Source organism: Streptacidiphilus rugosus AM-16, assembly GCF_000744655.1.
Classification (GTDB): Bacteria; Actinomycetota; Actinomycetes; order Streptomycetales; family Streptomycetaceae; genus Streptacidiphilus; species Streptacidiphilus rugosus.
Window position 1 is genome coordinate 5,267,486 of sequence record NZ_JQMJ01000004.1, and the last position, 56,144, is coordinate 5,323,629.

Below are 56,144 nucleotides of genomic sequence, written 5' to 3' on the forward strand. Positions count from 1 at the left end.
CGGCACCCTGGCGCGGTTCACCGACTGCGTCCCCGACGGGCTCACCGTCGACGCCGAGGGCGGCGTCTGGGTCGCCCTCTACGACGGCCACGCCGTCCACCGCTACCTGCCCGACGGCACCTTGGACGCGGTCGTGCCCGTGCCGGCCGCGATGGTCACCAGCTGCGGCTTCGGCGGCCCGGACCTGCGCACCCTCTACATCACCACGGCGAGCCGCGGCCTGAGCGACGCCGAGCTGGCCGAACAGCCGCTGGCCGGAGCCCTGTTCGCCTGCGAGCCCGGCGTCGCGGGCCGTCCCGCGCACGCCTTCGCGGGGTAGGCCGCGCCTGACGGGGCGGGAACCGGCCAGGGGTCCCCCGTTCGTGCACGCCGTCTTGTCATGGCATCTGCGGGTGTGTCGGAATAGGTGGCTGCGGCGTCGGCACCGCCGACGCGTACCGCCTGAGCCCACGGAGGCCTGGATGAGCGCTCGCAGACCGGGACCCCTCGCCCGCCTCGTCCCCCCGCTGCTGCTCCTCCCGTTCCTGACCGGTTTCTCCCCGCCGACCGCGGTGCCCGCCCCGGCCCCGGCGCCCACCGCCGTCCCCGCGCCCAAGGCCGCCGAGGCCACCGGGACCGGCGGCGCGGTCGCCAGCGTCTCCGCCGAGGCGACCGACATCGGCATCTCCGTGCTGCGCCGCGGCGGCAACGCCGTCGACGCCGCCGTGGCCACCGCCGCGGCCCTGGGCGTGACCGAGCCCTACTCCTCCGGCATCGGCGGCGGCGGCTACTTCGTCTACTACGACGCCCGCCGCCACCAGGTCTTCACCCTCGACGGACGCGAGACCGCCTCCGCCTCCGCCGACCAGAACCTCTTCCTGGAGAACGGCCAGCCGCTCCCCTTCTGGACCGCGGTCAGCAGCGGCCTCTCGGTCGGGGTACCCGGCAGCGCGCAGACCTGGCAGGAGGCCCTGGACCGCTGGGGCAGCCGGTCGTTCGCCGACCTGCTGCGGCCCGCGGAGAAGCTGGCCGACCAGGGCTTCGTGGTCGACCAGACCTTCCACGACCAGACCGCCGCCAACCAGACCCGCTTCGACTACTTCCCCGCCACCCGCGCGCTGTTCCTGCCGGGCGGTCAACCCCCGGCCGTCGGCAGCGTGTTCCGCAACCCGGACCTGGCCGCGACCTACCGCGAACTCGCCCGCAAGGGCACGTCCGCGCTCTACCGGGGCGACATCGGCAGGGACATCACGGCACTGGTCCAGCACCCGCAGGTGGACCCGGCCTCGGGCTGGGACGCCCGCCCGGGCAAGCTCAGCACGGCCGACCTGGCCGCCTACCGGGTCCGCGCGCAGGCCCCCACCCACGTGGACTACCGCGGCCTGGACGTCTACGGCATCGCGCCGTCCTCCAGCGGCGGCACCACCATGGGCGAGGCCCTGAACATCCTCGACGACTTCGACCTGGCGCACGCCTCGAACAGCCAGTACCTGCACGACTACCTGGAGGCGAGCCGGATCGCCTTCGCGGACCGCAACCGCTGGGTCGGCGACCCGCGCTTCGTGGACGTGCCGACGCAGGGCCTGCTCTCGCAGCGCTTCGCCGACTCGCGCGCCTGCCTGATCAAGCCCGACTCCAGCCTGACCAGCCCGCTGGCCCCCGGCGACCCGAACCACCCCGGCCCGGGCTGCGTCACGTCCGGCACGCCCGCGCCCACCACCCCCGAGGGCACCCACACCACGCATCTCACCGTCGCCGACCGGTGGGGCGACGTGGTCTCCTACACCCTGACGATCGAGCAGACCGGCGGCAGCGCCATGGTCGTGCCGGGGCGCGGCTTCCTGCTCAACAACGAGCTCACCGACTTCGACTTCACCCCGGCCGTCGCCGGGGTCCCCGACCCGAACCTGCCCGGTCCGGCCAAGCGTCCGCGTTCCTCGATGTCGCCGACCATCGTGCTCAGGAACGGGCGCTTCGACTTCGCCGTCGGCTCCCCCGGCGGCTCCACCATCATCACCACCGTGCTCCAGGTGCTGACCGAGCACGTCGACCGCGGGCTCAGTCTGGAGCAGGCGATCGCCGTGCCCCGGATCAGCCAGCGCAACAGCGCCCTGACCGACGCCGAACCCGCCTTCCTCGGCACACCGGACGCGCAGGCGCTCACGGCGATCGGCGAGAACTTCGTGCTCAACCCCGAGATCGGTGCGGCGACCGGCATCCAGGCGCTGCCGAACGGTGAGCTGCAGGCCGCCGCCGAACCGGTCCGCCGGGGCGGGGGCGCGGCCGCCGTGGTCTGCCCGGACCCGACCGCCGCCTCGGCGGCGGCTCAGTAGCCGGCCGGGCGGACCAGTCCGGTCTCGTACGCGAAGACGGCGGCCTGCGTGCGGTCGCGCAGGCCCAGCTTCACCAGGATCCGGCTGACGTGGGTCTTGACCGTCTGCTCGGCGACGATCAGCGAGGCGGCGATCTCCGCGTTGGACAGGCCCTGCGCGATCAGCGAGAGCACCTCGGTCTCCCGCTCGGTCAGATCGCCGACCCGTTCCCGCAGCGGCTGCCGTGGCGCGCCCGGCATCCTGGCGAACTCGGAGATCAGCCGCTTGGTGATGTTCGGCGCGAGCAGGGCGTCGCCGCCCGCCACCACCCGGACGGCCTGGGCCAGTTCGTCCGCCGAGGCGTCCTTGAGCAGGAAGCCGGAGGCGCCCGCACGCAGCGCCTCGTAGACGTACTCGTCGAGGTCGAAGGTGGTCAGCACGAGCACCTTGACCTGGCTCTCCGGCGGCCCGGTGATCCGCCGGGTCGCCTCGATGCCGCCCAGCTCCGGCATCCGGATGTCCATCAGCACCACGTCGGGCCGCAGCTCCGCCACCTTCGCCACCGCGTCGAGGCCGTCCACGGCCTGACCGACCACCTCGATGTCGGACTCCAGGTTGAGCAGCACCGAGAATCCCTGACGGACCATCATCTGGTCGTCGGCGATCATCACGCGGATCGTCATGCGGGGTCCTCCAGGGACACGGGGAGCACGGCCACGACCTCGTAGCCGCCGTCGGGGGTCGGGCCGGTGGCGAGTTCGCCGCCCAGCATGGCCGTGCGTTCGCGCATGCCCAGCAGCCCGTGGCCGATGCCGGGCGCGGGCGTGGGCGGGTGATCCGGTGCGGCGTTGGCGACCCTGACGGTCAGGCCGGCCGACCGGTAGTCGAGCAGCACCGTGACCGGGGCTCCCGGCGCGTGGCGCATGGCGTTGCTCAGCGCCTCCTGGACGATGCGGAACGCCGAGAGCTCCGCGCCGGGCGAGAGCGGCCGCCGCTCGCCGAAGGTCTCGACGGTGACCCCGAGCCCGGCGCCGCGCACGTTCTCCATCAGTTCCGGCAGCCGGTCCAGGGTGGGCTGCGGCGCGTCGCGGACGCCCTCGGCGTAGGGGTCCTCCCCGCGCAGCACGCCCAGCACGCGGCGGAGTTCGGCCAGCGCCTCCACCGCGTTCTGCCGGATGCCGGCCAGGTTCTCGCGCAGCTCCTCCGGCGGGTTCTCCACCAGATGCGGGGCGACCTGCGCCTGGATGGAGATCACCGACATGTGATGGGCCACCACGTCGTGCAGCTCGCGGGCGATCCGGGTGCGCTCCTCCAGCAGGGTGCGCCGGGCGCGCTCCTCCGCCGTCAGCTCCTCCTGGGCGACCAACTGCGTCCTGGCCACCCGCCAGCCCCGCAGCGAGGCGCCGATCAGCACCGCGAGCGAGAAGACGATGACGGCGAAGCCGATCGCCGAACCCTGCTCGTCCGGCTTGTAGAGCTGGGCCAGCAGGGCGGCGAACAGGGTGATGCCGAGCGCCTCGACCGCGATCCTGGACCGGACCCGCAGCGCGAGCATCAGCAGCACCAGCGCCTGGAGGACGATCGTGGCCGGGGTCCAGCCCGCCTGCACCGCCGCGTCGCCCGCCATGGTGAAGGTGATGCCGCCGCCGCGATGGACCGCCGTCGCGTACCAGGCTCCCAGCAGCATCGTCAGGGTCGACACCCACCAGGCGGAGATCGGCTCCCACAGGGCGCCGACCAGGGCCGCCGACTGCACGCCGCCCAGCAGCAGGCCCAGCGGCACGCCCATCCGGTAGGAGAAGGCGTACTGGTTGGTGTTGATCGCCAGCAGCACCAGGCCGAGCAGGGTCATCAGCACGACCGCACGCCTCGGCACCTTCCGCCGGGGAGGCGTCTCCGCCCCCCTGGCCGCCCGGCCCTCGGCGGAGAAGCGGTCGAAGACCGGGGTGACCAGGTCCGCACGGACCGTCCCCCCGAGTTCGCGTATCGCTCCCCGTATGCGCTTCCCACCTTGATCCCCGTTCACGGCACTCACCTTAGAGCCGCTCGGCGAGTTCGACGGCGGGAGCGGCGACGCCCACGGTCAGCGACGCGGGCGTGCTGCCCGCCACGCGGCGGCTGCGGCGCTCGCCCCGCCCGTGCTCGTGGTGCCGGAACGCCGCCCAGCAGACCGCGAGCATCAGCGCGAAGACCGGCAGCCAGGCCAGCCGCGCCAGGATCCAGCCCGCGCCGTCGGGCACGGTGTGCAGGCCGAGCAGCGGGTGTCCGGCCAGCAGACCGAGGGCGGCCACGGTCATCGCCGCGGTCTGGTGCCACAGGAAGATCGTCATCGCGGAGAGGTTCACCAGCGCCACCGCCGCCCAGGCCGCCGGTCGGCGGAGCACCCGGCGCAGCGGGCCGAGCAGCAACAGCGCCGCGCCGCACTGGGCCAGGCCGAAGGTGACGGCGGCCAGGGTGGGCGGGTTGAGGTTCGAGATGTGATCGCCGGGCACGCCGACCATGGAGGCCGGATAGCCCGCGAACAGGACCAGCAGCGCGGTGGTGACGGCCCCGCCGACCAGCAGCACCCAGCCCGTCGTCCGGCTCCGCAGGCCCTCCCTGGCCCAGGCCGCGCCCAGGCAGTAGGGCACCAGCCAGCCGGCGGGCAGGTTGATCCAGCCCACCCAGGCGGGCCCGTGGAAGCCGAAGCGCCACAGGTCCACGTAGAGCACCACGGCGAGCGGCCACAGCGGGTGCAGCCGGTGGACCAGCGGCGTCGCCGCCGTCAGCGCGGCGAAGACCAGCAGGAACCAGAGCGGTGAAAGGACCAGCTTCACCAGCGTGTGGACGGTGGCGTAGTCCACCCCGGAGGCCAGCAGCACGACGGTGACCACGGACCAGACCACCAGCACGGCGGCCACCGGCCGGAACAGCCGGCCCAGCCTGGCCGCCAGCCACTGCGGGTAACTCCGGCCCCGGGCACGGGCGGTGGCGTAGCTGCGGGCGGCGACCTGGCCGCCTACCAGGAAGAACACCGCCAGGGTCTGGAACGCCCAGGAGATCGGGGCCAGTTGCGGCATGTGCTGGAGCGGACTGGCGTCGGCGACCTTGCCGCTGTCGAAGACGAGCGCGGTCACCAGCCAGTGGCCGAGCACCACGCCGAGGATGGCGAAGGCGCGCAGGGCGTCGATCGCGCGGTCCCGGTCGGGCGGGGTGGCGGCGTCGATCCTCGCCGCCAGGTGACGCAGGGACGTGCCGGACATGCCAGGTCTCCGTTCGCGAAGGGAGCGGTGCGGTGGGTGGGCCGGGGCGCTGCTCTGTCCGAGCGCGCTCAGGTGGCGGCGTCGGCGGCGTCGGCCGCGCCGGTCACGATCGCGGCGATGCTGCGCAGCGAGAGCGAGCCCGGCTGCAGGTAGGTGCTGTGGTCGGCGTCGCCGGCCGGGAAGAGGTGCGCACCGAAGCCGGGCGCGGTCGGGTCCGCGCCGAGGCCGACGGTGGTGAACAGCAGCGGCACGCGCACGTGCGGCACGTCGGCGATCCAGTCCTTGGCGCCGCGCCCGGCCCAGACCGCCGCCCTGGTGTGCAGCCCGGCCACGGTGCCCGCGTCACCGCCGACGCCGGGGCTCCCGTAGAGCACGATGTCGGCCGCGGCCAGACCGCCCGCGGCGCGGGCGCAGACCACGGAGCCGTAGGAGTGGCAGACCAGCGAGGTGCGCGCCTGCGGCAGCAGCTGGTGCAACTGGCCGACGAATGCGTCGAGTTGCGGAGCGGCCCGGTCGGCGAGGCCGTCGGTCAGCACCTCGGGGCTGACCGTGGCCGGAGTCGGGTAGCCGAGCCACGCCACGACCGCGGTGTGCGCCGCGTCGCCGCCCGCCTGCTGCTCCAGGGCGACCGCCCCGGCCCGCAGGCGCTCGTAGCTGTCGAGGTTGGTGTCCGAGCCGGGCACCAGCACGGCGACCCGGCGGGCGTGGGCGAGGTCGCCGAAGACCTCGACCGTGCGGCCGCCGTCGCGGCCGTCGAAGGAGAGGAAGTGGCGTGCCGGGTCGGCCATCGTCCGCAGGGCCGCGGCCCGCTGCCGGTCGCCGTAGGCGTCGGCGGTCCGCTCGGCGGCGAGGACGCCCGCGCGGGAGGCGGCGTAACGCGCGTCCAGCGCGCCGACCCCGCCGACGGCGAGCGGCGCCTGGGCGACCGGGTCCGGCGCGGGCACCGCGTCGGGGCCCGCCATGCCCGCCAACGGCGCCGCCACCGCGACGGCCACCAGACCGGCCGCCAGGGTGCGCCTCAGGCGCGGGGAGATCGGACGGGACACCATGGTCGGCTGCTCCTCTTCGCTACCGCTGCACGTCTGTGCTTGCGGTACCGAAGCTAGGAATCGGGCCTTGTGGTCGGCGTCCCACCGGGGAGCGCTCTTGCGCCGTAGCTCCGGAGTACTACGGGTACGCAGGGGCGGTCCCCGGGGAGCCCCTCGTACTCAACGCGACGTGGCCGTCACGGTCCGTGGCCTTCCACGGCTTTCTGTGCCCCGCGTCACCCGAAAACAGCCCCCGACTGTGCCGTGAGCCACTCATCGGGGTGTTTTCCTTGCCCGTCGCGACGGCTGCGTGTGACGGTGTTGGTGCGTCGCCGAACGATCGGACACCGAACCGGCGGACGACGCCGCAGCCGCTCGAACCGGCTGCTCAGGGGCCCGACGCCCCGGGGCGACTCCCGCCCTCACAGATCGACCAAGGGTCCGCGGTGTGCGGCCGACGATGTGGTCGACACCTGCACAGAACCCCGAGTGGCACCCCGCTGCCTTCGTGTCCCCCACGAACGCCTGTGCCGCTCCTCGTCTCTGGAGTGACATGCGCAACAAGGTCCGTCTCGCCACCCGTCTGACCGTCGCCGCCGCCATCGCGGGCGGTGCGGTGCTCACCACCGTCGGCGCCGCGAGCGCCGCGACCCCGGCGAGCTACAGCGCCTCGGGCTACGGCGACAACCTGGACGGCTGGATCGCGCAGGCCCAGGCCGTACTGTCCGCCGACGGCGACCAGGTCCCCTCCGCCGACGCCATCAAGGCGCGCGCCATGACCGAGTCCTCGGGCAACCCGAGCGCCGTCAACAACTGGGACTCCAACGCCGCCGCGGGCACCCCGTCCGAGGGTCTGATGCAGGTCATCCAGCCGACCTTCGACACCTACGCGGCGCCGGGCCACAACGACATCATGAACCCGGTCGACAACATCGTCGCGGCCGTCCGCTACGCGAACGCCACCTACGGCTCCTTCGACACCATCGCCTACGGCACCAACGGCTACTGACCGCCGGCCACCGGCTCGCACCACCTGCTTCACGCCTCCGGCCGCGCCGGCGCAGCTCCTGCGCCGGCGCGGCCGCTCGCGTTCAGCCGATGAGCGTCAACGCCCCAGGCAGCAGCGTGATCCTGGCCGGCAGGGTGGCGATCTCGTCCCCGTCCGCGCAGACCGGAACCGGCCGGTCGGTGTCCACGGTCACCGTGCGGGCGGTGGTCAGCGAGACCTCGGGGCGGTCGACATGGGTGCCGCGCTTGGCCTCCTGCATGAAGGAGACCACCGCGCTGCGCGGTCCGTCGCCGACCACCATGACGTCCAGCAGCCCGTCGTCCAGCACCGCGGGCGGCACGATCCGCAGACCGTGGCCGTACGCACCGGAGTTGGCGACCACCACCGTGTGCGCCCGCACCTCCCTGACGGCCCCGTCCACCTCCAGGCGGTAGCCCGCGGGACGCCAGCCGAGGATCGCGCGGATCGGCGCGAGCCGGTAGACCAGCAGCGCCGGCAGCCGGCGGCCCGCGTTGATGATCTGCGTGGCCACCGAGTCGATCCCGATGTAGACGTTGCCCGGCGCGATCGCGCCGTTGACCTCCAGCACGTCGATCGCCCTCGTGGGGTGGTCGAGCAGATGCCGGGCCAGCGCGGCGGGGTCGTGCGGCAGGTCGAGCAGTCGGGCGAGGTCGTTGCCCCGGCCGGCGGGGACGATGCCCATCACGCCCCCGCCGCGCACCACGCCGTCCGCGACGTCGCGCACCATCCCGTCCCCGCCCACGGCGACGACCACGTCCCCGGACTCCGCCGCGCGGCGGGCCGAGGCGATCGCGTCCTCCCGGCTGCGGGTCGGCAGCGCCCGGACGGTCGCACCCGCCGCCCGCAGGTGCTCGGAGACCGCGCCCCAGCGGGCGAAGCCGTCGCCGCCACCCGAGATGGGGTTGATCACCGCAGTGAAGTCGCGCATGGGTCAGTCACCGTCCGCGAGTGGTTTGACGAGCACGCCGGGGTTGAGAACGCCGACCGGGTCGAGGGCGTCCTTGACCGCGCGCAGCACGTCGACGCCGAGCGGGCCGATCTCCTCCGCGTAGGTGTCGCGGTGGTCGGTGCCGACGCCGTGGTGGTGCGTGATCGCCGCGCCGCAGCTGCGGATCGCCGCGTTGGCAGCCGACTTGGCGGCCTGCCACTGCTCCAGCGGGGCCTCGGTCTGGGCGCAGGCGACGGTGAAGTAGAGCGAGGCGCCGGTCTCGTAGACGTGCGAGATGTGGCAGAGCACCAGGGGCGGGGTTCCCTGGGCGTTCAGACTGTCCGTCAGGGCGGCGGTGACGGCGGCGCGCAGCTCGTGCAGCGTGGACCAGAAGGTCACCGTCTCCAGCGTCTCGATCAGCACGCCCGCGTCGAGCAGCGGGTCGCGCAGGTACGGCGCGCGGTAGCGGCCGGTGCGCCAGGCCTCGCCGCCCTCGGTGCCCAGCGATTCGCCGCCCGCCGCCCGCAGCACGGCCGACGCGCCCGCCCGGCGCGCGGCGACGTCCTCGGCGGTGCCCTCGTAACCGGTCACCGCGAGGCAACCGCCGGGGCCGCCGCCGAACATCGCGGTCGGATCGGCCAGGTTGACGCTCGTCTCGGCCTCGTCGGACAGCCGCAGCACCGTCGGCTCGGGGCCGTCCTGCACCAGCTTCCGCAGCGCGTCCGCGCCCGCCTCGAAGGAGGGGAACCGCCAGGCCTCGAAGACCCGCTCGGCCGGGGCGGGACGCAGCCGCACGGTGACCGAGGTGATCACGCCGAGAGTGCCCTCCGAGCCGAGGACCAACTGCCGCAGGTCAGGACCGGCCGCCGACTTGGGCGCGCTGCCCAGGGTGACCGTGCCGCGCGGGGTGGCCAGCGTCAGCCCGACGACCATGTCGTCGAAACGGCCGTAGCCGGCCGAGGACTGCCCGGCCGAGCGGGCCGCCGCGTAGCCGCCGATGCTCGCGCCCTCGTACGACTGCGGGAAGTGGCCCAGGGTGAATCCCTCCGCGCGCAGCGCGGCCTCGGCGGCCGGTCCGCGCAGGCCCGCCTGCAGGGTGGCGGTGCGGGAGACCGCGTCGACGGCGAGGACCGCGTCCAGCCGCCGGAGGTCGATCGCGACCACGCCCGCGAAGCCCTCGCGCAGCGGCGCCAGTCCGCCGACGACCGAGGTGCCGCCGGAGTATGGCACGACCGCGATGCGGCGTTCCGCGCAGAGCCCGAGCAGCGCGACGACCTCCTCGTGCGAGCCGGGGTAGGCCACCGCGTCCGGCGCGTCGGAGCCGTCGCCGGCCCGGAGCCTGAGCAGGTCGGGGGTGGACCAGCCGCGGGTGTGCGCCACCCGCGCCTCGTGGTCGGAGCGCAGGTGCTCGGCGCCGACGACCGCCGACAGGGCCGCCAGCGCGTCCGGGTCGAGGGTGAGCGCGGGCAGCCGCACCTGCTCCGGCTCGACCGGCGGCTGGGCGGGCGTCTTCACGCCGAAGGCGGCCAGCGTGTCCCTGGCGGCGTCCGGCAGATGCGTGGCGTGCGCGGGATCACCCCAGCGGTAGGGATGGAAGTCCACGACGGGCAGGTCTGACTCGTTCATCGGGCTCGATCCTCGGTGGTCCTGAACACTGCGGTCTTGATGCGGCAGCCGACGACGAGCAGGCCGCTGATACACTTCTACATGTGATGTCGCAGCGAATCAACAGCCCCGCCGAAGACTCGCCCAAGGCAGAGTTGCGGGCGGCCAACGCCATCCCCGAGGAGCAGATCCTCGACGCGGCCTACCGCCTGCTGCTGACGATCGGTCCGCAGCGGATGACCATGGCCGACCTCGCCCGGCAGGCCGGCGTATCCCGCGCCACGCTCTACCGCCGCTGGGGCTCGGTGCGCGAGGTGCTGGCCGCGCTCACCACCCGGGCCTGGGTCACCCTCGCCGAGCAGGCGTTCCCCGCGGACGCCCACACCGAGGTCTCCCGCGCGCGTCTGGTCGACGGCGTCGTGCTGCTCGCCCGCGCCATCCGCACACACCCGCTGCTGCGCACGATCGTCGAGCTTGACCCCGAGTTCCTTACCCCGTACCTGCTCAAGCGGCGCGGCACGAACACCAACCACCAGCTCGCGATGCTGGAGGCCGGCCTCCGCACCGCCATCGCCGGCGGCTCGGTCCGTGACGCCGATCCGGCCCTGCTCGCGCACTCGGTGCTGCTGACGGCCTGGTCCTTCACCCTCACCGGTCCCGTCCTCGCGGGCGCCCCCGAGGGCGAGGGCCCGGAACTGGACCGGCTCGACGCCGAGCTCCGCCTGCTGCTCGACCGCTACCTCGCCCCGTGATCCACGCCGCCCGCTGAACCACGCCGCTCCCTGAACCGCGCCGCCCCCTGAACCGCGCCGGTCCCCGGCCCAGGCAGACAGGACCCTCGCCGTGAACTCCTCCCTCAACGCCGCCCGCCGCACCGCCGAACTGGCCGCCCTGCGCGACCCCGCCGCGGAACCGGTGGACGTCCTGGTCATCGGGGGCGGCGTGACCGGCGCGGGCGTCGCCCTGGACGCCGCCGCGCGCGGACTCTCCGTCGTGCTGGCCGAGAAGCACGACCTCGGTTTCGGCACCAGCCGGTGGAGCTCGAAGCTGGTGCACGGCGGACTGCGTTACCTCGCCTCCGGCAGCGTGGGCATCGCCCACGAGAGCGCCGTCGAGCGCGGCATCCTGATCGAACACACCGCCCCGCACCTGGTCCGCGCGCTGCCGCAGGTCGTCCCGCTGCTCCCCGGCACCGGCCGGGCGGAGTCCGCCCTGGTCCGGGTCGGCTTCCTGGCCGGCGACGCGCTGCGCGTCGCCGCCCGCACCTCCTCCGCCACCCTGCCGCGCTCGCGCCGCCTCTCCCGTGCGGAGGTCCTGCGATACGCGCCGACCGTCGCCGCGGCCGGACTACGCGGCGGACTGGTCTTCTGGGACGGCCAACTCACCGACGACGCCCGGCTGGTGACCGCTCTCGCGCGCACCGCCGCCGGGCTGGGCGCGAAGGTGCTGACCCGCTGCTCGGCCACGGACGCGACCGGGCGCGGCGCCACCCTGCGCGACGAGCTCAGCGGCGAGTCCTTCACCGTCGCGGCGCGGATGGTGATCAACGCCGCCGGCGTCTGGGCCGGCTCGCTCGCGCCGGGCATCACGCTGCGGCCCAGCCGGGGCACGCACCTGGTCCTGCGCCAGGAGTCGTTCGGCGGACTCAGCGCCGGGCTCACCGTGCCGATCCCCGGCGAGACCAACCGCTTCGTCTTCGCGCTGCCGGCGCCCGACGGGCGCGTGTACGTCGGCCTGACCGACGAGGACGCGCCGGGGCCGATCCCCGACGTCCCGCAGGCCACCGACGACGAGATCGACTTCCTGCTGCGCACCATCAACACCGCGCTGCGCGCCCCGCTCACCCGTGACGACCTGCTCGGCACCTTCGCCGGTCTGCGCCCGCTGCTGGACACCGGCGCCGGCCGCACCGCCGACGTCTCCCGCAAGCACGCGGTGCTGACCGCCCCGGACGGCCTGGTCACCGTCGTCGGCGGCAAGCTCACCACCTACCGCCGGATGGCCGAGGACGCCCTCGACGCCGCGCTGGCCGCCTCCGGCCGCACCGCCGCCCCCTGCCGCACCCGCTCGCTGCCGCTGGTCGGGGCCGCCGACAGGGAGACCCTGGCCCGGGTGGACGCGCCGCTGCGCCTGGTGCAGCGCTACGGCGTCGAGGCCCCGGCGGTCCTGGCCGAGGCCGACGGCGACCCGGAGCTGCTGCGCCCGGTCGCGCCCGGCACGGACACCACGGCCGCCGAACTCCTCTTCGCGGTCCGCCACGAGGGCGCGCTCGACACGGGCGACCTGCTGGACCGGCGCAGCCGGCTCGGCCTCTCCCCGGCCACCCGCGCCGCCGCCCTGCCGGCGGCTGAGCAGGCGCTGACCCGGTAGCGGGTACCCGCTCAGCCCTCGGCCCACTCCGGCGTGCGGAACGTGCCCCCGTACATGGGCAGCTCGATCGAGGACCCGTAGCGGGCGAGTTGGCTCCAGGGCCGGTTGATCCCGGCCGAGCCGAAGCGGCGGACCCGGGTGACGGCGTCCAGGTCGAGCACGTCGACCAGCACCTCCTCGCCGCTCCCGGCCTGCTGGCGGACCATGCCCTCGGGGTCGACGATCGCGCTGGCGCCGACCCCGGCCGGGTCGGCGGCATTGACGTTGACCACGTAGAGCTGGTTGGTCCAGGCGTTGGCCCGGGCGCAGACCAGTTCCATCTCGCGGTCACGCGTGGTGGTCAGCGTCGGCTGGATCACCACCTCCGCGCCGAGCCATGCGAGCTGACGCATCGTCTCGGGAAAGGAGCCGTCGTAGCAGATGGCCAGCCCGACCGTGCCGACGCCGGGCATCTCGAAGACGGTGAACGCGTCGCCGGGCTCCGCCGCCTCGTAGGGCTGCCAGGGGAAGACCTTGCGGTAGCGGGCGACGATCGCGCCCTCGGGCGAGATCACCAGGGCGGTGTTGTGGATCACCCCCTCCGGGGTGCGCTCGAAGACGGTGCCGGGCACCAGCCAGAGGCCGGTCTCCACGGCGAGCGCGGCCAGCCGGTCGGTCAGCGGCCCGGGCACGCCGACGGCGGCCCGCTCCATCCAGTCGTCGGGAGCCGGGCGCAGCAGCGGCCCCTCGGCGGCGAGGAAGAGTTCGGGCACCACCACGAGCTGCACGTGCGGGAAGAGCGCCCGGGTGGTCCGCACCTGCTCGGCGAAGCGGAGCCAGCTCGCCTCCAGGTCGTGCGCCACGGGCGCGGTCTGCAGGGCGGCGATGGCGAGGGTACGCATGCTGTTCAGTCCTCGGTCGGGTCGGTGTCGGTCGGGTCGGTGCCGGTCGGATCGGTGACGGTCGGATCGGTGACGGTGAGGGCGACGACCGCCGTGCGGCCGTCGCGGAAGAAGGGGCGGAACCGGGCGCGCACGGCCAGCATCACCACGGCGCCCAGGACGATGGAACCGACGCCCAGCAGGAAGACGCCGCCGACACCGTCGAACGAGGTGCTGCCGTAGCCGGGCTCGATCATGTCGTAGGCGCTGCGCGCGAAGGCTGCCAGCATCATCAGCCCACCGAGCAGCGGCAGCACGCCCTTCAGCAGCAGGTCGCGCGGCGACCTGCGCAGGCTGCCGCGGAAGTACCGGACGCAGGCGAGCGCGGTGACCCCGTAGTAGCAGGCGATCAGCAGGCCGACGGAGAGGATCGCGTCGCCCAGGAAGGCCGCGGAGACGAGGTCGAGCAGCACCAGCAGCGCCCCCGCCGCGACCCCGAAGAAGACCGTGCCGAAGGCGGGCGTGCGGTATCGGGGGTGGATCCGGGCGAAGGCGGCGGGCAGGGCTCCGTGGGCGGCCATCGACAGCGAGCCGCGCGGGCTGCTGACCAGGCAGGTGAGCAGTGCCGACACCGCGGAGACGCAGACGGCGAGCTTCACCACGACGGCGAGCGCGGCGCCGACGACCGGCGGCCCGAGGGTGGCCAGCACGTCCGTCGCGTTGGCGGCGTTGCCCAGGCCGAGGCCGGTGGCGCCGGTGCCCGCGAAGGCGATCGCGGCGAAGGCGGTGAACAGGTAGGTGCCGAGCAGCACGAAGGTGGAGACCAGCACGGCCCGTCCGGGGACCTTGTCCGCGTCGCTGGTCTCTTCGTTGACGGTGATCAGCGCGTCCCAGCCCCAGTAGATGAAGAGGCAGAGCAGCACCGACTCGGCGAACGACCCGGCCCCGCCGAAGGCGAAGGGGTTCAGCCAGGCGAGTGAGGGCGTCGCCGCGCCGTGCCGGACGAAGGCGGCGGCGCCGAAGCCGAACAGGGCGATCAGCTGCAGCGCCAGCAGCACGTACTGCACCGAGGCGGCGATCTGCACGCCGCGGCGGGCGACGAAGGTCCCGGCGGCGAGCAGGGCCAGCGCGGTGGCGGTGACCGCGACGCTGCTCCCCGCGAGTCCGTCCAGGCCGAGGACCTGCAGCAGGTAGACCGCGCCGACCTGGGACAGCGCCGTCATCGCGATCAGCGTGGCCGTCTGCGGCACCCAGCCGCCGGCCAGCCAACCGGTCGGGGCGCCGAAGGCCCTGGTGGTCCAGACGAAGGTGGTGCCGCAGTCGGGCATCTCCCGGTTGAGCTCGCGGAAGGCGAAGGCGGTGAGCAGGATCGGCACGAAGCCGACCAGCAGCGCGGCCGGGGCCAGCTGCCCGACGACCAGCGTCACCAGGCCGAGGGTCACCGCGATGCTGTAGGCGGGAGCCACGGAGGAGAGGCCGAGGGCCACGGCGCCGAGCAGGCCCACGGAACCGCTGCGCAGGCCTTTGCCCCGGCTGTCGGGGGGCCGGCTGTCGGGGGCGGCGTCGGGTCTCGCGTCGGCGGCGGTCGGGTGCAGCGTCATGGCGGGGGCTCCTGACGTCGGGCTCGGAGGCACGTTTGTTAAACGTGGATTTAAGAAGCGAGCCGGACGACTGTCAAGAGCTGGAGTCGGCTTGTTAAAATCGGCGACAGGCAGCCGGTCACGTCGGCCGAGCCGATCGGACGAGAGGGAAGCGATGCCTGCGAAGAAGGGCGGCAGCAAGGAGGCCCGCCGGGCCGAACTGAGCGCGGCCGTGCAGCGGGCCCTGCTGGTGCGCGGACTGGAGGGGCTGCGGCTGCGCGACATCGCCGAGGAGGCCGGGGTCACGCCCGCGGCGGTGCTCTACTACGGCGACCTGGACGCCCTGGTCCACGCGACCTACCAGCAGGCCATCGAGCGCTTCAGCCTGGAACGCGAGCAGGCGGCCGACCGCTTCACCGACGCCCGCGAGAAGCTCGCCGCCTGCATCGAGAACGGTCCGGCCTCCGGCCCGGAGGACGCGCTCACCCGGCTGCTCTTCGAGTACTGGCCGCGCTGCCTGCGCGACCCCAAGGCCGCCGCCCTCGACAGCGCGTTGACCGAGCGTCAGATCGCGGTCTACGCCTCGGTCCTGGTCCTGGGCGAGGCCCAGGGCCACTTCGTCCTCCTGGACCCGCCGCGGCTGCTCGCGGCCAACTTCGTCGCCTTGGAGGACGGCTATCAGATGGAGATCCTGGCGGGGCGCCGCACCCGCGCCGAGGTGCTGGCGGCGCTCCACTCGTACGCCCGCGCGGTCACCGGCCACGACCCCGGCCGGTCCGCCACATCCTGAGCGGTGCGTCCGATCAGCGGGTCTGCGCCTTCGGGGTCTGTGCCTTCGGGGACTGCGCCTTCTTCGCGGCCTCGGCGGCGTGCTTCTCCTTGATCCGCACGGTCTCCTTGCGGACGTCCACCTGGTTCGCCCGCTCGTGCTGCAGCCAGAGCGGGTTCTCCTCCTTGATCGCGTCGATCTGCTCGGTGGTGAGCGGCTCGGTCAGGCCCGCGCGGCCCAGGCCGGAGACGGTGATGCCGAGCTTGTTCGCCACCACCGGACGCGGGTGCGGGCCGTTGCGGCGCAGGTCGGCGAGCCACTGCGGCGGCTCGGTCTGCAGGGCGGTCAGCTCCTCGCGGGAGACCACGCCCTCCTGGAACTCGGCGGGCGTGGCGCCGAGGTACACGCCGAGCTTCTTGGCGGCGGTCGCGGGCTTCATCGTCTGGCTGGACTTGGCGGATGTCATGGGTCAAGGGTAGCGAGCGCGCGACCCCGCTGGTCACAGCCGGTAACCTGGCCCCGTGACGGACACACCCGAACCAGCCTCCTTCCGGCTCGCCTACGTCCCGGGAGTGACGCCCTCCAAGTGGGCGCGCGTCTGGAACGAACGCCTCCCCGGCACCCCGCTGAGCCTCGCTCTGGTCCCCGCCGGCGAGGCCGAGGCGTCGCTGCGCGCGGAGACCGCCGACGCGGGCCTGGTCCGGCTGCCGGTCGACCGCCAGGGCCTGCACGCCATCCCGCTCTACACCGAGACCACCGTGGTCGTCCTGCCCAAGGACCACCGGCTGGCCGAGGACGCCGAGGCGGCCGAGCTCGGCCTCGCCGACCTGGCCGAGGAGCTCGTGCTGCACCCGCAGGACGACGCCCTGGTCTGGGAGAGCCTGCCCGGTCTGGCCGCGAAGGAGCGGCCGGCGACCACGCGGGACGCCGTCGAGCTGGTCGCGGCGGGCGTCGGCGTGGTGATCGTCCCGCAGTCGCTGGCCCGGCTGCACCACCGCAGGGACCTCACCTACCGTCCGCTGGCCGACGCGCCGCAGTCGCAGGTCGCGCTGGCCTGGCTGGAGGACCGGACCACCGACCTGGTCGAGGAGTTCATCGGCGTGGTCCGCGGCCGGACCGTCAACAGCTCCCGCGGCAACACCGCGGCCGCCGCGGCGAACACCGCCGCGAAGAAGCCGGCCGCCCGCAAGCCCGCCCCGCAGCAGGCCGGGCAGAAACAAGGCGGCCAGAAGCAGGGCGGGCAGAAGCAGGGCGGCGGCCGGGGCAGGCCGACCGCCAAGAAGGCAGCCCCCAAGCGCGGAAAGCCCGGCCGCCGCTCCTGATCCGCGGCCGGTCAGCCGCCCGCGGCCGTCTCCGGCACGGCGGTGCCCGCCCCCGGCCCGGACGGGGTCGGGGCGGGGAGCGTGGCGCTGCCCACCACCGCCTGGCCGATGAAGGACGGAGCCCCGGGGAAGACCTCCCGCTCGACGTGGTCGACGACGAATCCGGCCTCCCGGACGGAGTCGAGCGTCGGACGGTTGCACTCGCAGCAGACCATCAGCCGGTTCAGCCAGTTCATCCGGTCCTGGTGGCGGGCCTGCTTCGGGTCCTCCGAGCGCATGTGCTCCAGGAAGAGCAGCCGCCCGCCGGGCCGCAGCACCCGGCCGAGCTGTCGCAGCGCCCGCTGCTGGTCGCTCACGCCGCACAGCACCAGCGTCGACACGACCACGTCGAAGCTGTCGTCCTCGAAGGGGAGGTCCTCGGCCGGGGCCCGCAGCACGGTGGCGTTCGAGCCCCGCTCCTGGACGTGCCGTTCCAGCCGGCGGACCATCGCCGGTTCGGGTTCGGTGACCGTCAGCGACTCGACGCCCCGCCCGTAGAGCGCGAGGTTGGCGCCGGTGCCGCCGCCGATCTCCAGCACCCGGCCGCCGGCCTCGGCGATCAGCCGCCGGCGCAGCTCGCGCAGGCCCTGCTCCTCGGACTTGGCCATCAGCCGGTCGTAGGTCACCGCGAACAGTGTGCTTCTGACACCCATGGCTGCCTCGATTCACGGTCCGATGTTCTTCTCACGACGCTAGGCCCGTGCCGCGCCCGGCACATGGGGCAGATGCCTCATCTTTCACGGCGGCGGGGTCAGGGCGGCTGGGTCACGGCGGCGGGAGCAGCCCGTTCTGCACCGCGAAGAGACAGGCCGAGGCGCGGGTCGAGGTGCCGATCTTGGCGTAGATGTGCTCGATGTGGTTGCGCGCGGTCTTGGGCGAGATCACCAGCCGTGCCGCGATCTCCTTGCTGGAGCAGCCGCGGGCCAGCAGCCGCAGCACGTCGATCTCGCGGGTGGTCAGGCCCGCGGGCCCCGCACCGCGCCGGGCCGGACGGTGCCCCGCGGCCGCCAGGACGGCGGCGACCGCCTCCCCGTCCAGCCGCCCCGCGGCGGCTTCGGCACGCAGCTGCGCGGCGGCCTCGGTCGCCTGCAGGGCGGCCCGGTGCGGGCGCGGCTCGATCATCGACTGGTACGCGTCGGCCACGCCCAGGATCCGGCTCGGCCAGGAGATCGCGCCGCCCGCCAGCCCGCGCGGATAGCCGGAGCCGTCCAGCCGCTCGCGATACTGCACGGCGACCGCCCCCAGGGGGGCGAGCGCCGGGGACTGCCGGAGCATCCGCTCCGTCAGATAGGGCTGCAGCCGCACCCGTTCCCACTCCCCCGCGCCCAGCGGTCCCTGCTTGTCCCAGATGGCGTTGGAGACGCCGAGACGCCCGAGGCCGTGCACCAGAGCGGCCCGGCGCAGCGTCGTCACCTCGGCCGGATCCATCCGCAGCCCGAGGGCCGCCGCCTCGACCAGCCGCGCGACGGCGCGGGCATGGCCCAGCGTGTACGGGGACTTCAGATCCACGAAGTCGGCGACCGCGACCAGCGCCGCCTCGAAGTCCTCCTCGCCGAGCCTGACGCCCAGGGCGGGCTCGGCCCCGATCACCGCCTCCCAGGTGCGGGCGGTGTCCAGCCCGCCCAGGATTTCCTCCGGCTCCCGGCACAGCTCTCCCGCCAGCCCCGGATCGAACTGCGAGCCGGCCCGCCGCCTGGCCAGCTCGGTGGCCGCGCCCGTGCCGCCGATCCGGTGCGCCACCTCGACGTACTCGGCCAGTTGCGCGAGCCGGGCCGGCAGCGGCACGGCTTCTCCCTTGAGCTCGCCGGGCCAGCCGCGCCCGTCCCACCGCTCGTAGGAGGCGGCCACCGCCCGCTGCACGCTGTCCGGCAGGCCGAGCCTGCGGGCGAGCTCGCGGGCGAGGGCGGAGTGCCCGCTGATCATCCCGTTGAGATCACGTCGCCCGCCGAGGGTGAACTCCAGGCCGACCCTGAACCGGTGCAGCGGCGGATTGCCCGAGCCGATCAACCGCAGCGCCGCCGCCGCGCCGGCCAGGCTGCGCTGCCCGTGGGCGTACTTGCCGGCCTTCAGGGCGATGTCGTCGCCGAACCACTTCGCCTGCTCGTGCGCGTCCGAGTGACAGCCGACATTGACCAGTAGGGCGGTGTAGTAGACGACCATCCGGGTGTCGTCGTCCAGGCCCAGCCGCTCGGCCAGCCGCAGCGCGATCAGGCACTGGCGCAGCACGTGCTCCATCGGCTGGCCGAAGCCCAGGTCCACGCCCAGGGAGAGCGCGGCGACCAACTCCGCCAGACGTACCCCCGCTCCGCTGTCCGCGCGGCTCGTCACCGTCACCACGCTACGCCCCGGCGTCCGGCTAATCTCGATTTGTGGAGGTCTTCCCCTTCGTCGGACGCGGCCCGCTGCTGGCTGAGCTGGACGACGCGCTGGCGGCGGCGCGGGCCGGGCGCGGCGGGCTGGTGCTGCTGACCGGGCCCGCCGGCGCGGGCAAGACCCGGCTGGCCGACGAGACCGTGGTGCGCGCCCCCGACTTCAGGTCCGTGTGGGCCTGGTGCGCGGCGGACCAGACGCTGGGCGGCTGGGCCCAGGTGGTACGCGCGCTGGCGGCCCTGGACGAGGAGGGCGGCCGCCGGGTGTCGGCCTCGCCGACGCTCCGCGCGCTGCTGGCCGGACGGGCTCCTGCGGGTTCGCGCTCCCGCGACCCCGGCGGCGCCCGGCTGCGACTGGCCGGGGAGGTGCAGGAGCTGCTGCTGCTCTCCGCGGCCGAAACACCGCTGCTGGTCGTCCTGGACGACCTCCACGACGCCGACGAGTCCTCGCTGCGGCTGCTGCTCGACCTGGCCGGGGCGCTCCGGACCGGGCGGGTCCTGCTGCTGGGCACCGCGCGCGACACCAGGCCCGACTGGAGCGGGCGGGAGGAGCAGCAGGCCGCGCTGGTCCGGCGGAGCCGTCCGCTGCCGGTCGGTCCGCTGCGTCCGGCGGACATCGCCGAGCTGGTCGGCGCGGCGGTGGGCCGGGCGGCCCGGCCCGAGGAGGTCGACGCGCTCGCGGAGCGGACCGGCGGGGAGGCGTTCTTCGTGGTGGAGGCGGTGCGCGCCTGGCGGTCCGGAGCCCCGGAACGGCCGGTCGACGGACGACCCGCACCCGACGCCCTCCGTGACGCGGGCCCGGAGTCCGTCCCCGGCTCGGTGCGCGCCGCCGTCCTGGACCGGCTGCGGCGGCTGCCGCCCGAGGGCGTCGCCGCGGTGGAGGCGGCGTCCGTGCTGGGTCCCCGGTTCCGGCTGGACGTCCTCCAGGAGCTCGTCGGCGTGCCGCTCCCGGGGCTGCGGACCCTGCTCTCCTCCGCGGAGGACGCCGGACTGCTCGCCCCGACCCGGATCGGCCTCGGCAGGTTCCGGCACGAACTGCTCCAGGAGGCCGTCCACGCCGGGCTCGCGCCCTCCGAACGCGAGGCGCTCCACGGGCGGGCCGCGGGCATCCTGGCCGCGCTCGCCGAACGCGGCCGGGAGGTCGAGGCCGCCTCGGTCGCCCGGCAGTTGCTGCTCTCCGGCGTCGAGCCGACGCAGGCCGCCGCCTGGATGCGGCGGGCCGGCGACGAGGCCGTCGGCGTCCTGGCCCACGAGGAGGCGGTCCGCTGGTACGAGCGGGCCGACCAGGCGCCGGGACTGCCGCCGGAGGACCGCGCCGACCTGCTGATCGCCCTCGGCTCCGCGCGACTGGGCGCGGGTGACCGGGCCGCGGCCAGGGCGGCGTTCCTGCGCGCGGCCGACCTGGCCCGCGGCGTCGGACGATTCGACCTGCTGGCGCAGGCCGCCCTCGGCCTGGGGGCGGGCGCGACGGGATTCGAGGTGGAGCTGCTGGACCGCACCCAGATCGAGTTGCTGCGGGAGGCGCGCTCCCGGCTGGAGCCCTCAGGTCTGGCCGCCACGGTCGCGGCCAGGCTCTCGGTCGCCGCCTCGTTCAGCGCCCCCGAGTCCGAGCGGCTCGCCCTCGCCGAGGAGGCGGTGCTGACCGCCCGCCGCTTCGGTGACCGCGCCGCGCTCGGCTACGCCCTCTCCGCCCTCTGCGACGCCCAGGCCGGTCCCGACCACTGCGCGGACCGCCGCCGGTGGGCCGGGGAGATCGTCGAACTGGCCCGCGCGCTGCCGGAACTGACCCTGGAGCTGCTCGGTCGCAGGCTGCGCTTCGTGGCCCTGCTGGAGCTGGGCGAGCTGGTCGAGGCCGACTCCGAGGCACTCGCCTTCGCGGCCGGCGCGCGGCTGCTGCACCAGCCGCTCTACAGCTGGTACGTCCCCCTCTGGCAGGGCATGCGCGCGCTCCTCGCCGGGCGGCGCGAGGACTGCCTGGCCGCGCTCGCACAGGTCGAGGAGCTCGGGCGGCAGGCGGACAGCGGCAACGCGGCCATGCTGGCGGGCACCCAGCGCTGGTGCCTGCTGGCCGGGCGCGGCGAGTTCGCGGAGGTCGAACGAACCCTCGCCGCCATGCCGCCGCTGGACGAGATGGGCGGGCTCTGGCCCAGGGTCAGCTCTGCCCTGCTCGCCGCCCAGCTCGGCCGGACGGCCGAGGCGCGAGAACAACTCCTCGCTGTGGCCCCGAAGTTGTCCGAGGCGCCGAAGGACAGCGAGTGGCTGCCGATGCTCGCCCAGGCGGTGGAGACGATCGAGTTGGCCGGCCCGGTCGCACCGGCAGGAGAGCTCTACGACGCGCTGTCCCCCTACGCCGGGCTGCTGGTGGTGGAGGGCATCGGGGCCGCGATCCGAGGCACGGTGCACGGATGCCTGGCGGTGCTGGCCGACGCGCTCGGCCAGGAGCGGGTCGCGGCCCGGCATCGCGCGGACGCGCTCGAACAGGCCACGGCGCTCGGCGCGCCCGGGCTGCTCGGGCACGCCGCGGGGACGGCGGCCGGGGCCGGGCCTCCGGGCGGGCAGTCCGACGCGGGACCTGACCGCGCGTTCCGGCAGGAGGGCGAGCTCTGGCTGCTCCGCTTCGCCGGCCGCGAGGCCCGGCTGCGGGACAGCAAGGGCCTGCGCGACCTGGCGACACTGCTGGCCGCTCCCGGCCGCCCCGTCCCCGCCCTCGATCTGCTGACCCCGCTGCCCGCCACGCCCCGGCCCGCCGACGAGGCCCGCCCGCAGGGCGATCCCGGCCGTCTCTCCCCCGCCGGCGACCTCGGTCCCACCCTCGACGCCGCCGCCCGGGCCGCCTACCGTCGACGGCTGCTCGAACTCGACCGGGAGGCGGACGAGGCCGACGCCGTGGGCGATCTGGAGCGGTCCGCTCGGGTCGCCTGGGAACGGGACGCGCTGGTCGGCCAGCTCTCCTCGGCCTACGGACTCGGCGGCCGGGTCCGCCGCAGCGGCTCGGCCGCGGAACGGGCGCGGACCACGGTCACCGCCAGGATCCGCGCGGCCCTGGACCGGATCGCGGAGGTCCACCCGGAGCTCGCCCGGCATCTGCGCGCCTCCGTCCGGACCGGCACCCTCTGCGTCTACGAGCCGGAGACACCACGGCCGTGGGAGTTGTGAGGCCCTCGCCTCACATCGTGCGGTAGGACCTCACGCCTGTCGGGTGTCCGCGTTCCGCCCCCCGTTCCGGAGGTCACCATGCCGCGCACCGCCAAGCCCGAGGCACCGCTCCTGCTCGATGAGGAGGCGGTCGAGGGCCGCTACAGCGAACTCGACGACTACACCGTCGGCTTCGAGACGTTCCACCAGGACGTCGATCCCGCGCCGCTCTTCCGCGGCCTGCCCGACGACGCCTGCCAGAGCCCGCACTGGGGCGTGGTGCTCAAGGGCCGGATGGTCTTCCGCTACCCGGACCACGACGAGGTCTACCACGCGGGCGACGCCTACTACGGCGCGCCCGGCCACGTCCCGCTCGTCTTCGCGGGCACCGAGGTCGTCGAGTTCAGCCCGACGGCCGCCATGCGCGAGACCATGGCCGTCGTCGGCCGGAACCTGGCGGCGGCCCAGCAGCACCAGGAGGCATGACCATGTACCTCGGCTCCTACCGCTTCGACGGCGACCCGCAGCGCCTGCTGGCCGGCTACGACCGGATGATCGCCGCGTTCCCCAGCGACGCACTCGCCCTGCACCTCTGCCTGAGCGACGACTCCGGCATCACCGTCCTGGACAGCTGCCCGACCAGGTCCGAGATGGAGTCCTTCGCCGCGAGCCCCGAGTTCGCCGCCGCGCTCGCCGCGGCCGGCCTGCCCACACCCGTGCTGCGCCCCGTCGGCGAGATCCACCAGGTCGTGGTCGACCCGGCCCGGATCTCCGAAGTGGCCCACTGAACCACGGCAGCACTGGCACTACTCCCTGGACCTCCTGACGATCTACGGTCGTAGCAGCAGAACGGCGGGCGGCAGACCGGCCCGCATCGGACCGGCCCGCGTCGAACCGGCCCGCGTCGGGCGAGCAGAGGAGCAGCGACCATGTCCTACCCACCACCGCGCTACTTCGCCGAGGGCGGCGCCACCAGCGCCGCCTTCCGCCCTGCGAGCGCCGGCCCCGACCTGCTGATCGGCGACAGGTCCCGGGTGGGCTATCTCGCCACGGGAGCGAGCACCGACGGGCAGTTCGGCCTCTACCGCTGGGACATGTCGGCGGAGCCCAACGGTCCCGGCGCGCACTTCCACCGGACCATGTCCGAGTCGTTCTACGTCCTCGACGGCACCGTCTCGCTCTACAACGGCGAGAAGTGGCTCGCGGCGACGGCCGGGGACTTCCTCCATGTCCCGCCGGGCGGCGTGCACGCCTTCGGCAACGAGTCCGGCGCCCCCGCCTCCATGCTCGTGCTGTTCACCCCCGGCGCGCCGCGCGAGGCGTACTTCGAGGAGCTCGCCGACATCGTGGCGAAGGGCCGCCGCCTCTCGGCCGAGGAGTGGCGGGAACTGCAGGCCCGCCACGACCAGTACGAGGCCTGAGGGCCCGCCCGCCGACCCCCCGCCCGATCCGGGCCGCCGGAGCGGCGTCCTCCGGCCGGGTCGTGGGTAGCGTGTACGCGCACCTGAGTCGTTCACGATCGTTCGTCGTACACACCAGGGGGGCACCGCGATGGCACAGCACCCGGAGGCATCACCCACACGACGTCAACTCCTGGCCGCGGCAGGCACGGTGGCCGCCGGCTCGGCTGCGGCGCTGACCCTCGGCAGCCCGCCCGCGGAGGCCGCGCCCGGTGCGGGCGAACCGGCCGCGGCCGCGTTCGGTCCGGTGACGGTCGGGCCCGGCGATCCGCGCTACAGCTCGCTGCTGCGCGGCGACAACTTCCGCTTCGTCGGCGCACCGGACGAGATCCGGGTCTGCGGCTCGACCGACCAGGTCGTCCGCGCCGTCGCGGACGCCGTGCGCGCCGGCCGGCAGGTGGCGGCCCGCAGCGGCGGCCACTGCTTCGAGGACTTCACCGCGGCCCCGGCCGTGAAGACGCTGCTCGACCTGTCCCCGATGGACGCGGTCGGCTACGACCCGCGGCGCCGGGCCTTCTCCGTGCAGCCGGGGGCCACCCTGGGCCGGGTCTACACCACCCTGTTCAAGGGCTGGGGCGTCACCGTCCCGGCCGGCGGCTGCCCCGAGGTGGGCGCGGGCGGCCACTTCGTCGGCGGCGGGTACGGGCCGCTGTCCCGGCGCTACGGCTCGGTCGTGGACCACCTCTACGCGGTGGAAGTGGTCGTGGTGGACCGGTCCGGCCATGCCCGCGCCGTCGTCGCCACCCGGGAGCCCGACGACCCGCACGCCGACCTGTTCTGGGCCCACACCGGCGGAGGCGGCGGCAACTTCGGCATCGTGACCAGGTACTGGCTGCGGTCCCCCGGCGCGACCGGGGACGACCCCGCCACGCTGCTGCCGCCCTCCCCGCAGCGGATGCAGGCCTACCTGGTCACCTGGCAGTGGAGCGACCTGACCCAGCAGGGGTTCACCACCCTGCTGCGCAACTTCTGCACCTGGCACGAGCGGAACAGCGCCCCCGACGCGCCCGGCGCGGGCCTCTACAACGTGTTGCTGCCGATGCACGCGTCGGCCAAGAGCTTCATCATGGTCACCCAGATGGACGCCGATCTGCCCGACGGCGCCCAGCTGTTGACGGACTTCTACGAGGCGCTGGTCCAGGGCACGGGCACGGCCCCGGTGCCCCAGGGCGCCGTCACCCCCTGGCTGCACTTCACCACCTGGCCCGGCACCGGCGAGGGCGGCACCGTTGCGGTCCGCCGCTACAAGCTCAAGGCCGCCTACCTGCGCCGGTCCTTCACCGACGCCCAACTGGACACGATCTGGACCCACCTGAACAACCCGACCGGGACCGACCAGGACGGGCTGCTGCTGATCGGCTACGGCGGCCGGATCCGGAGCGTGCCGCCGGAGGCGACCGCCGTGGCCCAGCGCGACGTGGTGATGAAGGCGGTGTTCCAGTCGATCTGGTTCGGCGAGTCCGAGGACGCGGACCGGCTCGCCTGGGTGCGCGGCCTGTACGGCGAGGTCTTCGCGGACACCGGCGGCGCGCCGGTCCCCAACGAGGTCGCGCACGGCTCGTACATCAACTACCCCGACGTGGACCTGGCCGACCCGGCCCTGAACACCTCGGGCGTGCCGTGGTCCACGCTCTACTACGGCGCGAACTACCCGCGGCTCCAGCAGGTCAAGGCGCGTTGGGACCCGCGCAACGTGTTCCGGCACGCGCTGTCGGTCGAGCCGCCCGCCTGACCGGCCGGCCCGACCGCCGCGCCGGGCTCAGGAGGTGACCCGCCCGGCCCGCCGCACCTGGGACCACCGGCGCACCAGCAGCACGCCGCCCGCCAGCAGCAGGGCTCCGGCCCCCAGCTCGGCCGGGTTCGTCCCCGCCTGCGAGCCGCCCGCTCCGGCGGGGACGCCACCGCCACCGGGCATCCCGCCGTTGCCGCCGCCACCTCCCCCGCCGCCACCACCGCCGCCACCACCGCCGCCACCGCCACCGCCACCGCCACCGCCACCACCGGACGTGCAGTCCACCTTGAAGACCTTGTGCTTGTCCGCGCCCTTCTCTCCCGCGAAGTGCCAGAACAGCTTGTACATCCCGTCGGGCAGAGTGAGGTTCTGCGTGTGCCCGGTGCCGTTGGTCAGGGTGATGGAGCCGCTGAGCACGCTCCCGCTCGGCTTGGCCGGCTGGTGGTCGATGTGCCAGGAGACCGACTGGAGCGTGTCGAAGTTGAAGGCGTCCAGGTAGAAGACGCAGACCTTGGGGTTGTTGGCCTCGTCGCCGACCGGCGTCGTGCTGCGGTGCACCTTGACGTCGCCGTTGCTCCCCGGGACGGGGGCCGGCTTGGCCAGCGCGGTCGTGGGCGCGACCAGGCCGAGGGCGGTCACGCCGACGGCCAGCGCCGGCACCAGGCCGACGGCGGCCTTCCTTCGCCGGCTCGCGCCGGGACGGGGCGGAACAGGTCTCTGCACGGGGACTCCTCGGAGGCGGGATGGTCCGATAGTCGGACTATCAGGCCATCAGCGTGAACGTCGCCCCTGGTCGCGCCCGTGGCACCACGCGCCGGCGACCACCGGATTCGCCTCGTTGGCGGAGCGTCAGTCACCCGTCCGCACGCGGCTCTCCGCGCCGAGCATCGCGACCAGCACCACCACCAGCGCCAGCAGCTCGGCCACCGCCGCCACCCCGACCCCGAGCGGGATCGCCGCCGCGGCGACCGCCGCACCCGCGACGCGGAAGCGCCTCGGGGCCCGGATGCCGAGGCTCAGCCGCAACGCCAGACCGCCCAGCAGGAAGAGCACCACCCCGCCCGCCAGCGCCACGGAGGGAGCGGTCGCCAGCGGCGCGCCCAGGCGCCCGACGGCCTTCTTCATCCCGGCCGCGAGGACGGCCACGCCGAGCAGCATCGGGATGAAGCTGTAGTAGTACGCCAGCATCGTGCGGCGGAACCGGGCCAGACCCGTGGCCCGGTGCAGCGCCTGCACCGCCGCCTCCTCGTCCCGGTCGAAGTAGGCCCACCACAGTGCCGCGGCCAGGGCCAGGGCCAGCGCCACGCCGAGGAACAGCGCCCAGTCCAGCCGGACCCCGTCCGCGCCCGCGCCGATGGCGATCACCGACTCGCCGAAGACGATGAGCAGCAGCAGGCCGTGCCGCTCCACGAAGTGTCCCGGATCCAGCGCGCCGACCTGCTCGGTGACCCGGCTGCGACCGCCGCCGGTGTAGGTGCCGGTGATCCTGCTGGAGATGACGGGCGTGACCGTCTGCAGCAGCAGCGCCGCTCCCCACAGCAGGTCCGCGCCCGCTCCGCGGACCAGCCCGGCGGCGGTGACGCAGAGCGCGGCCAGCACGTTGGTCAGCGCGAAGCTGAGCACATAGCGCCCGTGCAGCACCGCGTAGAGCGCGCTGTGCACGAGGACGACCAGCAGGAATCCGAGCCCGAATGCGACGCCGCTCCGGCCGAACACCTCGGGAACGGCCAGCGCGCAGGCCAGGAAACCGCACATGCCCAGCATCAGCGGAATACGGCGGGCGAGCGTCTCAGGCGGCACCTGGTTGGTGAGGTACGCGTACGCCCCGTACATCCAGAAGAGCACACTGAAGATGAGCAGCACGCGCCCGGCCTGGGCGAAGGAGAGGTCCCGGCCGAGCAGGACGGTGAGCTGGGTGACGGTGAAGACGAAGACCAGGTCGAAGAAGAGCTCGAGCGTGGAGACCCGGCGCTCGCCGCCCGTCCCGGCGGGCCCCCCGGCCTCCTCCGCCCCCTCCTCCGCCCCCTCCTCCGCCCCCTCGGCAGCCTGAACGGACATCGCGCGAGACCCCCCGGAAAACAAAAAAGCCGGGACAGTGGCGTCCCGGTGAATTCCCTCGTATATTGGAGAGTTCCGCATCCGTTTCGGTCAACGGGCGTGCGGAACCAACGAGTTCACTATAACCGAGCGGGAGCAGAATTGTCAAACGACGAAATTCGCCGGGAACAGGAATTCATCGACCTGCTCCGCGTGCGCCTCTCCGCCCTGGAGACGGACGCGCAGGCGTCCGTCGACTCGGCGCTGGCGCAGTGGGCGGGCACCGCCCAGGCGCGGCTGGAGCGCGACGTCGTGGTGGCGGAGCAGTCGGGACTGCTGGCCGCCTTCGGCTCCGGCGAGCACGGGCTCTGCTTCGGCCGGTTGTCCTTCCGCGACGGCGCGGACCACCACATCGGCCGGATCGGCATCCGACGCGACGACCCCGAGCGCACGCCGCTCGTCGTCGACTGGCGCGCCGAGATCGCCCGGCCGTTCTACCTCGCCACCGGCCACCGGCCGATGGGGCTGCGGAGGCGCCGCCACATCACCACCGAGCGCAACCGGGTCACCGCCCTGCACGACGAGATCCTCGACCTCGACGACGCCGAGCGCACCGGCCACGAGGGCGCGGACGCCGACGCCGTGCTGCTCTCCGCGCTCGACGCGGCCCGCACCGGCCGGATGCACGACATCGTGCAGACCATCCAGGCCGACCAGGACCGGATCATCCGCGCCCCGCACCGCGGCGTCCTGGTCGTCGAGGGCGGACCCGGCACCGGCAAGACCGCCGTGGCGCTGCACCGGGCCGCCTACCTGCTCTACGCCCACCGGGAGCTGCTGGCCCGCCGCGCGGTGCTGATCGTCGGACCGAACCCGGCGTTCCTCGGCTACATCGGCCAGGTGCTGCCCTCGCTCGGCGAGACCGGCGTGCTGCTGGCCACCCCCGGCGAGCTCTTCCCCGGCGTCATCGCGACCGGCGCCGACACCCCGGCTGCCGCGGCGGTCAAGGGCGGCGCGGCGATGGCCGACGCACTGGCCGCCGCCCTCCGCGAACGGCAGTCGTTGCCGGAGCCCGCCCTGGTGATCCCGCACGAGGACGGCGAACTGGTGCTGGACCGGGAGACGGCGCGCGCCGCGCGCGACGACGCCCGCGCGACCCGGCTGCCGCACAACCTCGCCCGCCCGCACTTCGCCTTCGCGGTCATCGACGCGCTCACGGAGCAGCTGGTCGACCGGATCGGCGCCGACCCCTTCGGCGGCCCCAACCTGCTGGGCCCGGACGACCAGGCGCTGCTCGGCAAGGCGATCGCGACCAGCCCGGCCGTCCACGCCGCGATCGACGAGCTGTGGCCGCAGCTGACCCCGGAGGGCTTCCTCGCCGACTACCTGGCCGAGCCGAGCTACCTCCCCGAGGCCGACGCCGCGGCGATCCGCCGCGCCTCCCGCCACCCGCGGGCGGAGGCGTGGACCCCGGCCGACGTGCCGCTGCTCGACGAGGCCGCCGAACTGCTGGGGCAGGACGACTCGGCGCGACGCGCGGCCGAGGAGGCCAGGCGGCAGGAGGAGATCGCCTACGCCCAGGGGGTGCTGGACCTCTCCTACGGCTCCCGCAGCCACGAGTTCGCCGACCGCGAGGACGAGGACTCCGAGCACCTGGCCGCGCACGACCTCATCGACGCGGAGCGGCTGGCCGACCGCCAGGAGGAGATCGACCACCGCAGCGCCGCGGAACGCGCCGCCGGCGACCGGACCTGGGCGTTCGGCCACGTCATCGTGGACGAGGCGCAGGAGCTGTCCCCGATGGCCTGGCGACTGCTGATGCGCCGCTGCCCGACCCGCTCGATGACGCTGGTCGGCGATCCCGCGCAGACCAGCGAGCCCGGCGGCTGCGGCAGTTGGTCCACCGCGCTGACCCCGCACCTCGGCGGGCGCTGGGAGCGGGTGGTGCTGGACGTCAACTACCGCACCCCGGCCGAGATCATGGACGTGGCGGCGGGCGTCCCGCGGGTCGCCGACCCGGGATTCGCGCCGCCCCGCTCGGTCCGCTCGACGGGCGTCCGCCCCTGGGCGGAGCACGCCGAGGACCTGCCGGCGGCCGTCGCGGCGGCCGTGCGGCGCGAGCCTGCGGGGCCGGGCAGGCTCGCCGTGATCGCCCCGGCCGAGCAGCTGGACGCGCTGGCCGCCGCGCTGCCCGGCGCGTCGTCCGGGCCCGCGCCGGACCTGACCAACCCGGTCGTGCTGCTCGCCCCGGCGCAGGCCAAGGGTCTGGAGTTCGACTCGGTGCTGGTGGTCGAACCGGCCGGCTTCGGGGCCAGCGAGCTGTACGTCGCGCTGACCCGGGCGACGCAGCGGCTCGGCGTGGTGCACAGCCGTCCGCTGCCGCAGGGGCTGCGGCTGCCGTGACCGGTCAGTCCCCGGGGCGGCGGGCGGCGAGGGCCGCCGTCTCGGCGAAGGCCGGCACCCGGCCGGTGCCGCCCCAGCCGGATACCGAGAGCGAGGCCGCCGCCAGGCCGTGCCGGACGGCCTGGTCCAGCGGATCGCCGAGGACCAGCCGGGCGGTGACCGTTCCGGTGAAGCAGTCCCCTGCGCCGGTCGCGTCGAGCGGCTCGGGATTGACCGGGACGGGGAAGTAGGTGGCGCCGGCCCCGTCGTCGAGCAGCAGCCGGTCCGCGCCCGCCGTGACGGCGACGACCGGGGCGCCCAGCGCCCGGTAGCGCGCGGCGGCGGCGAGCGGGTCGGCGGTGTCGACGAGCGCCAGCGCGTCGGAGGGGCAGGAGGTCTTCAGCAGCCCGGTCAGCGGGGCGATCTCGGCCAGCAGCCGTCTGGCCTGGGACGTGCCGGTCAGCCGGGCGCGATAGTTGGGGTCGTAGCTGACGTGCCCGTCGGCCCGGTGCACGAGCGTGGCGGCGGCGAGGACGGCCTCCCTGCTGGTCTCCGACAGGGCTCCGGTGATCCCGCTGGTGATCAACGCGCCCGCCCCGCGCAGCAGTCCGGCCCAGGAGTCGACGTGGGCCGGGGAGAGCGTCGAACCCGCGCTGCCCGCGCGCCAGTAGACGAACTCCCGGTCGCCGTCGGTGTCGGCCCCGAGCAGATAGGCGCCGTTCGGGCGGGCGGCCATGCGCACGTGGGCGACGTCGACGCCGAGCCGCTCGACGCGTTCCAGCAGCGGCACGGTGAGTTCGTCGTCCCCGACCACGGCCAGCAGCGCCGTCCTGGCCCCCGCCGCCGCGGCCGCCGCGGCGGCGTTGAGGGCGTCACCCGAGTAGGAGAGCCGCCCGGCCGTGCCGTCGACCGCCTCGCGCAGCGGCGCGTCCAGATGCACCTCGACCAGCACCTCGCCCAGCACCACCACGTCGTAGCCGCTCACCCGGCGACCCCGGCGGTGGAGATCCCTGCGGTGGCGAACCGGGCGAGGACGGCGGCGAGTTCGGCCGGGTCGTCGGGGAGGCCGCTGCCGATCCCGACCGCGAGGGCGCCCGCCTCCAGCCACTCCCCGACCTGGTCGAGCCCGATCCCGCCGGTCGGCAGCAGGCGCGCCCGCGGCAGGACCGCACGCAGCGTGCGCAGGTAGTCCGGGCCGCCCACGTGGGCGGGGAAGACCTTGGCCACCCCGTCGTGCCGGGCGGCGGCGGCCACCTCGCCGGGCGTGAAACCGCCCTCGAGGAACAGCGCCCCGCGCCGGTCCGCCACCGCGCGCACCTCGGCCGCCGCGCAGGGCGAGACCAGGAAGGCCGCGCCCGCCTCCAGCGCCCGCTCGGCGTCCGCGCCCTCGGTGACCGTGCCGAGGCCGATCAGCGGCGGGCGACCCTCGGCGTCGGTCAGCGCCACGGCCCGGCGGACCGCCTCGGCCCATCCGGGCGTCGAGGTGGTCAGCTCCACCGCGCGGCAGCCCGCGGCGAGCAGCGCGGCCGTCCGCCGCACCGCGGCGTCGGCGTCGGGGCTGCGCAGCACCGGCAGCAGCCGCTGGGCGGCGACGACCGCGAGCACGTGCTCGGGCGGGACACCGGGCGGAAGCGGGGGCGGGGGCGGGGGCGGGGGAGTCACAGAAGCCTCCATTTGTTCCACGTAGTGAAACGCTGTACCGTGTAATGGAATCGCTGTCGCCGACCTTACCCACCACCGCGCCCTTCCGGGAGTCCCCCATGCCCGACCCGTCCCCGGCGGAACGCGGCGGCCGCAGCTCCGCGGCGGGCACCGCGCTGGAGAAGGCGATGCGTGTCCTGGAGGCGGTGGCCGCGCCGGGCGGACCGCACCGGCTGGCCGAGCTGACGGCGGCGGCCGAGGTGCCGAAGTCCACCACCTTCCGGATCCTGGCCTCCCTGGTGGGGCAGGGCTTCGTCAGGACCGAGGCGGAGAACCGCTACGCGCCGGGGTCGCGGCTGCGGGCGCTCGCGGCCCAGGTCGGGGCCGCCGAACCGGCCGGGGTCGAGCAGGTCCTCGCCGAGCTGCGCGACGCCACCGGGCAGACCGTCCATCTCGCCCTGCACAGCGGGGAGTCCATCACCTACGTGCAGAAGCTGGAGAACCCCGACCAGCCCTTCCGCACCGCCTCCCGCGTCGGGCTGCGGATGCCGCTGCACTGCACGGCCATCGGCAAGAGCGTGCTGGCCCACCTGCCCGCCGCCGAGGCCGACGCCCTGCTCGCCGCGGCCGGCCTGCCCCGCCGTACCCCGCGCACCGTCACCGACCCCGAGGCGCTGCGCACCGAGCTCGCGGCGGTCCGCGCGCGCGGCTTCGCGGTCGACGACGAGGAGAACGAACCCGGCATCCGCTGTCTGGGCGCTCCGGTCCTCTCCCCCACCGGCCGCCCGCTCGGCGGCGTCAGCGTCACCACGGTCAGCTTCCTGGTCCCCCGCGAACAGCTGGAGTCCTTCGCCCCGGCCCTGCTCGCCGCGACGACGGCGCTGGCTCCGCTGCTCTGAGGCCGGGTGTCGCTACGCCGCGCAGAACTCGTTGCCCTCGGGGTCGCGCATCACCCACCAGTGCCCGGCGGGGCCACGGTCCACCTCCTGCAGCCGGGTCGCGCCCAGCTTCTCCAGGCGGGCGACCAGCCCGTCCAGCCCCTCGGCCCCGGAGTGGACGTCGATGTGCAGCCGGTTCTTGCCGGACTTCCGCTCCGGCACGTCCTGGAAGAGCAGCCGGCGACCCAGCCCGACCCCGGTGAAGGCGTCGAAGGGGTCCTCGGGATGCCGGATCGCGGCCGCGCCCCGGAAGACCCGTCGCCCGCCGTGCTCGGCGACCAGCTCAGGACCGACCTGTCCGGCGGCCAGCAACCGCTCGATGAGCGCGCTCTGGTCCTCCACCGTGTAGCCGAGGGCCGCGGCCCAGAAGTCGGCGAGGACCGGCGCGTCGACGCTGTCGACGACGAGCTTCCAGTGCAGGGCGGTTTCCGTCATGCGTCCGGTCTATGCGCAGCCGGGCGTGCTCGCAACACACCACGCGCACCGGGCCGCACTCGCGCTTAGGGTGACACCGTGAGCAACGACCCGCAGCAGCCCGGCGCCCCCACCGCAGCAGGAGCGGTCCCCGCGCGCAACGCCACGCCCGCCGACGTCGACGCGATCGTGGCGGCGATGACGACCGCCTTCTTCGACGACCCGCTCTGGGGTCCCGCCTTCCCCGACCCCGGCCGCCGCGCCGAACAGGCCGCCGCCATGTGGCGGCTGTTCGTGCAGTCCTCGCTGCGCTACCCCTGGATGCTGGTCACCGAGCACGTCGAGGCGGCCGCCCTGTGGATCCCGCCGGAGGGCTCCGAGCTCACCGACGAGGAGGAGCACGGCTTCGCGGACTTCCTCGCCGCGCTCACCGGCCCGGCCACCGCCGAGGGCATCGAGGAGATCCTCGACGTGCTGGAGGCGGCGCACCCGCGCGAGGAGCCGCACTTCTACCTCAGCCTGCTGGCGACCCACGACGACCATCGGGGCCGCGGCCTGGGCATGGGCCTGCTCAGGGAGAACCTGGCCCGGATCGACGCCCTGGGCATGCCCGCCTACCTGGAGTCCTGCAACCCGGGGAACAACAAGCGCTACGCGAGCGTCGGCTTCGTCGCCAGGGACGAGGTCCGGGTGCCCTCCGGTCACGTCGTCACCACGATGTGGCGCCCCGCCCGCGGCTGACCCGAAGGCCGGCCGCGCGCGGGGCGCCAGGTTGCCGATCAGTGCTGGACTGCCCGTTCGGACTACGGGTAGCTCACCACGTCACTCGGCCCTCCGAAGGTCGAACTGACGGGGGCGCCGGTGCCGTTGATCACGGTGTCGATCCCGCCGCTGCCGTTCAGGAAGACCGTCAGCAGATCGTGGAACTGCACGCCCGCGGTGTTCGGCGCCTGGAACGCCATGGCGTTGTGGATGTTCACCCCCTGGTCGAAGTAGGAGTAGCTGCCCATCCCGTAGCCCTGGAAGCTGGTCACGCCCGGGGCGACGTAGAACGCCGGGTAGCCGTTCTGGGTCGAGCTGGACATCCACGCGGCCTGACTGGGGACCTCGTAGGGGTTCTCGTTCTGGAAGAAGACCACCTGGCCGCCCTGGCCGTTCCAGACGGTCTCGTTCTTCTGGAAGTGCTCGACGGCCAGGCCGGTCGCGACCACGTTGTTGCCGTTGACGACGAGACCGGTGTCGCTCTGGTCGCCGGTCCAGCCGCCCGCGCCCGCGCCGTGGTCGGCACGCCAGATCCAGGCGTCGTCGATCAGCGAGTTGTTGCTGTTGTCGATCAGTGCGGTGGTGGCCGTTCCCGCCGTCGCGCCGCCGATCCGGAAGAAGACGTCGTCCAGGCTGACCGGGTCGGAGGCGTGGCTCACGGTGGAGCCCTTGGTGCCGACCTGCAGCAGCGACGGCGACAGCGTCGGTCCTGCATCGAAGATCACGCCGCTCACGTTGACCCCGTTGACGTCGGCGACGTTCATGGTCACGTTGCCGTTGCTGGGGACCAGCGTCGGGAAGCCGATGCCGACGATCTTCGTGTCCGGGTTGGTCACGTTGATGGTGCTCGGGACCGAGTAGACGCCCGGGGTGAAGAGCAGGTTGTCACCGGCCGCGAGGGCGGCGTTGATCTGGTCGACCGTCGCGCTCGGCTGCACCACGAAGAAGCTGTTCAGCGAGAGCGAGGTGCCGGGGGTCGAGCCGTTCAGCCAGGTCGGCCCGGAGGAGTTGGTCTGCGTCGCGGGGACGAAGACGTTGTAGTTGCCGCTGGAGTCGAGATACAGGTACGGCGCCTCGCGGGTCACCGGGCAGGTGGCGAGCGTGGTGTAGGAGTTGGGGCCGCCGCTGTCGCCCGAGTTGGACGCGAAGGACTGCGCCGGCGCACCGGGGGATCCGCAGAACACCTGGTTCCAGACCGCGTTGCTCCAGCCGTCCAGGCTGCTGTTGCGGGTGAAGAACTGCTGCTGCGAACCGTTGGTGACGGTCCCTCCGGTGAACTGGGAGTCGGCGACGAAGCCCCCGCTGGCCCAGTCGGGCGAGCCGGTGCAGTAGTCCATCAGGCTCAGATTGCCGTTGATGTGCACCCGGCGCAGCGGCGCGGCCTGGGAGACCGCCCAGAAGTCGTCACCGGCGTAGCAGCCGGTCATGCCGGTCACGTTGATGGTGAGGTTCGTCAGCGAGCGCCAGAAGTTGGTGGTCGCGTAGCACTGGGTCTGCACGCCGCCGTTGCACTGGTTGTAGACGTCGACGGTGCCGTTGATGACGACGTCACCGGGGTTGCGGCCCAGGCCCGCGACGCTCTCGTAGAAGCCGACCGAGAAGATCAGCGGACTGGCCGCCGAACCGTAGGTGCCCGGCTTGAACAGGATCGAGTACCGCTGCGTGCCGAACTCGTTGCCGCCCTGGGCGTTGGCGATGGTGTTCAGCTGGCTCTGGATGGACGACTGGCTCATGCTCGGGTCGAAGACGATGACGTTCGAGCCGAGGCTGCCGCCGGTGGGCGGGGGCGGGGTGCCGCCGCCTGCGCCGTACACGGAGAACTCCCAGAGGCTGTAGCCCCACTGGGTGTTGCGCTGGGTCCCGTACATCCGGATGTAGCGACCCGAGCCGGAGACGTTCAGCGTCTCGGTGCCGCCGGGGCCGGTGGTCGTCGAGTAGACGGTGGTCCAGTTCGTGCCGTCGGCCGAGGTCTGGATCTGGTAGGCCTTCCCCGAGGCGGTCTCCCAGTTGAGCACGACCTGGCAGATGGTCTGCGTCGAGCCGAGGTCGACCTGGAGCCACTGCGGGTCGCTGAACCCGCTCGACCACCGGGTTCCGGTGTTGCCGTCGACGGCGTTCGACGCGGGCAGCCCGGCGTTCTCCAGCGAGGAGGCGGTGGCCGGGTGCCCCTGCGCGAGATCGGTGGTGCCACAGCCGGCGGCGGCCGCCTTCGGCGCGAGGCCCGCCTGGACCAGCAGGCCGGCCAGGAGCAGGGCGAACACGGCCAGGACGGTGGTCAGCGGACGGTGTGTCGGGGAGGGCCCGCGCGATCTGCGAAAGGCGGGGACGAACGAGACGGAACTCATGGCACTCCTAGCACGAGGGTGGGCGTCGGTGCTGGGTGAGAGAGCGCTCTCTGCGATGAGCATGGTGCGCGCCTGTTACGCGCCTGTCAATAGAAGAGGTGAACGGTGGGTGTACTGATTCACCGTCAGCACGACCTCCCCGCAGCGTGGTTACGCGCCCGATTCGAGGAAGCGGGCCACCGGCAGGGTCGCCGCGCCGCGCGCCACCGCATCCGGACCGAGAGCGCCCAGCTCCACCGAGGTGAGCGAGTACGGCAGGCGCAGCGCGTGCCCCCGGGCGACCTCCTTGATCCGGGGCAGCAGCCGCGGGGCCATCGCCAGGCCCGCCCAGCCGCCGATGATGACCCGCTGTGGGTTCAGGAAGTTGACGACATTCGCTATTCCGAGGCCGATCCTGACGGCCGTCTCGTCAAGTACCGAACGCGCGACCTCTCCGGCGGCGCCCGGCGCGCCGTCGGCCAGCGCCAGGATCCGCCGCAGGCTCTCCTCCTCGTCGTCCGCCTCCTCGAAGGCCCCGCCGGCCGCCTCCACCGCCTCGCGATAGCGGGCGATCACCGCCTCCGCGCCGACGTAGGCCTCCAGGCAGCCGCGCGCGCCGCAGCGGCAGAGCCGCCCGTCGTAGACCGCGTTCAGGTGGCCCCACTCGCCCGCGCTGGTCGTCGAACCGCGGAACGGCGCGCCGTCGACGATCACGGACGCGCCCGCACCGGAGCCGAGCAGCAGGAAGACCGCGCTGTCCGCGCCCCGTCCGGCGCCGAACCACATCTCCGCCTGCCCCATGGTGGTCGCCCCGTTGTCCACGAAGAGCGGCAACTCGGTGTACGCGCGCAGCAGTTCCTCCAGCGGCACGGCGTCCCAGCCGACGGTCTGGCCGTGGACGACGGCCAGGGGCTGGTGCTGCACCGTGCCGGGCACGCCGATGCCGACGCCGAGCACCGGCGCCTCGGCCCCCGCCGTCAGCTCGGCCAGCCCGACCGCGATCGCCGAGACCACCGCCTTGGGGTCGAGCAGCCCGCCGAACACCGGGACGTCCACGGAGGCGAGTTCGCGCAGCCCGAGATCGAAGCGCTCCAACCGGATCCGGGTCTCGCCGACGTCGACGCCGATCGCCTCGAACCGCGCCGTGTCGACCCGCAGCAGGATGCGCGGCCGCCCACCGTCGGACTCGACGGCGCCGGCCTCCACCACGATCCCGGCCTCGATCAGGTCGGCGATCACGTTGCTGACCGACGCCGAGCTCAGCCCGGTCGTCTGGACCAACTCCTGGCGACTGAGCGGACCGTGGAAGTAGAGCCGGCGCAGCAGCATGGCGCGATTGCCGCGACGCAGGTCACGGACGTTTCGGCGGCCCTCGTCGGACATCCGCCCACCCTTCTCGGTCAAGGCACCCGGTGGCACCCTACTGGCACATCAGCGCCGCAACCTGTTGACGGCTGATTATCTCACAGGTTAAATCACGTCTCGAACTAAGCCATGAGCAAAGCCTCTCCCTCGGGGCCACCGCACGCTGTCGCCGAACCTCCACCCACTGAAGGGCTCTCCATGCGCGCCACAGGCTCACCCGACCGCACCCCCCTCGCCCGCAGATCCGCGCTGCTCACGCTGGCCGTCTCCACCGCCCTGCTCGCCTCCGCCTGCGGCAGCTCCGGCGGCTCCCCCAGCAGCAGCGGCTCCGGCGGTTCGCAGCCCACGCTCACCTACTGGGCCAGCGACCAGGGCGGCTCCATCGCCCAGGACGTCAAGGTGCTCACCCCCGAGCTGGACGCGTTCACCAAGCAGACGGGCATCAAGGTCAAGCTCGAGGTGATCGGGTGGAACGACCTGCTGAACCGGATCCTGGCCGCCGCCAGCTCGGGCCAGGGCCCGGACCTGGTCAACATCGGCAACACCTGGTCCGCCTCGCTCCAGGCGACCGGCGCCTTCCTCCCGGTCACCGACGACGTGATGACGCAGATCGGCGGCACCGGCCGCTTCCTGCCCGGCGCGCTGGCAGCGACCGGCGCGCCCGGCAAGCCCCCGGTCGGCGTCCCGATCTACTCGATGTCCTACGCCCTCTACTACAACAAGGCCATGTTCCAGGCCGCCGGCATCACCACCCCGCCGGCCACCTGGGCCGACTTCGTCGCCGACGGCAAGAAGCTGACCAAGGGCAGCCAGTGGGGCGTCTCCGTGGAGGGCGCGAGCACCTCGGAGAACGCGCACCACGCCTTCACCTTCAGCGCCCAGCAGGGCGGCAGCTTCTTCGACAGCTCCGGCAAGCCGACCTTCGACACCCCGCAGAACGTCGCCGCGCTCAAGCAGTACGTCGACTTCATCGCGGCCGACAAGATCGCCAACCCGAGTGACGCCGAGTACTCCAACGGCACCGAGGCGGTCAAGGACTTCGCCACCGGCAAGGCCGCCATGCTGCTGTGGCAGTCCGCCGACGCGACGCTGGCGACCTACGGCATGCAGCCGAGCCAGTACGGCGTCGTCCCGGTGCCGTTCGCCTCGGCCGGCACCACCAGCGGTCCGACCCACGTCGACTCCATCGTGGCCGGCATCAACCTCTCCGTCTTCGCGAACACGAAGAACAAGGACGCCGCGCTCAAGTTCGTGAAGTTCATGGTCAGCAAGGACACCCAGTCCGCCCTGAACAAGGCGTACTCCTCGCTGCCCTCCGTCTCCGACGCCTACGACGACCCGGCGTTCCAGACCCAGAGCGTCAAGGTCATCCAGAGCGTGCTGGCCAACTCCGCGGCCCCGATGCCGGCGGTCGCCACCGAGAGCCAGTTCGAGACCGTCATCGGCGCGGCGCTGAAGAACCTCTTCGCCGACGCGGCCGGCGGCAAGCCCGTCACGGACCAGTCGGTGGCCGCCCAGCTCGACCAGGCCCAGCAGCAGCTCCAGGCCGGCGGCTGACCGTCCCCCGCACGGAAGGAACGTAACGGAAGGAACCACGACCGATGCCCGCCACCATCGACACCGCCCGCAGCAGGGCCTCCGCCCCGCCGCCCTCGCCCCCGCGCGCCTCCTCCCGGCGCTCCTGGGCGCGGATACGCCGAGGCGGCCTCCCCTACCTGCTGCTGCTGCCCGCCGTCCTGTTCGAACTGCTGGTGCACGTGGTGCCGATGCTGGTGGGCATCTTCATGAGCTTCAAGCACCTCACCGAGTTCTTCATCCGGAACTGGAGCGCCGCCCCGGCCGCCGGGTTCGACAACTACCGCTTCGCGCTGGACTTCAACAGCGCCGTCGGCCGCAACCTGCTGCACTCCTTCGAGGTCACCTGCGGCTTCACCGCACTGACGGTCGCGCTCTCCTGGCTGCTGGGCACCGGCGCGGCGCTGCTGATGCAGGACCCGTTCCGCGGCCGCGGCCTGCTGCGCACCTACTTCCTGGTCCCGTACGCGCTGCCCGCCTACACCGCCGCGATCACCTGGGAGTTCATGTTCCAGCGTGACACCGGTCTGGTGAACCGGCTGCTGGTGCACGACCTGCACCTGTTCAGGACGCCGCCGTTCTGGCTGCTGGGCGGCAACAGCTTCTGGGCCCTGGTGGTCACCGCCGTCTGGCGGACCTGGCCGTTCGCCTTCCTGGTCGTGACGGCGGGCCTGCAGAACATCCCCGGCGACCTCTACGAGGCCGCCGCGATCGACGGTGCGGGCATGTGGCGGCGGATCCGCTCGATCACGCTGCCGCAGCTCCGGCCGGTCAACCAGGTGCTGCTGCTGGTGCTGTTCCTGTGGAACTTCAACGACTTCAACACCCCGTACACGCTGTTCGGCAACGTGCCGCCGCCGCAGGCGAACCTGATCTCGGTCCAGATCTACGACACCTCCTTCCAGAACTGGAACTTCGGCTCGGGCTCGGCCATGTCCGTCCTGCTGCTGCTCTTCCTGCTGCTGGTCACCGCGGTCTACCTGCTCGTCACCAACCTGAGGAGGAAGAAGACCGATGCCTGACCTCGGCACCGCCCGCACCCCGTCGCCGTCCGCGCCCGCGTCCCCGTCCCCGTCCCGGTCCCGGTCGCCGATGGCCCCGCCGCCCGCGTTCGTGTGGACCCGCAGGATCGGCCTCACCCTGCTCGGGATCTTCACCTTCCTGCCGCTCTACGTCATGGTCAGCGGCTCGCTCAAGCCGCTGCAGGACGTCCAGGCCGCCTTCTCCTGGGTGCCGACCCGGCTCACCTTCCGCCCGTACGTGGACATCTGGAGCACGGTCCCGCTGGGCCACTACTTCGTCAACAGCCTGATCGTCTCCAGCTGCTCCACCGCCGTCTCGGTGGTGCTGGCGATCCTGGCCGCCTACGCGGTGAGCCGCTACCGGTTCCGCGGACGGCAGCTGTTCAGCGTGACCGTGCTCTCCACGCAGATGTTCCCCGGCATCCTCTTCCTGCTGCCGCTGTTCCTGATCTACGTCAACATCGGCACCGCCACCGGGGTCCAGCTGTCCGGCTCGCAGCTCGGGCTGGTCATCACCTACCTCACCTTCACCCTGCCGTTCTCGATCTGGATGCTGGTCGGCTACTTCGACTCGATCCCGCGCGAACTGGACGAGGCGGCGAAGGTCGACGGCAACGGTCCGATCGGCGCGCTGGTCCGCGTCATCATCCCGGCGGCGGTGCCCGGCATCGTCACCGTCGCGGTCTACTCCTTCATGACCGCCTGGGGCGAGGTGCTCTTCGCCTCGGTGATGACCGACGACTCCACCCGCACCCTCGCCGTGGGGCTGCGCAACTACGCGTCGCAGAACGACGTGTACTGGAACCAGATCATGGCGGCCTCGCTGGTCGTCAGCGTGCCGGTGGTGGTGGCCTTCCTGCTGCTCCAGCGCTACCTCGTGGCCGGCCTGACCGCCGGCTCGGTCAAGTAGCCGCACCGCGCGCCTTCCCTTTCACCCGCGTTCCCCCTTCACCCGCCCCACCCCTTCACCGCCTTACCCCTTCACCGCCTAACCCCTTCACCCGTCCTGACCAGCACCGCTTTCACACCGCACCGTGAGCTGAGGAGACCCATGCCTGCGCCCGACACCTCCGTGTTCGACACCTCCGTGTTCGGGCAGGACTTCCGCTGGGGGGCGGCCACCTCCGCCTACCAGATCGAGGGGGCCGTGGCCGAGGACGGCCGGTCCCCCTCCATCTGGGACACCTTCTGCCAGGTGCCCGGGGCCATCGACAACGGCGACACCGGCACCGATGCCTGCGACAGCTACCACCGCTGGGCCGAGGACGTCGACCTGATGCGCACCCTCGGCCTCGACGACTACCGCTTCTCCATCGCCTGGCCGCGGGTCATGCCCGAGGGCACCGGCGCGGTGAACCGGGCCGGACTCGACTACTACGACCGGCTCGTGGACGCCCTGCTCGAAGCGGGCATCCGACCCAACGCCACGCTCTACCACTGGGACCTGCCGCAGGCCCTCCAGGACCGCGGCGGCTGGCCCGAGCGCGCCACCGCGCAGGCCTTCGCGGAGTACGCCTCCGTCGTGGCCGCCCGGCTCGGCGACCGGGTCGCCGACTGGGCCACCCTGAACGAGCCGCTGTGCAGCTCCTGGATCGGCCACCTCGAGGGCAAGATGGCCCCCGGTCTGACCGACCTCACCGCCGCCGTCCGCGCCTCCTTCCATCTGCACCTCGGCCACGGCCTCGCCGCCCAGGCGGTCCGCGCCGCCTCACCGGGCGAGGTGCGGATCGGCATCACCAACAACCTCAGCACCTGCGAGCCGGCCTCCGACAGCGAGGCCGACCTCGCCGCCACCCGCCGCGCCGACGGCCACATCAACCGCTGGTGGCTGGACCCGATCCTCGGCCGCGGCTACCCGCAGGACATGCTGGACGTCTACGGCGTCGAACTCCCGGCCCAGGACGGCGATCTGGCCACCATCGCGCAGCCGCTGGACTGGCTGGGCGTCAACTACTACTTCCGTCAGATCATCGCGGACGCGCCCGGCGCCGCTGCCCCGTCCTTCCGTCAGGTGCCGGGACCCGGCCCGCGTACCGCGATGGACTGGGAGGTGCACGCCGCCGGCCTGGAGGAGCTGCTGCTCAGGGTCACCAAGGAGTACGGCGTGCGGAACCTCATGGTCACCGAGAACGGCTCCGCCTACCGCGACACGCTGACCGCCGACGGGGAGGTCCTCGACCCCGAGCGCGCCGCCTACCTGGAGGAGCACCTCGCCGCCTGCGCCCGCGCGGTCGCCGCCGGAGCCCCGCTGACCGCGTACTACGCGTGGTCGCTGCTGGACAACTTCGAGTGGGCCTACGGCTACGACAAGCGCTTCGGACTGGTCCACGTGGACTACCCGACCCAGCGGCGCACCATCAAGTCCAGCGGTCACCGCTACGCGGAGATCATCCGCGCCCACCGCGCACCGGCGTAGCGCCGGGGGAGCCCGGCCCTGGGGCAGGTCGGGGGCTCGGGCCGGGGCTCACACCGGAGTCGCCCCGGCCGGGCCCTTCGGGAGCGGGAAGACGAAGTGCGCGGGCATCCCGGCGGGCCGGTCGCCCGGATAGTCCAGCGTCAGCCGGGTGTAGCGCACGGTGCCGTCGTGCCCGGCCCAGCTCACCGGACCGTCCAGGGTGACCTCCACCGGGTAGCGGTGGAAGTGCCCGGCGGCGCAGTAGGGCCGGCAGTCGTTGGCCGCGTCCGTGCCCGAGGCGCGGGCGGCGGTGCCGTTCCACTGCGTCCAGTGCAGCGCGACGAGGTAGTTGTTCCCGTCCCCGCAGGCGACCACGTACTGGGTCGGCCGGTTCTGCGGGTGTCCCACGCAGTCCAGCAGCACCGGAGCGGGCGCGCCCGAGGTGCTCGACGTGGACGACGCCGCGGCGGGAACCAGGGACCCGCCGCAGGCCAGGAGTACCGCCGCCAGCTTCAGTAGTGCCATCGCGTGCTCCTGGTGCTCGTCCTGGGTCCCCTACGCTACGTCCCACCCGCCGGATCCGGCCACCCCACCGCGCCCTCCGCCGCGCGCCTCACCGCAGCACCGCTTCCAGCAGGTCGGCGCCGAGCGAAGCGGTGGTCCCCGCGTCCAGCTCGTAGTGCACGTAGCGGCCGCGCCGGTCCGCGGTGAGCAGCCCCGCGCGGCGAAGCACCGCCAGATGACGGGAGACCTCGGGCGCGGTCAGCTCCCAGGCGGAGGCCAGCTCGCCCGTGGTGTGCGCGCCTCTGGCGAGCGTGCGGATCAGCCGGATCCTCACCGGGTGCGCCAGCGCCTCCAGCCGCAGCCTGACCAGCTCCAGCGGCACCGGCGGCGCGGCGGCGGCCGAGGCCACCGGGTACTGCAGCACCGGCCGCCAGCCCCGCGCGTGCACGCAGACCAGATGCGGGTCCCCGAACACGGACGGGATCAGCGTGACGCCCTGCCCGACGGCGCTGGCCTGGTTGTCCTGCAGCTTGTCGACGACGATCCGGCGGCGACCGCCCTCGCGGTCCTGCTCCACCGAGACGGCGGCCGACACCGAGGCGAGCGTCTCGGCCAGGCCCCGGCGCGCCAGCAGGTCGGCCTTGAGCCGCAGGTCGGCCGCGAGCTGCGGCCGGATCCGGGCCCAGGTCTCGTCGAAGAACGCGGGACCGCACGCCTCCAGCGTCCTGCGGACCCTGGCCCTGACGGTCGGCGGGTCGGCCAGCAGCCGCTCCGCGAACGCCGCCTGCTGCGGACCCCTGGCGTTGGCCAGCTCCAGTGCCCGTCCCCGGGAACCGTCGTCGGCCAGCGGGGACGGCGTGCCGAACCACAGCCGGTCCGAGCCGCAGGTCGTCACCAGCGCGGCGGACACGTACCGGTCGTCGTCGATCGCGTCGACCGCGTCCAGCTCCTCGGCGAGCGTCGCGGCGGGCCGGGCGGGGAGCAGGAAGTCGGCCCGCGAGGAACGCCAGAGGAACTCGGCCTCCCCCAGCCGCTCCGCCAGTTCCGCCGGCAGCCCGGCGCGGACCTTGACGCCCCAGGACAGCGACGCCGGATGGTGCGGCGGCGCGGCCAGCACATGGAGCATCGAGGTCAGCTCGGCCAGCGGCGAGGCGGCGAAGAGCAGGCGCTCGTCCGGCAGTCCGGTGATGTCGACGACAAGGCTCATGCGCCCATCCTCCCTGGTGGACACCGGGTCGTCGGCATCGATTGACGGTGATCGTCAATCGACGTGCCTCCGCGCGGCGCAGGCCGCGACGGTTGCCCCATGACCACAGCCTGCGCCGCCACCGCTGCCGTTCCCGCCGCCGCCACCATTTCTGCCCCCGCCCCGGCCCCTGCTGCCCGCGCCGCCCGTGCTCCCGGCCTGACCGCGTTGCTGCGGGCCGGAGGCGGTGCGCGCTACGCCCTCGCGCTGACGGTCGACGCCGTCGGCTCCGGCCTGCTCCGGCCCTTCCTACTGCTCTACGGCGTCCAGGTGTTCCACCTCGGCGTCGCCCGATCCGGCCTCGCGATGACCATCGGTCTGCTCGGCGGGCTGGCCGCGGTGCCCTTCGTCGGCCGCTGGATCGACCGGGGCGCGCGCTCGGCCGCGGTCGCCGCGTCGATGCTGGTCCGGGTGCTGGGCGTCGCGGCGCTCGTCGCCACACCCCTGCTCGGCGGGCCGCCGGTGGTCGACTTCACGGCGGCGGCGCTCTTCCTCGGCGTCGGCGGCCAGTGCTGGCCGCCCGCCCACGCCGCCCTGGTCAGCGCCGTCGCCGAGCCCCGGCACCGGGACGCCGCACTGGCCACCGGCCGCTCGCTGCGCAACGCCGGCCTCGGTATCGGCGCGCTGATCGCCACCGCGACCACGACGGGCGGCGCGGACGCGCTGCGCGCCCTGGCCCTCGCCACCGCCCTCGGCTACCTGCTGGCCTCCGCGCTGGTCCTGTCGATGCGGATCCACGGCGAAGCGCCCGCCGCTCCGCGAACTCCGGCTCAGGCTCGGACCCGGGCCCGGACCCGGATCCGGAGCGGTGGCGGGCTGAGCGTCCTGGACGTCGCCAACCTCCCCTACGCCTTCTGCTTCAACGTGCTGGAGGTCGCCCTCCCGGCCTTCCTGGTCACCACCCTGCACGTCTCCTCCGCCTGGTCGGCGGGGATCTTCGTCGGCAACACCGTGCTCGTGGTGGCCTGTCAGGTCGCCGTGGTCCTCTGGCTCGCCCGCTTCGCGCGCGGCTCCGCGCTGGCCGGGGCCGGGCTGGTGCTCGCCCTCTCCTACCTGGGCTTCTGGGCCGCCGGTCTGGCCGACGGGATCTGGGCCGGGGTCGGGGTCGCGCTGGTCTCCGTGGTCTACACGGCCGGGGAGATCATGTACACCGGCACCGCGACCGCGCTGATCGTGGCGACCACCGAGCCCGCCCGCCTCGGCGCGGCGCTCGCGCGCTTCCAACTCTCCAGCGGCGTGGGGCTGGCCGCCTCACCCGCCGTCCTGACGGCGCTGCTGGCCTGGGGCCCAGGACCGCTCTGGGGCTCGCTGGCCGCCGTCACAGCGGCGGCCGCCCTCGCGATCCGGCTGCGGGCCAGGGTCTGAGCGCGGGAGCGCGGGATCGCGGGGAGCTCGAACGCCCGGCGGTCTAGCCCCAGATCCGCTCGGCGTACGCGATGAAGTTGCCGCCCATGATCTTGGCGATCCGCTCCTCCGCGAAGCCGCGCCGCTCCAGCAGCCGGATCAGCTCCCTGAACTGCTCGACGCCGCGCAGGTCGACGACGAAGGGAAGGGTGTCCGCCCGCTCCCCCGCCGCGCCCACCCCGGCCCGCGCGCGCTCGGCGACGTGCTCGGCCAACCGCGCCCGGTAAGCGCCGAGATCGTCGATGGCGGTGACCGGTCCGTCCGTCCCGATGCCGACGGCGTCCTCGCCGCAGACGTTCACCGCATGGACGATGTGCTCGACCACATCGGCCGCGCGCGCGTGACCGGAGAGGGTGAGGAAGGGCATGAAGTACACGCCGACGAAGCCACCGCGCTCGGCGACGAGGCGCAGTTCCTCGTCGGTCTTGTTGCGGGGCAGGTCGGCCAGGGCCCGGCAACCGGTGTGGTTGATCGAGACCGGCTGCCGGGAGATCCGGGCGGCTTCCAGACAGGTCCGCTCGCCGCTGTGGGAGAGGTCGACCATGAGCCGGTGCTCGTTCAGCGCGGCCACGGTCTCCCGCCCGAAGTCGGTGAGACCGCGGTTCTCCGGCGCCATCGAACCGTCGCCCAGGTGGTTGGCCTGGTTGTACGTCAACTGCACGACCCTGACCCCGCGTTCGGCGAAGTACCCGACCCGCTCGCGGATCACCGCCCGGTCCTCACCGACGGCGACGGCGTTCTGGAAACCGTAGACGACCCCGACGCGCCCCTCGGCGTGCGCGCCGCGGATGTCGTCCGCGCGCCGGACCTTGACCAGATCCCCGGGCCGCCCGGCGATGATGCCGTCCCACACGTCCAGCTCGCGCACAGTGTGCTCGTAGGGCGGCAGGTCGCCCAGGGTGTAGCCGAGGGTGATGTTGACGGCGGTCAGCCCGGAGGCCTTGGCCTCCGCGAGCGCCCGGTCGTCGATGACCAGTTCCTCGCTGGTCTGCTGGAGCTGCCCGGCGCCCTCGCCCTCGGCGTTCGGGTTCTCCAAGCCCCCGAGCGCGTTGACGATCGGGTAGCCGACAGCCGTGCGGTCGAGCGTGCTCATGCGGACGCGCCTTCCTGCTCGTCGTGCTGCTCGTGGTTCTGGACATCGTGGTTCTGGACATCGTGGTTCTGGACATCGTGGTTCTGGCTGTCGTGCCGCTCGTCGCCACGCGGCGGGTGGCCGGGGCGGTAGTCGGCGCGGTCGTGGCGCCGGCCGCGCTTCACGACGAAGCGCAGGCTGCGCAGATCACGGATGTCCTTGGTCGGATCCTCGTCGAGGACCAGGAAGTTGGCGAGCTTTCCCGCCTCGACCGTGCCCATACGCGACTCGGCTCCCATGCTCGCCGCCCCGGCCCGCGTCGCACTCTCCAGGGCCTGCTCGGGGGTGAACCCGCAGCGCTCGACCAGGTAGGCGAGCTCGTCGAAGAGCGGCGGCCACTCCTCCCCCGGATCCGGATCCCGGTCCGTGCCCGCGCAGACCGTCACCCCGGCCCGGAACGCCTGAGCGGTCAGCGCCGCCGACAGCCCGTCGTTGGCCTCGGCCCGCGCCCGACTCTCCTCGTCCTCCGCCTCGGCCGCGATCCGCGACCACAGGCTCGCCGTCGCGTCCAGGATCGTGCCCCGCCGCCGCATCTCGGCAAAGAGCTCCGCCAGGCAGGCGTCGTCCCCCGCCGCGAATCGCTCGTAGTCGATCGGCGGCTTCTGCTGGTACGTGGTCAGCGGCTGCTCTGCCGCCGCGTGGACGAGCAGTTGCACATGGGAGACGGAATCGACACCGGCGGCCACGACCTCGCCCGGCGTGGCGGGGAAGACCGCGCCGTGCGCCCACACCGCGATGCCCTGCCGGTGCGCCTCTGCGGTGATCGCGGCGACCGTCTCCCCGGGGAGGTTGGCATAGATCTTGATCGCCGTCGCATAGGTGCCGCGGGCCATCGCCACGGCGAGCGGCAGGTCCGTCTCCTCGCCGACCGCCTGCATCCACGGCACCGCGCCCGGCGTCGCCCCCTGCGAGACCTGCCAGGTGCGCGGATCCTCGAAGAAGCTCGGCCCCGCCATCAGCGCGGCGTAGTGGATGTCCGGCGCGGCGATCTCGCCGACCAACGCGGCGCGCGCCAGATCGGCGACCTGACGGAGGTCGTCGGCCATGTCCCTGGTCGCGGTGACGCCGCCGTACAGGTCGCGCCTCAGCGTCGCCTCGGCCAGGGGCCGGTCCGGCGGGGTCGCGATGTGCTGGTGCGAGTCGATCAGACCCGGCACGACGAACGCCCCGGCCAGCTCGACCACGGCGGCCTCCGCGCCGTACGCGCCCGCGTCGACCTCCGCGTCCGGGGCGACCAGCCGGATCTCCTCCCCGGCCACGACGAGGGTGACCCCCGGACGGGCTGGCGCTCCCGTGCCGTCCAGCAGCGTCGCACCGCGATACACGACCACCATGGGCTTCCTCCAGCCAGTGTTACAACAGCTGAAACATCTGCTTCAATGTCTGCAACACCTTATCCCAACGCTCCGACACGTCCCCCTCCCTCGCCATCCCCTCCCCTCCGCCCCCTCCCCTCCGCCCCCTCCCGCCGCCCCGAGGACCCCGTGCCCGCATCAGCCACGTCCGCCGTCGACAAGGCGCTGGACCTGATCGAGACCGTGGCCGGCTCCGACCGGCCGCTGCGCCTGACCGAGATCGCCGAACGCCTCGGCATGCACCGTGCGACGGCCTACCGCGTCCTGCAGGACCTGGTCCGACGCGGCTGGGTGCTGCGCCTGGGCGACCACTACCTGCCCGGCACCGCGATCCTCCGGCTGTCCGGCGCAGCCGCGGTCAACTCCCTGACCGGTGTGGCCCGTCCGGTGCTGGAGGCGCTCGCCGCGGAGACCGGGATGATGGTGAACCTGCAGGTCCCGGCCGAGGACCGGGCCCGCGTCGTCGACGTGGTGCGGCCGGACCGGCTGGCGATGATCAGCGATCTGCGCGACGAGCTGCTGCCGGTCCACCGCTTCGCCGGACCGCTGGCCCTGGTCGCCGCGCTCGACCCCGAGGCCCGCGCGCCCTACCTCCGCCCCGCCATGGCCGAGGGCCACCCGCTGACCGGCCCGGACGGCCTGCTCGCCGACCTGGACCGCACCGCGCGCACCGGCTTCGCCGTCCAACGCGGACGCAACCAGCAGCTCATCGCCTCGGTCAGCCGCGCCGTCACCACGACGGGCAGCACGGCCGGCAGCACGGCGCCGGTCTGCGCCCTGACCCTCGTCGGCCCGGTCGCGGAGTTCGACGGCGAGGGCCTCACCACGCTCGAGGACCACCTCCGCGCCGCGGTCGACCGCCTCGGCGGCGCACTCACCGAACTGACGTCGCCGCACCCCGCCGCCAGTCACCATCCCACCGCCAGTCACCACAGCACCGCTCACCACAGCACCCGAGGGCAGGCATGAGCCAGGACACCACCTCCTCACAGCCGGTGCTGGTCCTGGACCACGCCGCGACCGCCGCCGCGCTCGCCGCGGCGAGCGCCGCCCTCACCGACGCACTCGGCCGCGCACTGACGGCGATCGCCCGCGGCGAGGCGTCGAGCCCGCCCCGGATCGCCGCCCGCGCCCCGCACGGTCTGCTCGGCGCGATGCCCGGCTACGTCCCCGGCCTGGGCCTCGCCGCCAAGCTGATCACGGTCTTCGGCGACCCGGACCGGCCAGGCCGCAGCACCCACCGCGGATTGGTCGCCCACTTCGACGAGCACGACGGCCGCCTGCTGGCCCTGCTCGACGCCGAACCCCTCACCGCGGCCCGCACCGCCGCGACGGCCACACTCGCGTTCCACACCATCGCCCGGTCCGACGCCGCCCGGATCGCCGTCATCGGCACCGGCACCCAGGCGGCCGCCCAACTCGCCCTGCTGACACCCGAGGAGACCGCCTCGGCGACCGTGGCCGGCCGCGACCCTGTCCGCGTCCGCGCCCTGGCCGAGCGCTTCGGCGCCACGCCCGCCGCGTCGATCGAGGCGGCCGTACGCGCGGCCGACGTCGTCCTGTGCTGCACCGGCGCCCGCGAACCCGTCGTCCGCCGGGCCTGGCTCGCCCCGGGCACGCACGTCGGCTCCGTCGGCGGCTCCGACGGGCCCGAGCTGGACGCGGAGACGATCCGCGACGCCGCGCTCTTCGCCGAGTGGCCGGGAGCCGCCGGTTCCCCGCCTCCGGCCGGCGCGCACGAGCTCCAGTCAGTGCCCGCGGACCGGGTGACCCTCCTCGGCGCGGTGCTGGACGGCACGGTCCCGGGCCGTGCGGTACCGGACGGCACCGAACTGACCGTCTTCAAGTCGACCGGCCACGCCGCGCTCGACGTCGCCGCCGCCTCCGTCGCCCACGCCACGGCGCGCGACCTGGGCCTGGGCATCACCCTGGAGCTCTGACAGGCTGATCACCATGCTGAGCCTCGATCTGCACCCGATCTTCCGCAACAACCGGGACATCGAACTCGCCATGCGGCAGTTCCTCTTCTCCGCCGCCCACTCCGGCGAGCGGGTCGTCGAGATCATCCCCGGCAAGGGTTCGGGCAAGCTGAGGCAGCGCGTCGTGGCCTTCCTGGACCAGAAGCACATCAAGAAGCTCTACCTGCGCCACGAGACCGCCCCCGGCAACGACGGCCGGGTCCTCGTCTGGTTCCGCGACTGAGCCACGCCGCTCTCCCGCGCCTTCGACACACCCGGGAATGCGCGGACGTCCGGTTCTGTTGACGTGGACCCGACCACATCGGTCGGGTCAGCAAGGAACAGGAGAGGCCGTCATGGCTCGCAGCGAACTCCGCCCGGTCGTCAAGCTCCGCTCCACCGCAGGGACCGGCTACACCTACGTCACCCGCAAGAACCGTCGCAACGACCCCGACCGGCTGAGCCTGCGCAAGTACGACCCCGTCGCGGCCGCCCACGTGGAGTTCCGCGAGGAGCGCTGACACGCGCGGCAGACGCCGTAGCGCGAGGTGGACACACGGCAGGCGTGGACACCCGGCAGACAGAGCAGAAACGCCGAGGGCCCGGTCGACGGATACTCCGTCGACCGGGCCCTCGGCTGTGCAGTAGCGGGGACAGGATTTGAACCTGCGACCTCTGGGTTATGAGCCCAGCGAGCTACCGAGCTGCTCCACCCCGCGTCGGTGAGTTCACAGTAACAGACCTGCGGAGCCCGGCAAAAACGGATATCCGGCCCCACGGCCCGCGACCCCTACCTGAAATCTTGTAATGGTGTAATCATGGATCCATGACAGGCATGGGAAAGACCGGGGAGTCAGTCGCGGAGTGGTTCGCCGCCCACCTCCCCGAAGGACTGTTCGAGGAGACGCCGACGATCGTCGTGGACCGCGAGGAGATCACGGTCGTCGGCCCGATCGCCGCCGCGGGCGAGGACGCGGAGGGCACGGACGGGTCCGCCGACCCGGTCGTCGAGTTCCGCGAGCGCACCCGCGCGGACCGGGTGCAGGTGGCACGGGCGGCGGAGGAACATTTCGGCCGCAAGGTGTCCTGGGGCGTGCTGCACCAGGGGCGACGGGTGATGTTCACCCACCTCGCCGTCCCCACCATGACCCGGCTGCGGCAGCCCGAACGCCAGGTGTTGGACACCCTGGTCGCGGCCGGCGTCGCCCGCAGCCGGAGCGACGCGCTGGCCTGGTGCGTGCGCCAGGTGGGCGAGAACGCCGAGACCTGGCTCGGGGACCTGCGCGACGCGCTGCGTCACGTCCAGGAGGTCCGCCGCCAGGGGCCCGGCGGCTCCCAGCCCGGCCAGGCGGGCTGATCCCGAGCCCTCCCCTGCGCCCTGCCCGGTTCAGCCGAGCAGGGCGTAGACCGCCGTCGCGTGCGCGGCCGTCGCGTCCTCGGCCACCGAGCCGTCCGGGCCCTCCTGGGCCATCACGATGTCGGCGAAGGCCAGCGTCCGGCCGAGCTTGGTGAGCGTGGCGCGCACCAGCACGTCCGCGCCGACCACCGGCCGCTGGAACGAGGTCGAGAGCTGAACCGTCGTCATCGGCACGAAGCCGCCGCGCGCGGCGGCGACGGCCACCACGACGGCGGTGTCGGCGGCGGCCATCAGCGCCTGCCCGGAGAGCGCTCCGCCCTCCCGGGCCAGGCGCTGGGACCACGGCAGGCGCAGCACGGCCTGCCGCTCACCGACGGTGACGACCCGTAGGCCCAGATCCAGCACCCACGGTGCGAAGTTGTCGGTCAGGAGCTTGTCGGCGAGTTCCACGGTCAGCGGCATCGCACCAGCATGCCCGGGCGATGCCGCCGACCGACAGACCGCCACCCCGCTGCGGCCGCAGGGGTGCCAAGGCCGTCGCCTCAGACGCCGGTGTCGTGCACGATCTCGCCGTCCAGCACCGAGAGATCGACCACGGTGTCCAGGATCGTGCGCGGATCCTCGATCGCGAACAGGTCCCTGGAGAGCAGCACCAGGTCCGCGTACTTGCCGACGGTGATCGAACCCAGCCGGTCCTCCAGGTGGTTGGCGTAGGCGCCGCCCATCGTGTAGCCGTGCAGCGCGGTCGCCAGATCGAGCGTCTGCTCCGGCTGCCAGGCCGGCCCGCCGGCGAGCCCCTGCCGGGTGACGGCCGTGTAGAGACCGACCATCGGGTCCATCTCGGCGACGTTCCAGTCGCTCGACAGCGCCAACCGCGCTCCGGCCTCGTGCAGACTCCGCATCGGCCACGCCTTGCTCCAGCGACCGGGGCCGACCGCGTTCGCCCAGTCCTGCCCCGGACCGGCGATGTCGGGCGAGCAGTGACGCGGCTGCATGCAGGCCACCACGTCCAACTCCGCGAAGCGCGGCACGTCCGCGGGGTCGAGGCACTCCACGTGCACCACCTGGTGCCGCCTGCCGCCGCGGCTCCCTGCGCCCTCGCTCTGCTCTGCCTCCTCCGGAACGCCGTTCACCTTCCGCGCGTACTCCGCCGCGTCGAGCACGGTGCGGATGCCGCGGTCCCCGGTGGCGTGCACGAAGAGCTGGAAGCCCAGGCCGTCCAGACGGGCGAAGGTCTCGGCGAACTCCTCCGGCGGGTAGAAGGTCTCGCCGCGGTGGGAGTGGTGGCCGGCGTAGGGCTCCAACAGCGCGGCGGTGTGCGGCTCGACCACGTCGTCGATGTAGAGCTTCAGCGGTCCGACCCGGAAGCGGTCGCCGCTGTGCAGGCGCCCCGCCTCGGCGTACTCCGCCAGCTCCGCGTCCGTCGTGCCGCGCGGATGGAACAGCCCGACGACCAGCCGCGACCGCAGCCTCCCCGCGCCCCGCGCGCGCTCGTACAGAGCGAGGTCGTCGAGCGAGTTCTGCGGTTCGACCACCGTGGTGATGCCGTAGCGGGCCGCCATGTCCAGACTGCCGCAGAGCCGGGCGTACTGCCGGTCCGGATGCGCCCACGGGACCCCGGCCGCCACCAGCGCCCGGTGTCCGTCGCGGGAGAGCCCGCGGACCGCGAAGTCGGTGAGGAAGCCGGTCGGTTCACCGGTCACCGGATCCTTCTGCACGGTGCCGTAAGTGGTCCGGTCGACGCTCGCGTCGATGCCGAGTCGGCGCAGCGCCGCCGAGTTGAGCCACGCCGTGTGCACGTCGTAGCTCAGCACGAAGGCCGGGCGGTCGCCGGTGAAGGTGTCCAGGTCACCGGCGGTCGGCATGCGTCCGGCCGGGATGGCGGTGTAGTCGAACGCCTCCGCCTCCACCCACTCGGCATCGGGGTTCGCGGCCAGCCAGTGCCGGATCCGGCGTCCGATCTCCTCCAGGGTCCCGGCCCCCGCCAGCTGCACGCAGGCGCCGTCCGAGCCGAGGCGGACGTGGTTGTGGCTGTCGACGAACCCCGGCAGCAGCAGCCGTCCGTCGGCGTCGACCACCCGGGTCTCGGGCCCGACCCACGCACTCCAGTCCCGGGTTCCGGCAGCCTCGGCGAAGACCTGGACGATCCGCCCGTCCCGCACGGCCACGGCCTCGGCTCGCGGCAGGTCGGGGTCGACGGTGTGGACGTGGGCGTTGTGGACGATCAGGTCGGCGTAGTGGTTCATGAGTTCTTCCGTGCGGTGGTGAAGGAGTGAGCCTCGGCGGTGGCGGCGGCGGTCACGTCGGGGGTGTCGGTCTCCGCCGGGAGCTGGTCCGCCGGGAGCTGGTCCGCCGGGAGGCTGAGCTGCCAGTGCGTGGCGAGGCGCGGCCGCAGGAAGGCCACCCAGTAGGCCAGCCCCACCAGCAGCACCACCCCGGTGATGATCAGGTCGTGCGGGGTCTGCTGCGTCAGCACGTAGGCCAGGGCCGCCACGGTGACCACCGGGGCCACCGGCCACAGCGGCATCCGCCAAGCCGCGGTCTCCCGGTGCCGTCCACGCCGCGCCGCCAGCGCCGCCACACCGAGCAGCAGGTAGATGACGGCGACCACGACCCCGGTGAAGCCGAGGAGCTGGTCGATCGGTACGGCCAGGGCGAGCACGACGCCCGGCAGCCCGATGGCGAGCGTCGCCACCCACGGCGAGCCCCAGCGCGGGTGGATCGTCCCCAGCGCCCGGTTGACCGGCTCGGGCCAGGTCCGGTCGCGGGCCGAGGCGAAGAGGACGCGGCCGTTCTGCAGCACCATCACGATCACGGCGTTCAGGATCGCGGCGGCCACGCAAAGACTCACGAAGGTGCCGACGGCGCTTCCTGCCCAGCCGTTGACCACGGCGACCAGATCGCCGGCGGCCAGCTGGTCAGGGCTGCTGACGCCCAGACAGATCGCCGTCACCGGAATCGTGATCACGACCACGCCCGCCGCCAGCGACCAGAGCACGGTCCTGGCCACCGAGCGCCGCGGCTCGACCAGGTCCTCGGAGAGGTAGATCGCGGTGCCGAACCCGTTGTAGGTGAAGAGCGCCAGCGCCAGCCCGGAGACGAGCAGGCCCGCCGTGAGCGGACTGGTGTGACCGGCTCCGTCGGGGACGACCGGGTGGACCAGCGTCGCGACGGACTGGTGGACGTGGGTGAAGCCGAGGAAGCTCACCAGGGCGGCCGCCAGCACCTCGATCCCGAGGAAGACGCCGGTGATCAGCGCGTTCGACTTGATGTCCAGCACACCCACGACGACCGCGAGCAGCATCACCACGGCCCCGGCGACACTCGCGTTCACGTCGACCACGGAGGCGAGGTAGCCGGCCGTCCCGAGCGCGATGATCGGCGGGATGACGACGAGCGAGACGAGGGAGATGACGAAGACCAGCCAGCCGATCGGGCGGCCCAGGAGCTGTCCGACGATCGAGTACTCGCCGCCTGCGCTGGGCACCAGCGTGCCGAGCTCGGCGTAGCAGAGCCCCACCCCGAGCGAGAGCACCGCCGCGACCAGCAGGCTCAGCACCGCCCCGCTGCCGAGCTGCTGCAGCAGCGGCGGGACGACGATGAACAGCGAGGACGCGGGCGTCACACACGAGAGCGTCAGCAGGACGGCGCCGAAGACCTTGAGTGATCTCGGCAGTGCCGCAGGAGTTGTCATCGGCCTGACCTTCGGAGCGGAGGAGGGGAGGAGTCCGCTTATTGAAAGGCAGGCGAAAACGAGGCGTCAATCAGCTCAGGCGAGCGAGAACCCATGATTTTGGCATCAGGCAGGCTATTCGTCCGCCAGGGCCTGGCAATGCTTAATATTCGCCTACAGCGTCGGCAGATCGTAGCTGTAGCTCTCCTTGACGATCTCCATGTGCACCCAGGACTCGCTCCGGGCCACCCCCGCCAGCGAGCGGACCGCTTCCAGCCCCGCCAGCAGTTCCGCGCGGTCCCGCGCGTCCACACCGCAGACCAGGTCGAAGCGCCCGTGCCCACGCGCGACGAAGTTCACCCCCGGCACCGCCGACACCGCGCGCGCCACCTGATGCACGCTCCCGTAACCGCCGCCGTAGCCGACGCCGAGCCCGATCCCCGCCGCCTCCCGGACGCCCAGCGCCCGCGTCGCGACGAGAGCCGTCACGTACACGGCGCCCGACTCCAGCAGCCGCAGCACCCGCGCCCGCACCGCAGGTCCGGACAGCCCGACCTCCTGCGCCAGCGCCGCGAACCCCGCCCGCCCGTCCCCCTGCAGCAGGGCGAGCAGCCGTCGGTCGATGGCGTCCAGGTCGGCGGCAGTCAGCGAAGCGGCAGTCAGCGAAGCGGCGGCGCGGCCGTCCGGGGGGAGCGGGGAGTAGGCGTCCTTCACCAGCTCGGCGCAGCGGAACACCTCCACGTCCCGCACCCCCGGGGCGCTCCGCAGCACCGCGAGCTCCCGGTCCAGGGCCTCCTCGTCCGCAGCGCGCAGATCCACCACGACGCCGCGCGCCCCCGCGGTGCAGGAGACGAACCGCGCCGCCTCCCGCCCGGCCGCCACCCGCGCCACCGGCCCGCT

Annotated in this window: 51 protein-coding genes and 1 tRNA gene (2 of these 52 running past the window's edge); 25 read left to right on the forward strand and 27 right to left on the reverse strand. The window is 73.5% G+C overall.

The features are described 5' to 3' along the window. Both BS83_RS33160 and ggt read left to right on the forward strand, forming a co-directional pair. Positions 1-319: the final stretch of an SMP-30/gluconolactonase/LRE family protein gene (locus tag BS83_RS33160; protein ID WP_037607117.1), read on the forward strand. 572 nt of this gene lie to the left of the window's left edge; 319 of the gene's 891 nt are visible here — the last part of the coding sequence; its start codon lies off the left edge, out of view; its stop codon occupies positions 317-319. A gap of 142 nt (positions 320-461) precedes the next feature. Beyond that, positions 462-2,312 carry a gamma-glutamyltransferase gene (gene ggt, locus BS83_RS33165; protein WP_037607118.1) on the forward strand — a complete coding sequence of 617 codons (1,851 nt, stop codon included), beginning with the start codon at positions 462-464 and terminating at the stop codon, positions 2,310-2,312. Here ggt and BS83_RS33170 read toward each other — a convergent pair. The 4 genes from BS83_RS33170 to BS83_RS33185 all read right to left on the reverse strand — a co-directional run bounded on the left by BS83_RS33170 (position 2,306) and on the right by BS83_RS33185 (position 6,582). Then, positions 2,306-2,974: a response regulator gene (locus BS83_RS33170; protein ID WP_037607119.1), complete on the reverse strand. Its 669-nt coding sequence runs from the start codon at positions 2,972-2,974 to the stop codon at positions 2,306-2,308. The two genes, ggt and BS83_RS33170, sit on opposite strands and share 7 nt — an antisense overlap. Continuing rightward, the gene (locus tag BS83_RS33175; RefSeq protein ID WP_037607120.1) at positions 2,971-4,317 is read right to left on the reverse strand and encodes a sensor histidine kinase; all 1,347 of its coding nucleotides are present in this window, start codon (positions 4,315-4,317) and stop codon (positions 2,971-2,973) included. The genes BS83_RS33170 and BS83_RS33175 overlap by 4 nt, the downstream gene beginning before the upstream one ends. A gap of 10 nt (positions 4,318-4,327) precedes the next feature. Continuing rightward, positions 4,328-5,533: an acyltransferase family protein gene (locus BS83_RS33180; protein ID WP_051944474.1), complete on the reverse strand. Its 1,206-nt coding sequence runs from the start codon at positions 5,531-5,533 to the stop codon at positions 4,328-4,330. Positions 5,534-5,601: 68 nt separating this feature from the next. Continuing rightward, complete coding sequence (locus tag BS83_RS33185) at positions 5,602-6,582, reverse strand: alpha/beta hydrolase (protein ID WP_037607121.1); 981 nt, start codon at positions 6,580-6,582, stop codon at positions 5,602-5,604. 532 nt (positions 6,583-7,114) lie between these two features. On the opposite strand from BS83_RS33185, the gene BS83_RS33190 reads away from it, so the two are divergent. Continuing rightward, positions 7,115-7,570 (forward strand): lytic transglycosylase domain-containing protein, encoded by a 456-nt coding sequence (locus BS83_RS33190; protein WP_037607122.1) that lies wholly within the window; start codon positions 7,115-7,117, stop codon positions 7,568-7,570. 82 nt (positions 7,571-7,652) lie between these two features. Here the strand turns inward: BS83_RS33190 and BS83_RS33195 are convergent, their stop codons facing one another. Further along, a complete protein-coding gene (locus BS83_RS33195) occupies positions 7,653-8,519 on the reverse strand; it encodes a diacylglycerol/lipid kinase family protein (RefSeq protein WP_037607123.1) in 867 nt (288 codons plus the stop codon). Positions 8,520-8,522: 3 nt separating this feature from the next. Then, the gene (locus BS83_RS33200; RefSeq protein WP_037607124.1) at positions 8,523-10,145 is read right to left on the reverse strand and encodes an FAD-binding oxidoreductase; all 1,623 of its coding nucleotides are present in this window, start codon (positions 10,143-10,145) and stop codon (positions 8,523-8,525) included. An 86-nt stretch (positions 10,146-10,231) separates the two neighbouring features. Here BS83_RS33200 and BS83_RS33205 point away from each other — a divergent pair, with 86 nt between their 5' ends. Further along, the gene (locus BS83_RS33205; RefSeq protein WP_157597426.1) at positions 10,232-10,876 is read left to right on the forward strand and encodes a TetR/AcrR family transcriptional regulator; all 645 of its coding nucleotides are present in this window, start codon (positions 10,232-10,234) and stop codon (positions 10,874-10,876) included. Positions 10,877-10,967: 91 nt separating this feature from the next. Beyond that, entirely contained in the window at positions 10,968-12,494 is a 1,527-nt protein-coding gene (locus BS83_RS33210; RefSeq protein WP_037607126.1) for a glycerol-3-phosphate dehydrogenase/oxidase, read from the forward strand. 11 nt (positions 12,495-12,505) lie between these two features. On the opposite strand, the gene BS83_RS33215 is transcribed toward BS83_RS33210, so the two are convergent. Continuing rightward, positions 12,506-13,375 carry a carbon-nitrogen hydrolase family protein gene (locus BS83_RS33215; RefSeq protein WP_037607127.1) on the reverse strand — a complete coding sequence of 290 codons (870 nt, stop codon included), beginning with the start codon at positions 13,373-13,375 and terminating at the stop codon, positions 12,506-12,508. Positions 13,376-13,380: 5 nt separating this feature from the next. Further along, positions 13,381-14,955 (reverse strand): APC family permease, encoded by a 1,575-nt coding sequence (locus BS83_RS33220; RefSeq protein WP_051944475.1) that lies wholly within the window; start codon positions 14,953-14,955, stop codon positions 13,381-13,383. Between the two features lie 154 nt (positions 14,956-15,109). On the opposite strand from BS83_RS33220, the gene BS83_RS33225 reads away from it, so the two are divergent. Next, positions 15,110-15,724: a TetR/AcrR family transcriptional regulator gene (locus BS83_RS33225; protein ID WP_037607128.1), complete on the forward strand. Its 615-nt coding sequence runs from the start codon at positions 15,110-15,112 to the stop codon at positions 15,722-15,724. Between the two features lie 13 nt (positions 15,725-15,737). Here the strand turns inward: BS83_RS33225 and BS83_RS33230 are convergent, their stop codons facing one another. Then, complete coding sequence (locus BS83_RS33230; protein ID WP_037607129.1) at positions 15,738-16,169, reverse strand: DUF5997 family protein; 432 nt, start codon at positions 16,167-16,169, stop codon at positions 15,738-15,740. Between the two features lie 55 nt (positions 16,170-16,224). On the opposite strand from BS83_RS33230, the gene BS83_RS33235 reads away from it, so the two are divergent. Next, positions 16,225-17,025, forward strand: a complete 801-nt coding sequence (locus BS83_RS33235; protein WP_037607131.1) for a LysR substrate-binding domain-containing protein — start codon at positions 16,225-16,227, stop codon at positions 17,023-17,025. Positions 17,026-17,036: 11 nt separating this feature from the next. On the opposite strand, the gene BS83_RS33240 is transcribed toward BS83_RS33235, so the two are convergent. Continuing rightward, positions 17,037-17,717 carry a class I SAM-dependent methyltransferase gene (locus tag BS83_RS33240; protein ID WP_051944476.1) on the reverse strand — a complete coding sequence of 227 codons (681 nt, stop codon included), beginning with the start codon at positions 17,715-17,717 and terminating at the stop codon, positions 17,037-17,039. Positions 17,718-17,829: 112 nt separating this feature from the next. Beyond that, positions 17,830-19,392 carry an HD domain-containing phosphohydrolase gene (locus BS83_RS48445; protein ID WP_037610375.1) on the reverse strand — a complete coding sequence of 521 codons (1,563 nt, stop codon included), beginning with the start codon at positions 19,390-19,392 and terminating at the stop codon, positions 17,830-17,832. Positions 19,393-19,433: 41 nt separating this feature from the next. Between BS83_RS48445 and BS83_RS48005 the strand changes: the two genes are divergently transcribed. From BS83_RS48005 to BS83_RS33270, 5 genes are all read left to right on the forward strand, one after another. Beyond that, the gene (locus BS83_RS48005; protein ID WP_037607132.1) at positions 19,434-22,589 is read left to right on the forward strand and encodes an ATP-binding protein; all 3,156 of its coding nucleotides are present in this window, start codon (positions 19,434-19,436) and stop codon (positions 22,587-22,589) included. A gap of 78 nt (positions 22,590-22,667) precedes the next feature. Next, positions 22,668-23,054 (forward strand): cupin domain-containing protein, encoded by a 387-nt coding sequence (locus tag BS83_RS33255; protein ID WP_037607133.1) that lies wholly within the window; start codon positions 22,668-22,670, stop codon positions 23,052-23,054. Next, positions 23,051-23,356: a hypothetical protein gene (locus BS83_RS33260; protein WP_157597427.1), complete on the forward strand. Its 306-nt coding sequence runs from the start codon at positions 23,051-23,053 to the stop codon at positions 23,354-23,356. The genes BS83_RS33255 and BS83_RS33260 overlap by 4 nt, the downstream gene beginning before the upstream one ends. Positions 23,357-23,497: 141 nt before the next feature. Further along, positions 23,498-23,989 carry a cupin domain-containing protein gene (locus BS83_RS33265; protein WP_037607135.1) on the forward strand — a complete coding sequence of 164 codons (492 nt, stop codon included), beginning with the start codon at positions 23,498-23,500 and terminating at the stop codon, positions 23,987-23,989. Between the two features lie 130 nt (positions 23,990-24,119). Then, positions 24,120-25,760: an FAD-binding oxidoreductase gene (locus tag BS83_RS33270; RefSeq protein WP_051944477.1), complete on the forward strand. Its 1,641-nt coding sequence runs from the start codon at positions 24,120-24,122 to the stop codon at positions 25,758-25,760. Between the two features lie 27 nt (positions 25,761-25,787). On the opposite strand, the gene BS83_RS46795 is transcribed toward BS83_RS33270, so the two are convergent. Beyond that, positions 25,788-26,483 (reverse strand): hypothetical protein, encoded by a 696-nt coding sequence (locus BS83_RS46795; protein ID WP_232248576.1) that lies wholly within the window; start codon positions 26,481-26,483, stop codon positions 25,788-25,790. 126 nt (positions 26,484-26,609) lie between these two features. Next, a complete protein-coding gene (locus BS83_RS33280) occupies positions 26,610-27,818 on the reverse strand; it encodes a low temperature requirement protein A (protein ID WP_051944479.1) in 1,209 nt (402 codons plus the stop codon). Positions 27,819-27,974: 156 nt separating this feature from the next. Between BS83_RS33280 and BS83_RS33285 the strand changes: the two genes are divergently transcribed. Further along, positions 27,975-30,200: a HelD family protein gene (locus BS83_RS33285; RefSeq protein WP_037610379.1), complete on the forward strand. Its 2,226-nt coding sequence runs from the start codon at positions 27,975-27,977 to the stop codon at positions 30,198-30,200. 4 nt (positions 30,201-30,204) lie between these two features. Here the strand turns inward: BS83_RS33285 and BS83_RS33290 are convergent, their stop codons facing one another. Both BS83_RS33290 and BS83_RS33295 read right to left on the reverse strand, forming a co-directional pair. Next, entirely contained in the window at positions 30,205-31,164 is a 960-nt protein-coding gene (locus BS83_RS33290; RefSeq protein WP_037607136.1) for a PfkB family carbohydrate kinase, read from the reverse strand. Next, positions 31,161-31,841, reverse strand: coding sequence for a bifunctional 4-hydroxy-2-oxoglutarate aldolase/2-dehydro-3-deoxy-phosphogluconate aldolase (locus tag BS83_RS33295; RefSeq protein WP_051944480.1), 681 nt, complete (start codon positions 31,839-31,841; stop codon positions 31,161-31,163). The genes BS83_RS33290 and BS83_RS33295 overlap by 4 nt, the downstream gene beginning before the upstream one ends. 98 nt (positions 31,842-31,939) lie before the next feature. Here BS83_RS33295 and BS83_RS33300 point away from each other — a divergent pair, with 98 nt between their 5' ends. After that, positions 31,940-32,719: an IclR family transcriptional regulator gene (locus tag BS83_RS33300; RefSeq protein ID WP_063774273.1), complete on the forward strand. Its 780-nt coding sequence runs from the start codon at positions 31,940-31,942 to the stop codon at positions 32,717-32,719. A 12-nt stretch (positions 32,720-32,731) separates the two neighbouring features. On the opposite strand, the gene BS83_RS33305 is transcribed toward BS83_RS33300, so the two are convergent. Further along, positions 32,732-33,193 carry a VOC family protein gene (locus BS83_RS33305; RefSeq protein ID WP_037607138.1) on the reverse strand — a complete coding sequence of 154 codons (462 nt, stop codon included), beginning with the start codon at positions 33,191-33,193 and terminating at the stop codon, positions 32,732-32,734. A 78-nt stretch (positions 33,194-33,271) separates the two neighbouring features. Between BS83_RS33305 and BS83_RS33310 the strand changes: the two genes are divergently transcribed. Further along, positions 33,272-33,913, forward strand: a complete 642-nt coding sequence (locus tag BS83_RS33310; protein ID WP_051944481.1) for a GNAT family N-acetyltransferase — start codon at positions 33,272-33,274, stop codon at positions 33,911-33,913. Positions 33,914-33,975: 62 nt separating this feature from the next. Here BS83_RS33310 and BS83_RS33315 read toward each other — a convergent pair whose 3' ends face one another. After that, complete coding sequence (locus BS83_RS33315) at positions 33,976-36,279, reverse strand: discoidin domain-containing protein (RefSeq protein ID WP_084714525.1); 2,304 nt, start codon at positions 36,277-36,279, stop codon at positions 33,976-33,978. A 150-nt stretch (positions 36,280-36,429) separates the two neighbouring features. Next, positions 36,430-37,662, reverse strand: a complete 1,233-nt coding sequence (locus tag BS83_RS33320; protein WP_232248577.1) for an ROK family transcriptional regulator — start codon at positions 37,660-37,662, stop codon at positions 36,430-36,432. 159 nt (positions 37,663-37,821) lie between these two features. On the opposite strand from BS83_RS33320, the gene BS83_RS33325 reads away from it, so the two are divergent. From BS83_RS33325 to BS83_RS33340, 4 genes are all read left to right on the forward strand, one after another. Then, on the forward strand, positions 37,822-39,180 hold the full coding sequence (locus tag BS83_RS33325) for an ABC transporter substrate-binding protein (RefSeq protein ID WP_051944482.1): 1,359 nt from the start codon (positions 37,822-37,824) through the stop codon (positions 39,178-39,180). 44 nt (positions 39,181-39,224) lie between these two features. Beyond that, the gene (locus BS83_RS33330) at positions 39,225-40,220 is read left to right on the forward strand and encodes a carbohydrate ABC transporter permease (protein WP_037607141.1); all 996 of its coding nucleotides are present in this window, start codon (positions 39,225-39,227) and stop codon (positions 40,218-40,220) included. Then, the gene (locus BS83_RS33335; protein WP_084714527.1) at positions 40,213-41,130 is read left to right on the forward strand and encodes a carbohydrate ABC transporter permease; all 918 of its coding nucleotides are present in this window, start codon (positions 40,213-40,215) and stop codon (positions 41,128-41,130) included. Before BS83_RS33330 ends, BS83_RS33335 begins: the two co-directional genes overlap by 8 nt. A 141-nt stretch (positions 41,131-41,271) precedes the next feature. Further along, on the forward strand, positions 41,272-42,636 hold the full coding sequence (locus BS83_RS33340; protein WP_051944483.1) for a GH1 family beta-glucosidase: 1,365 nt from the start codon (positions 41,272-41,274) through the stop codon (positions 42,634-42,636). Between the two features lie 48 nt (positions 42,637-42,684). Here the strand turns inward: BS83_RS33340 and BS83_RS33345 are convergent, their stop codons facing one another. Continuing rightward, positions 42,685-43,140, reverse strand: a complete 456-nt coding sequence (locus BS83_RS33345; RefSeq protein ID WP_037607142.1) for a hypothetical protein — start codon at positions 43,138-43,140, stop codon at positions 42,685-42,687. 88 nt (positions 43,141-43,228) lie between these two features. Then, positions 43,229-44,326 carry a DUF5937 family protein gene (locus BS83_RS33350; RefSeq protein WP_037607144.1) on the reverse strand — a complete coding sequence of 366 codons (1,098 nt, stop codon included), beginning with the start codon at positions 44,324-44,326 and terminating at the stop codon, positions 43,229-43,231. Between the two features lie 99 nt (positions 44,327-44,425). Here BS83_RS33350 and BS83_RS33355 point away from each other — a divergent pair, with 99 nt between their 5' ends. After that, positions 44,426-45,730, forward strand: coding sequence for an MFS transporter (locus BS83_RS33355; protein ID WP_084714529.1), 1,305 nt, complete (start codon positions 44,426-44,428; stop codon positions 45,728-45,730). 43 nt (positions 45,731-45,773) lie between these two features. On the opposite strand, the gene BS83_RS33360 is transcribed toward BS83_RS33355, so the two are convergent. Both BS83_RS33360 and BS83_RS33365 read right to left on the reverse strand, forming a co-directional pair. Next, positions 45,774-46,862, reverse strand: coding sequence for a dipeptidase (locus BS83_RS33360; RefSeq protein WP_037607145.1), 1,089 nt, complete (start codon positions 46,860-46,862; stop codon positions 45,774-45,776). After that, the gene (locus BS83_RS33365) at positions 46,859-48,235 is read right to left on the reverse strand and encodes an amidohydrolase family protein (protein ID WP_063774274.1); all 1,377 of its coding nucleotides are present in this window, start codon (positions 48,233-48,235) and stop codon (positions 46,859-46,861) included. The genes BS83_RS33360 and BS83_RS33365 overlap by 4 nt, the downstream gene beginning before the upstream one ends. A gap of 150 nt (positions 48,236-48,385) precedes the next feature. Between BS83_RS33365 and BS83_RS33370 the strand changes: the two genes are divergently transcribed. The 4 genes from BS83_RS33370 (at position 48,386) to rpmG (ending at position 50,735) form a co-directional block, all read left to right on the forward strand. Continuing rightward, on the forward strand, positions 48,386-49,225 hold the full coding sequence (locus BS83_RS33370) for an IclR family transcriptional regulator (RefSeq protein ID WP_063774275.1): 840 nt from the start codon (positions 48,386-48,388) through the stop codon (positions 49,223-49,225). Then, entirely contained in the window at positions 49,222-50,196 is a 975-nt protein-coding gene (locus BS83_RS33375; RefSeq protein ID WP_037607147.1) for an NAD(P)-binding domain-containing protein, read from the forward strand. Before BS83_RS33370 ends, BS83_RS33375 begins: the two co-directional genes overlap by 4 nt. A gap of 13 nt (positions 50,197-50,209) precedes the next feature. Then, positions 50,210-50,458, forward strand: coding sequence for a Smr/MutS family protein (locus BS83_RS33380; RefSeq protein WP_037607148.1), 249 nt, complete (start codon positions 50,210-50,212; stop codon positions 50,456-50,458). A gap of 112 nt (positions 50,459-50,570) precedes the next feature. Continuing rightward, positions 50,571-50,735 (forward strand): 50S ribosomal protein L33, encoded by a 165-nt coding sequence (rpmG, locus tag BS83_RS33385; RefSeq protein ID WP_037607149.1) that lies wholly within the window; start codon positions 50,571-50,573, stop codon positions 50,733-50,735. 124 nt (positions 50,736-50,859) lie between these two features. Here the strand turns inward: rpmG and BS83_RS33390 are convergent. Continuing rightward, positions 50,860-50,933: transfer RNA gene (locus BS83_RS33390), tRNA-Met, on the reverse strand. Between the two features lie 107 nt (positions 50,934-51,040). On the opposite strand from BS83_RS33390, the gene BS83_RS33395 reads away from it, so the two are divergent. After that, positions 51,041-51,571, forward strand: coding sequence for a hypothetical protein (locus tag BS83_RS33395; protein WP_232248578.1), 531 nt, complete (start codon positions 51,041-51,043; stop codon positions 51,569-51,571). 30 nt (positions 51,572-51,601) lie between these two features. Here the strand turns inward: BS83_RS33395 and BS83_RS33400 are convergent, their stop codons facing one another. The 4 genes from BS83_RS33400 to BS83_RS33415 form a co-directional block, all read right to left on the reverse strand. Next, on the reverse strand, positions 51,602-52,033 hold the full coding sequence (locus tag BS83_RS33400) for a PaaI family thioesterase (RefSeq protein WP_037607152.1): 432 nt from the start codon (positions 52,031-52,033) through the stop codon (positions 51,602-51,604). Between the two features lie 80 nt (positions 52,034-52,113). Beyond that, complete coding sequence (locus BS83_RS33405) at positions 52,114-53,817, reverse strand: amidohydrolase (protein ID WP_037607153.1); 1,704 nt, start codon at positions 53,815-53,817, stop codon at positions 52,114-52,116. Beyond that, positions 53,814-55,265, reverse strand: coding sequence for an APC family permease (locus BS83_RS33410; protein WP_063774276.1), 1,452 nt, complete (start codon positions 55,263-55,265; stop codon positions 53,814-53,816). Before BS83_RS33410 ends, BS83_RS33405 begins: the two co-directional genes overlap by 4 nt. A 153-nt stretch (positions 55,266-55,418) precedes the next feature. Further along, positions 55,419-56,144: the 3' portion of an Lrp/AsnC family transcriptional regulator gene (locus BS83_RS33415; RefSeq protein WP_051944484.1), read on the reverse strand. It continues 306 nt past the right edge of the window; only the last 726 of its 1,032 coding nucleotides appear in the window; its start codon lies beyond the right edge, outside the window — the gene reads right to left on this strand; it ends in the stop codon at positions 55,419-55,421.

What these genes read in the sequence shown, in the direction of transcription:
- ggt (WP_037607118.1), top strand. Translation starts at nt 462, where the DNA reads ATGAGCGCTCGCAGACCGGGACCCCTCGCCCGCCTCGTCCCCCCGCTG.
- BS83_RS33170 (WP_037607119.1), bottom strand. Translation starts at nt 2,974, where the DNA reads ATGACGATCCGCGTGATGATCGCCGACGACCAGATGATGGTCCGTCAG.
- BS83_RS33180 (WP_051944474.1), bottom strand. Translation starts at nt 5,533, where the DNA reads ATGTCCGGCACGTCCCTGCGTCACCTGGCGGCGAGGATCGACGCCGCC.
- BS83_RS33185 (WP_037607121.1), bottom strand. Translation starts at nt 6,582, where the DNA reads ATGGTGTCCCGTCCGATCTCCCCGCGCCTGAGGCGCACCCTGGCGGCC.
- BS83_RS33190 (WP_037607122.1), top strand. Translation starts at nt 7,115, where the DNA reads ATGCGCAACAAGGTCCGTCTCGCCACCCGTCTGACCGTCGCCGCCGCC.
- BS83_RS33195 (WP_037607123.1), bottom strand. Translation starts at nt 8,519, where the DNA reads ATGCGCGACTTCACTGCGGTGATCAACCCCATCTCGGGTGGCGGCGAC.
- BS83_RS33200 (WP_037607124.1), bottom strand. Translation starts at nt 10,145, where the DNA reads ATGAACGAGTCAGACCTGCCCGTCGTGGACTTCCATCCCTACCGCTGG.
- BS83_RS33205 (WP_157597426.1), top strand. Translation starts at nt 10,232, where the DNA reads ATGTCGCAGCGAATCAACAGCCCCGCCGAAGACTCGCCCAAGGCAGAG.
- BS83_RS33215 (WP_037607127.1), bottom strand. Translation starts at nt 13,375, where the DNA reads ATGCGTACCCTCGCCATCGCCGCCCTGCAGACCGCGCCCGTGGCGCAC.
- BS83_RS33220 (WP_051944475.1), bottom strand. Translation starts at nt 14,955, where the DNA reads ATGACGCTGCACCCGACCGCCGCCGACGCGAGACCCGACGCCGCCCCC.
- BS83_RS33225 (WP_037607128.1), top strand. Translation starts at nt 15,110, where the DNA reads ATGCCTGCGAAGAAGGGCGGCAGCAAGGAGGCCCGCCGGGCCGAACTG.
- BS83_RS33230 (WP_037607129.1), bottom strand. Translation starts at nt 16,169, where the DNA reads ATGACATCCGCCAAGTCCAGCCAGACGATGAAGCCCGCGACCGCCGCC.
- BS83_RS33240 (WP_051944476.1), bottom strand. Translation starts at nt 17,717, where the DNA reads ATGGGTGTCAGAAGCACACTGTTCGCGGTGACCTACGACCGGCTGATG.
- BS83_RS33255 (WP_037607133.1), top strand. Translation starts at nt 22,668, where the DNA reads ATGCCGCGCACCGCCAAGCCCGAGGCACCGCTCCTGCTCGATGAGGAG.
- BS83_RS33260 (WP_157597427.1), top strand. Translation starts at nt 23,051, where the DNA reads ATGACCATGTACCTCGGCTCCTACCGCTTCGACGGCGACCCGCAGCGC.
- BS83_RS33265 (WP_037607135.1), top strand. Translation starts at nt 23,498, where the DNA reads ATGTCCTACCCACCACCGCGCTACTTCGCCGAGGGCGGCGCCACCAGC.
- BS83_RS33270 (WP_051944477.1), top strand. Translation starts at nt 24,120, where the DNA reads ATGGCACAGCACCCGGAGGCATCACCCACACGACGTCAACTCCTGGCC.
- BS83_RS33280 (WP_051944479.1), bottom strand. Translation starts at nt 27,818, where the DNA reads ATGTCCGTTCAGGCTGCCGAGGGGGCGGAGGAGGGGGCGGAGGAGGGG.
- BS83_RS33300 (WP_063774273.1), top strand. Translation starts at nt 31,940, where the DNA reads ATGCCCGACCCGTCCCCGGCGGAACGCGGCGGCCGCAGCTCCGCGGCG.
- BS83_RS33305 (WP_037607138.1), bottom strand. Translation starts at nt 33,193, where the DNA reads ATGACGGAAACCGCCCTGCACTGGAAGCTCGTCGTCGACAGCGTCGAC.
- BS83_RS33315 (WP_084714525.1), bottom strand. Translation starts at nt 36,279, where the DNA reads ATGAGTTCCGTCTCGTTCGTCCCCGCCTTTCGCAGATCGCGCGGGCCC.
- BS83_RS33325 (WP_051944482.1), top strand. Translation starts at nt 37,822, where the DNA reads ATGCGCGCCACAGGCTCACCCGACCGCACCCCCCTCGCCCGCAGATCC.
- BS83_RS33330 (WP_037607141.1), top strand. Translation starts at nt 39,225, where the DNA reads ATGCCCGCCACCATCGACACCGCCCGCAGCAGGGCCTCCGCCCCGCCG.
- BS83_RS33335 (WP_084714527.1), top strand. Translation starts at nt 40,213, where the DNA reads ATGCCTGACCTCGGCACCGCCCGCACCCCGTCGCCGTCCGCGCCCGCG.
- BS83_RS33340 (WP_051944483.1), top strand. Translation starts at nt 41,272, where the DNA reads ATGCCTGCGCCCGACACCTCCGTGTTCGACACCTCCGTGTTCGGGCAG.
- BS83_RS33345 (WP_037607142.1), bottom strand. Translation starts at nt 43,140, where the DNA reads ATGGCACTACTGAAGCTGGCGGCGGTACTCCTGGCCTGCGGCGGGTCC.
- BS83_RS33350 (WP_037607144.1), bottom strand. Translation starts at nt 44,326, where the DNA reads ATGAGCCTTGTCGTCGACATCACCGGACTGCCGGACGAGCGCCTGCTC.
- BS83_RS33355 (WP_084714529.1), top strand. Translation starts at nt 44,426, where the DNA reads ATGACCACAGCCTGCGCCGCCACCGCTGCCGTTCCCGCCGCCGCCACC.
- BS83_RS33360 (WP_037607145.1), bottom strand. Translation starts at nt 46,862, where the DNA reads ATGAGCACGCTCGACCGCACGGCTGTCGGCTACCCGATCGTCAACGCG.
- BS83_RS33365 (WP_063774274.1), bottom strand. Translation starts at nt 48,235, where the DNA reads ATGGTGGTCGTGTATCGCGGTGCGACGCTGCTGGACGGCACGGGAGCG.
- BS83_RS33375 (WP_037607147.1), top strand. Translation starts at nt 49,222, where the DNA reads ATGAGCCAGGACACCACCTCCTCACAGCCGGTGCTGGTCCTGGACCAC.
- BS83_RS33380 (WP_037607148.1), top strand. Translation starts at nt 50,210, where the DNA reads ATGCTGAGCCTCGATCTGCACCCGATCTTCCGCAACAACCGGGACATC.
- rpmG (WP_037607149.1), top strand. Translation starts at nt 50,571, where the DNA reads ATGGCTCGCAGCGAACTCCGCCCGGTCGTCAAGCTCCGCTCCACCGCA.
- BS83_RS33395 (WP_232248578.1), top strand. Translation starts at nt 51,041, where the DNA reads ATGACAGGCATGGGAAAGACCGGGGAGTCAGTCGCGGAGTGGTTCGCC.
- BS83_RS33400 (WP_037607152.1), bottom strand. Translation starts at nt 52,033, where the DNA reads ATGCCGCTGACCGTGGAACTCGCCGACAAGCTCCTGACCGACAACTTC.
- BS83_RS33405 (WP_037607153.1), bottom strand. Translation starts at nt 53,817, where the DNA reads ATGAACCACTACGCCGACCTGATCGTCCACAACGCCCACGTCCACACC.
- BS83_RS33410 (WP_063774276.1), bottom strand. Translation starts at nt 55,265, where the DNA reads ATGACAACTCCTGCGGCACTGCCGAGATCACTCAAGGTCTTCGGCGCC.